General features: G+C 60.6%; 56 protein-coding genes (2 of these 56 only partly in view). 23 read left to right on the forward strand and 33 right to left on the reverse strand.

Annotation, left to right across the window (positions count from 1 at the left end):
• The 3 genes from ACOYQJ_RS14735 to ACOYQJ_RS14745 all read left to right on the forward strand — a co-directional run.
• On the forward strand, nt 1-1,673 hold the 3' portion of the coding sequence (locus tag ACOYQJ_RS14735) for an acyl-CoA dehydrogenase family protein (protein ID WP_422906790.1). 13 nt of this gene lie to the left of the window's left edge; only the last 1,673 of its 1,686 coding nucleotides appear in the window; its start codon lies beyond the left edge, outside the window; the stop codon is at nt 1,671-1,673.
• 175 nt (nt 1,674-1,848) lie between these two features.
• Nucleotides 1,849-2,190: a carboxymuconolactone decarboxylase family protein gene (locus ACOYQJ_RS14740; RefSeq protein WP_422906791.1), complete on the forward strand. Its 342-nt coding sequence runs from the start codon at nt 1,849-1,851 to the stop codon at nt 2,188-2,190.
• Between the two features lie 105 nt (nt 2,191-2,295).
• Nucleotides 2,296-2,766: an EF-hand domain-containing protein gene (locus tag ACOYQJ_RS14745; RefSeq protein WP_422906792.1), complete on the forward strand. Its 471-nt coding sequence runs from the start codon at nt 2,296-2,298 to the stop codon at nt 2,764-2,766.
• 97 nt (nt 2,767-2,863) lie between these two features.
• On the opposite strand, the gene pheT is transcribed toward ACOYQJ_RS14745, so the two are convergent.
• The 5 genes from pheT to ACOYQJ_RS14770 all read right to left on the reverse strand — a co-directional run bounded on the left by pheT (nt 2,864) and on the right by ACOYQJ_RS14770 (nt 8,204).
• Complete coding sequence (pheT, locus tag ACOYQJ_RS14750) at nt 2,864-5,266, reverse strand: phenylalanine--tRNA ligase subunit beta (protein WP_422906793.1); 2,403 nt, start codon at nt 5,264-5,266, stop codon at nt 2,864-2,866.
• Nucleotides 5,267-5,399: 133 nt separating this feature from the next.
• On the reverse strand, nt 5,400-5,681 hold the full coding sequence (locus ACOYQJ_RS14755; protein ID WP_422906794.1) for a YrhK family protein: 282 nt from the start codon (nt 5,679-5,681) through the stop codon (nt 5,400-5,402).
• Between the two features lie 119 nt (nt 5,682-5,800).
• Nucleotides 5,801-6,457, reverse strand: a complete 657-nt coding sequence (locus ACOYQJ_RS14760; RefSeq protein ID WP_422906795.1) for a hypothetical protein — start codon at nt 6,455-6,457, stop codon at nt 5,801-5,803.
• A complete protein-coding gene (gene pheS / locus ACOYQJ_RS14765) occupies nt 6,457-7,530 on the reverse strand; it encodes a phenylalanine--tRNA ligase subunit alpha (RefSeq protein WP_422906796.1) in 1,074 nt (357 codons plus the stop codon). The genes ACOYQJ_RS14760 and pheS overlap by 1 nt, the downstream gene beginning before the upstream one ends.
• An 83-nt stretch (nt 7,531-7,613) precedes the next feature.
• The gene (locus tag ACOYQJ_RS14770) at nt 7,614-8,204 is read right to left on the reverse strand and encodes a transglycosylase SLT domain-containing protein (protein ID WP_422906797.1); all 591 of its coding nucleotides are present in this window, start codon (nt 8,202-8,204) and stop codon (nt 7,614-7,616) included.
• 250 nt (nt 8,205-8,454) lie between these two features.
• Here ACOYQJ_RS14770 and hspQ point away from each other — a divergent pair, with 250 nt between their 5' ends.
• A complete protein-coding gene (hspQ, locus tag ACOYQJ_RS14775; protein WP_422906798.1) occupies nt 8,455-8,781 on the forward strand; it encodes a heat shock protein HspQ in 327 nt (108 codons plus the stop codon).
• Nucleotides 8,782-8,805: 24 nt separating this feature from the next.
• Here hspQ and ACOYQJ_RS14780 read toward each other — a convergent pair whose 3' ends face one another.
• The 7 genes from ACOYQJ_RS14780 to ACOYQJ_RS14810 form a co-directional block, all read right to left on the reverse strand.
• The gene (locus tag ACOYQJ_RS14780; RefSeq protein ID WP_422906799.1) at nt 8,806-9,849 is read right to left on the reverse strand and encodes a threonine aldolase family protein; all 1,044 of its coding nucleotides are present in this window, start codon (nt 9,847-9,849) and stop codon (nt 8,806-8,808) included.
• Nucleotides 9,846-10,328, reverse strand: coding sequence for a YcgN family cysteine cluster protein (locus ACOYQJ_RS14785; protein WP_422906800.1), 483 nt, complete (start codon nt 10,326-10,328; stop codon nt 9,846-9,848). Before ACOYQJ_RS14785 ends, ACOYQJ_RS14780 begins: the two co-directional genes overlap by 4 nt.
• Nucleotides 10,325-11,257 (reverse strand): bifunctional riboflavin kinase/FAD synthetase, encoded by a 933-nt coding sequence (locus tag ACOYQJ_RS14790; RefSeq protein ID WP_422906801.1) that lies wholly within the window; start codon nt 11,255-11,257, stop codon nt 10,325-10,327. The genes ACOYQJ_RS14785 and ACOYQJ_RS14790 overlap by 4 nt, the downstream gene beginning before the upstream one ends.
• 10 nt (nt 11,258-11,267) lie before the next feature.
• On the reverse strand, nt 11,268-12,746 hold the full coding sequence (pdxR, locus tag ACOYQJ_RS14795) for a MocR-like pyridoxine biosynthesis transcription factor PdxR (RefSeq protein WP_422906802.1): 1,479 nt from the start codon (nt 12,744-12,746) through the stop codon (nt 11,268-11,270).
• A 95-nt stretch (nt 12,747-12,841) separates the two neighbouring features.
• A complete protein-coding gene (locus tag ACOYQJ_RS14800) occupies nt 12,842-13,498 on the reverse strand; it encodes a YggS family pyridoxal phosphate-dependent enzyme (protein ID WP_422906803.1) in 657 nt (218 codons plus the stop codon).
• Nucleotides 13,489-14,955: a tetratricopeptide repeat-containing sulfotransferase family protein gene (locus ACOYQJ_RS14805; RefSeq protein WP_422906804.1), complete on the reverse strand. Its 1,467-nt coding sequence runs from the start codon at nt 14,953-14,955 to the stop codon at nt 13,489-13,491. The genes ACOYQJ_RS14800 and ACOYQJ_RS14805 overlap by 10 nt, the downstream gene beginning before the upstream one ends.
• Nucleotides 14,956-15,044: 89 nt before the next feature.
• Complete coding sequence (locus ACOYQJ_RS14810; protein WP_422906805.1) at nt 15,045-16,085, reverse strand: porin; 1,041 nt, start codon at nt 16,083-16,085, stop codon at nt 15,045-15,047.
• Nucleotides 16,086-16,489: 404 nt separating this feature from the next.
• On the opposite strand from ACOYQJ_RS14810, the gene ACOYQJ_RS14815 reads away from it, so the two are divergent.
• On the forward strand, nt 16,490-16,993 hold the full coding sequence (locus ACOYQJ_RS14815; protein ID WP_422906806.1) for a DUF3576 domain-containing protein: 504 nt from the start codon (nt 16,490-16,492) through the stop codon (nt 16,991-16,993).
• 57 nt (nt 16,994-17,050) lie between these two features.
• Here the strand turns inward: ACOYQJ_RS14815 and ACOYQJ_RS14820 are convergent, their stop codons facing one another.
• The gene (locus ACOYQJ_RS14820) at nt 17,051-18,310 is read right to left on the reverse strand and encodes a glycosyltransferase (RefSeq protein WP_422906807.1); all 1,260 of its coding nucleotides are present in this window, start codon (nt 18,308-18,310) and stop codon (nt 17,051-17,053) included.
• 166 nt (nt 18,311-18,476) lie between these two features.
• On the opposite strand from ACOYQJ_RS14820, the gene ACOYQJ_RS14825 reads away from it, so the two are divergent.
• The 5 genes from ACOYQJ_RS14825 (at nt 18,477) to ACOYQJ_RS14845 (ending at nt 24,148) form a co-directional block, all read left to right on the forward strand.
• A complete protein-coding gene (locus ACOYQJ_RS14825) occupies nt 18,477-19,259 on the forward strand; it encodes a hypothetical protein (protein ID WP_422906808.1) in 783 nt (260 codons plus the stop codon).
• A gap of 107 nt (nt 19,260-19,366) precedes the next feature.
• Nucleotides 19,367-22,051, forward strand: coding sequence for a leucine--tRNA ligase (gene leuS, locus ACOYQJ_RS14830; RefSeq protein WP_422906809.1), 2,685 nt, complete (start codon nt 19,367-19,369; stop codon nt 22,049-22,051).
• 7 nt (nt 22,052-22,058) lie between these two features.
• A complete protein-coding gene (lptE, locus tag ACOYQJ_RS14835; protein ID WP_422906810.1) occupies nt 22,059-22,523 on the forward strand; it encodes an LPS assembly lipoprotein LptE in 465 nt (154 codons plus the stop codon).
• Entirely contained in the window at nt 22,520-23,545 is a 1,026-nt protein-coding gene (gene holA, locus ACOYQJ_RS14840) for a DNA polymerase III subunit delta (protein ID WP_422906811.1), read from the forward strand. Before lptE ends, holA begins: the two co-directional genes overlap by 4 nt.
• A 15-nt stretch (nt 23,546-23,560) precedes the next feature.
• Nucleotides 23,561-24,148: a glutathione S-transferase family protein gene (locus tag ACOYQJ_RS14845; RefSeq protein ID WP_422906812.1), complete on the forward strand. Its 588-nt coding sequence runs from the start codon at nt 23,561-23,563 to the stop codon at nt 24,146-24,148.
• A gap of 64 nt (nt 24,149-24,212) precedes the next feature.
• On the opposite strand, the gene ACOYQJ_RS14850 is transcribed toward ACOYQJ_RS14845, so the two are convergent.
• Both ACOYQJ_RS14850 and ACOYQJ_RS14855 read right to left on the reverse strand, forming a co-directional pair.
• Nucleotides 24,213-24,527 carry a DUF1244 domain-containing protein gene (locus ACOYQJ_RS14850; RefSeq protein WP_422906813.1) on the reverse strand — a complete coding sequence of 105 codons (315 nt, stop codon included), beginning with the start codon at nt 24,525-24,527 and terminating at the stop codon, nt 24,213-24,215.
• A 13-nt stretch (nt 24,528-24,540) separates the two neighbouring features.
• A complete protein-coding gene (locus ACOYQJ_RS14855; RefSeq protein WP_422906814.1) occupies nt 24,541-25,278 on the reverse strand; it encodes an N-formylglutamate amidohydrolase in 738 nt (245 codons plus the stop codon).
• Between the two features lie 132 nt (nt 25,279-25,410).
• Here ACOYQJ_RS14855 and pyk point away from each other — a divergent pair, with 132 nt between their 5' ends.
• The 4 genes from pyk (at nt 25,411) to rplT (ending at nt 27,813) form a co-directional block, all read left to right on the forward strand.
• A complete protein-coding gene (pyk, locus tag ACOYQJ_RS14860; RefSeq protein WP_422906815.1) occupies nt 25,411-26,856 on the forward strand; it encodes a pyruvate kinase in 1,446 nt (481 codons plus the stop codon).
• 31 nt (nt 26,857-26,887) lie between these two features.
• Nucleotides 26,888-27,112 (forward strand): hypothetical protein, encoded by a 225-nt coding sequence (locus tag ACOYQJ_RS14865; RefSeq protein ID WP_422906816.1) that lies wholly within the window; start codon nt 26,888-26,890, stop codon nt 27,110-27,112.
• Between the two features lie 119 nt (nt 27,113-27,231).
• Nucleotides 27,232-27,432 carry a 50S ribosomal protein L35 gene (gene rpmI / locus ACOYQJ_RS14870; RefSeq protein ID WP_422906817.1) on the forward strand — a complete coding sequence of 67 codons (201 nt, stop codon included), beginning with the start codon at nt 27,232-27,234 and terminating at the stop codon, nt 27,430-27,432.
• A gap of 15 nt (nt 27,433-27,447) precedes the next feature.
• Nucleotides 27,448-27,813 carry a 50S ribosomal protein L20 gene (gene rplT / locus ACOYQJ_RS14875; protein WP_422906818.1) on the forward strand — a complete coding sequence of 122 codons (366 nt, stop codon included), beginning with the start codon at nt 27,448-27,450 and terminating at the stop codon, nt 27,811-27,813.
• Nucleotides 27,814-28,176: 363 nt separating this feature from the next.
• Here the strand turns inward: rplT and ACOYQJ_RS14880 are convergent, their stop codons facing one another.
• Nucleotides 28,177-28,776 (reverse strand): LolA family protein, encoded by a 600-nt coding sequence (locus tag ACOYQJ_RS14880; RefSeq protein WP_422906819.1) that lies wholly within the window; start codon nt 28,774-28,776, stop codon nt 28,177-28,179.
• A gap of 30 nt (nt 28,777-28,806) precedes the next feature.
• Here ACOYQJ_RS14880 and ACOYQJ_RS14885 point away from each other — a divergent pair, with 30 nt between their 5' ends.
• On the forward strand, nt 28,807-29,655 hold the full coding sequence (locus tag ACOYQJ_RS14885) for a hypothetical protein (protein WP_422906820.1): 849 nt from the start codon (nt 28,807-28,809) through the stop codon (nt 29,653-29,655).
• Between the two features lie 34 nt (nt 29,656-29,689).
• Here ACOYQJ_RS14885 and ACOYQJ_RS14890 read toward each other — a convergent pair whose 3' ends face one another.
• The 3 genes from ACOYQJ_RS14890 to ACOYQJ_RS14900 form a co-directional block, all read right to left on the reverse strand.
• Nucleotides 29,690-32,749, reverse strand: coding sequence for a DNA translocase FtsK (locus ACOYQJ_RS14890; RefSeq protein ID WP_422906821.1), 3,060 nt, complete (start codon nt 32,747-32,749; stop codon nt 29,690-29,692).
• Nucleotides 32,750-32,768: 19 nt separating this feature from the next.
• Nucleotides 32,769-33,956: an aminotransferase class I/II-fold pyridoxal phosphate-dependent enzyme gene (locus ACOYQJ_RS14895; protein ID WP_422906822.1), complete on the reverse strand. Its 1,188-nt coding sequence runs from the start codon at nt 33,954-33,956 to the stop codon at nt 32,769-32,771.
• A gap of 227 nt (nt 33,957-34,183) precedes the next feature.
• Complete coding sequence (locus tag ACOYQJ_RS14900) at nt 34,184-35,515, reverse strand: amidase (RefSeq protein WP_422906823.1); 1,332 nt, start codon at nt 35,513-35,515, stop codon at nt 34,184-34,186.
• Nucleotides 35,516-35,560: 45 nt separating this feature from the next.
• Here ACOYQJ_RS14900 and ACOYQJ_RS14905 point away from each other — a divergent pair, with 45 nt between their 5' ends.
• Nucleotides 35,561-36,808: a UbiH/UbiF/VisC/COQ6 family ubiquinone biosynthesis hydroxylase gene (locus ACOYQJ_RS14905; protein ID WP_422906824.1), complete on the forward strand. Its 1,248-nt coding sequence runs from the start codon at nt 35,561-35,563 to the stop codon at nt 36,806-36,808.
• A 63-nt stretch (nt 36,809-36,871) separates the two neighbouring features.
• Nucleotides 36,872-37,624 (forward strand): SDR family NAD(P)-dependent oxidoreductase, encoded by a 753-nt coding sequence (locus ACOYQJ_RS14910; RefSeq protein ID WP_422906825.1) that lies wholly within the window; start codon nt 36,872-36,874, stop codon nt 37,622-37,624.
• An 80-nt stretch (nt 37,625-37,704) separates the two neighbouring features.
• Here ACOYQJ_RS14910 and ACOYQJ_RS14915 read toward each other — a convergent pair whose 3' ends face one another.
• On the reverse strand, nt 37,705-39,219 hold the full coding sequence (locus tag ACOYQJ_RS14915) for a DUF2125 domain-containing protein (RefSeq protein ID WP_422906826.1): 1,515 nt from the start codon (nt 39,217-39,219) through the stop codon (nt 37,705-37,707).
• A 136-nt stretch (nt 39,220-39,355) separates the two neighbouring features.
• Between ACOYQJ_RS14915 and ACOYQJ_RS14920 the strand changes: the two genes are divergently transcribed.
• Both ACOYQJ_RS14920 and ACOYQJ_RS14925 read left to right on the forward strand, forming a co-directional pair.
• Complete coding sequence (locus ACOYQJ_RS14920) at nt 39,356-40,105, forward strand: SDR family oxidoreductase (protein WP_422906827.1); 750 nt, start codon at nt 39,356-39,358, stop codon at nt 40,103-40,105.
• On the forward strand, nt 40,102-40,710 hold the full coding sequence (locus tag ACOYQJ_RS14925) for an enoyl-CoA hydratase/isomerase family protein (protein WP_422906828.1): 609 nt from the start codon (nt 40,102-40,104) through the stop codon (nt 40,708-40,710). The genes ACOYQJ_RS14920 and ACOYQJ_RS14925 overlap by 4 nt, the downstream gene beginning before the upstream one ends.
• A 30-nt stretch (nt 40,711-40,740) precedes the next feature.
• On the opposite strand, the gene choV is transcribed toward ACOYQJ_RS14925, so the two are convergent.
• Together choV and choW are read right to left on the reverse strand one after the other, a co-directional pair.
• Complete coding sequence (gene choV / locus ACOYQJ_RS14930) at nt 40,741-41,748, reverse strand: choline ABC transporter ATP-binding protein (protein ID WP_422906829.1); 1,008 nt, start codon at nt 41,746-41,748, stop codon at nt 40,741-40,743.
• Nucleotides 41,745-42,578: a choline ABC transporter permease subunit gene (gene choW / locus ACOYQJ_RS14935; RefSeq protein ID WP_422906830.1), complete on the reverse strand. Its 834-nt coding sequence runs from the start codon at nt 42,576-42,578 to the stop codon at nt 41,745-41,747. Before choW ends, choV begins: the two co-directional genes overlap by 4 nt.
• Nucleotides 42,579-42,707: 129 nt before the next feature.
• On the opposite strand from choW, the gene ACOYQJ_RS14940 reads away from it, so the two are divergent.
• Nucleotides 42,708-43,331, forward strand: coding sequence for a glutathione S-transferase family protein (locus tag ACOYQJ_RS14940; protein ID WP_422906831.1), 624 nt, complete (start codon nt 42,708-42,710; stop codon nt 43,329-43,331).
• Between the two features lie 123 nt (nt 43,332-43,454).
• Here ACOYQJ_RS14940 and choX read toward each other — a convergent pair whose 3' ends face one another.
• The gene (gene choX / locus ACOYQJ_RS14945; protein ID WP_422906832.1) at nt 43,455-44,375 is read right to left on the reverse strand and encodes a choline ABC transporter substrate-binding protein; all 921 of its coding nucleotides are present in this window, start codon (nt 44,373-44,375) and stop codon (nt 43,455-43,457) included.
• Nucleotides 44,376-44,526: 151 nt separating this feature from the next.
• Between choX and ade the strand changes: the two genes are divergently transcribed.
• Nucleotides 44,527-46,221, forward strand: a complete 1,695-nt coding sequence (gene ade, locus ACOYQJ_RS14950; RefSeq protein WP_422906833.1) for an adenine deaminase — start codon at nt 44,527-44,529, stop codon at nt 46,219-46,221.
• Between the two features lie 99 nt (nt 46,222-46,320).
• Here the strand turns inward: ade and ACOYQJ_RS14955 are convergent, their stop codons facing one another.
• A complete protein-coding gene (locus tag ACOYQJ_RS14955) occupies nt 46,321-47,496 on the reverse strand; it encodes a lytic murein transglycosylase (protein WP_422906834.1) in 1,176 nt (391 codons plus the stop codon).
• A gap of 208 nt (nt 47,497-47,704) precedes the next feature.
• Between ACOYQJ_RS14955 and ACOYQJ_RS14960 the strand changes: the two genes are divergently transcribed.
• Entirely contained in the window at nt 47,705-48,067 is a 363-nt protein-coding gene (locus ACOYQJ_RS14960; RefSeq protein ID WP_422906835.1) for a response regulator transcription factor, read from the forward strand.
• On the opposite strand, the gene ACOYQJ_RS14965 is transcribed toward ACOYQJ_RS14960, so the two are convergent.
• The 7 genes from ACOYQJ_RS14965 to def (ACOYQJ_RS14995) form a co-directional block, all read right to left on the reverse strand.
• A complete protein-coding gene (locus ACOYQJ_RS14965) occupies nt 48,064-49,053 on the reverse strand; it encodes a glutathione S-transferase family protein (RefSeq protein WP_422906836.1) in 990 nt (329 codons plus the stop codon). The genes ACOYQJ_RS14960 and ACOYQJ_RS14965 overlap by 4 nt on opposite strands.
• A gap of 102 nt (nt 49,054-49,155) precedes the next feature.
• Nucleotides 49,156-49,392, reverse strand: coding sequence for a GlsB/YeaQ/YmgE family stress response membrane protein (locus tag ACOYQJ_RS14970; RefSeq protein ID WP_422906837.1), 237 nt, complete (start codon nt 49,390-49,392; stop codon nt 49,156-49,158).
• A 12-nt stretch (nt 49,393-49,404) separates the two neighbouring features.
• On the reverse strand, nt 49,405-49,641 hold the full coding sequence (locus ACOYQJ_RS14975) for a hypothetical protein (RefSeq protein ID WP_422906838.1): 237 nt from the start codon (nt 49,639-49,641) through the stop codon (nt 49,405-49,407).
• A 3-nt stretch (nt 49,642-49,644) separates the two neighbouring features.
• Nucleotides 49,645-50,556 carry a methionyl-tRNA formyltransferase gene (fmt, locus tag ACOYQJ_RS14980; RefSeq protein ID WP_422906839.1) on the reverse strand — a complete coding sequence of 304 codons (912 nt, stop codon included), beginning with the start codon at nt 50,554-50,556 and terminating at the stop codon, nt 49,645-49,647.
• A gap of 83 nt (nt 50,557-50,639) precedes the next feature.
• The gene (gene def / locus ACOYQJ_RS14985; RefSeq protein ID WP_422906840.1) at nt 50,640-51,137 is read right to left on the reverse strand and encodes a peptide deformylase; all 498 of its coding nucleotides are present in this window, start codon (nt 51,135-51,137) and stop codon (nt 50,640-50,642) included.
• The gene (gene def, locus ACOYQJ_RS14990; protein ID WP_422906841.1) at nt 51,137-51,631 is read right to left on the reverse strand and encodes a peptide deformylase; all 495 of its coding nucleotides are present in this window, start codon (nt 51,629-51,631) and stop codon (nt 51,137-51,139) included. Before def (ACOYQJ_RS14990) ends, def (ACOYQJ_RS14985) begins: the two co-directional genes overlap by 1 nt.
• A complete protein-coding gene (gene def / locus ACOYQJ_RS14995; RefSeq protein ID WP_422906842.1) occupies nt 51,628-52,146 on the reverse strand; it encodes a peptide deformylase in 519 nt (172 codons plus the stop codon). Before def (ACOYQJ_RS14995) ends, def (ACOYQJ_RS14990) begins: the two co-directional genes overlap by 4 nt.
• A 238-nt stretch (nt 52,147-52,384) precedes the next feature.
• Between def (ACOYQJ_RS14995) and ACOYQJ_RS15000 the strand changes: the two genes are divergently transcribed.
• Complete coding sequence (locus tag ACOYQJ_RS15000) at nt 52,385-53,560, forward strand: MalY/PatB family protein (protein WP_422906843.1); 1,176 nt, start codon at nt 52,385-52,387, stop codon at nt 53,558-53,560.
• A gap of 68 nt (nt 53,561-53,628) precedes the next feature.
• Here the strand turns inward: ACOYQJ_RS15000 and ACOYQJ_RS15005 are convergent, their stop codons facing one another.
• Together ACOYQJ_RS15005 and rnhA are read right to left on the reverse strand one after the other, a co-directional pair.
• Nucleotides 53,629-54,249 (reverse strand): trimeric intracellular cation channel family protein, encoded by a 621-nt coding sequence (locus ACOYQJ_RS15005; protein WP_422906844.1) that lies wholly within the window; start codon nt 54,247-54,249, stop codon nt 53,629-53,631.
• On the reverse strand, nt 54,246-54,571 hold the 3' portion of the coding sequence (gene rnhA, locus ACOYQJ_RS15010; protein WP_422906845.1) for a ribonuclease HI. Its footprint extends 142 nt past the window's final position; only the last 326 of its 468 coding nucleotides appear in the window; its start codon lies off the right edge, out of view; it ends in the stop codon at nt 54,246-54,248. The genes ACOYQJ_RS15005 and rnhA overlap by 4 nt, the downstream gene beginning before the upstream one ends.

The raw sequence follows: 54,571 nt of genomic DNA on the forward strand, positions 1-54,571 counted from the left end.
GACAAGACCTGCCCCTTGCAGGCGCAACTCTGCCTGACCTTCTTGGCCTGACCGGCGCGGCAATTGCCCCGGTCGAGAGCATTTTTGAAACCGCGCGCGGCAAGGTCCGCGAACTGGTCAGCGTCGATGGCCGCGTCTCCGGTGCCGCGATCGAGGCCAACCAGACTGCCGCCCATGGGCTGGCCTGGCTGGCAACCTACCTCGAAGCGCTGCGCCAGATGCAAAACTGGGCGCAGAAATTACAGTCCGAAGGCACCTTCGGCGAAGTCGAGGAATTGCTCCACCAGATCGCTTTTGGCGAATACCTCGGCCAGATTCGCGGCGGCATTCTGATGAATCAGGGCGAAATTGTCCGCCTGCACGACCTCGGCCTGTCCGCCGAAGACACCGCTGCGCTGGACACCCCCGAGATCAACAAATTGATGACCGAGGCGAATTCGACCGCCGCCCGCACCCGTCTGGTGCAACTGATGGAAGACCGCGCCGCCGAGATCACCGTGGGAAAAACCGGCCTCGACGAAGAGCTCGAAATGATCCGCGAACAGTTCCGCCGCTACGCGGTGGACAAGGTCGAACCCTTTGCCCACGAATGGCACCTCAAGGACGAACTGATCCCGATCGAGGTGATCGAGGAACTGGCTGAAATGGGCGTCTTTGGCCTGACCATCCCCGAGGAATATGGTGGCTTTGGCCTGTCCAAGGCGTCAATGTGCGTGGTCTCCGAAGAACTCTCGCGCGGGTACATCGGCGTTGGCTCGCTCGGCACGCGCTCGGAGATCGCGGCAGAGTTGATCATCGCTGGCGGCACAGAAGAGCAGAAACAGAAGTGGCTGCCCGCTCTCGCCTCCGGGGAAAAGCTGCCCACGGCCGTGTTTACGGAACCGAACACAGGCTCGGATCTTGGCTCCTTGCGCACCCGCGCGGTCAAGGACGAGAACGGCGATTACACCGTAACCGGCAACAAGACCTGGATCACCCATGCCGCCCGGACGCATGTGATGACTCTGCTGGCCCGGACCGATCCGAACACCAGCGATTACAAGGGCCTGTCCATGTTCCTCGCGGAAAAGACCCCGGGCGACGACGCCAATCCCTTCCCGACTGAAGGGATGACAGGCGGCGAAATCGAAGTCCTCGGCTATCGCGGCATGAAGGAATACGAGCTGGGCTTCGACGGCTTCAAGGTCAAAGGCGAAAACCTGCTGGGCGGCGAGGAAGGCAAAGGCTTCAAACAGCTTATGGAGACCTTCGAAAGCGCCCGCATCCAGACCGCCGCGCGCGCCATCGGTGTCGCCCAGTCGGCGCTGGATGTCGGCATGAAATACGCGCAGGATCGCAAGCAATTCGGCAAAGCGCTGATCGCCTTTCCGCGTGTTTCGGGCAAACTGGCGATGATGGCCGTCGAAATCATGATCGCGCGCCAGTTGACCTATTTTTCGGCTTGGGAAAAGGACCACGGCCGCCGCTGCGATCTGGAGGCTGGCATGGCCAAACTCCTCGGCGCCCGTGTCGCATGGGCTGCTGCTGACAACGCCCTGCAGATCCACGGCGGAAATGGTTTCGCGCTGGAGTACACGGTGTCCCGCATCCTTTGCGATGCCCGCATCCTGAACATCTTTGAAGGTGCCGCCGAAATTCAGGCGCAGGTCATCGCACGCCGCCTACTGGCCTGAGCTTGCATGCACTCCTACAAGGCCTCGCCCGACGGCGGGGCCTTTTCTGTTTCTGCAGGCTTCACTGGCCCAAAAATTTCCCGAGAGAGCGGGCAGCGCGCCCTTTTGATCCATCTCAAAGCCGCAGCGCAGCATCCATGGTCTTGAGACATCAAACATATCTCAGGAGCCTAATATGTCATTCAAGGAAAAGTTCGCGGAAACGCGCAACAACCTACGCACCTTACGCAAAGTCATCCCCGAGACCTTCGGTGGCTTTGTACAGATGGAGCAAGCCGCCAGCGCCGAAGGAGCCTTGACCCACAAGGAAAAGGAATTCATCGCGCTTGGCATCGCGGTCGCCCTGCGCTGCGAAGATTGCATCACCTCTCACGTCAGCGCCGTCATCCGCGCCGGTGGCACCCGGGAAGAGGTTTCCGAAGTTCTGGGAACCGCAATCCAGATGTCCGGCGGGCCAGGCCTGATGTATTCCGCAAAGGCCATCGCGGCCTTTGATGAGATGTCGGAAAACTCATAAATCTTCACCGATTTCAAAGAACTACGACTGCGACACCCTGTCACGACGGACGGCCTCTGGTCGTCCGTTTGATATATGCAAATAACACAATGTTAGGAACATATCATGAAATCCATCGCTCTCGCCCTGCTTCTCGCCTCTGCCCCGGCGCTTGCCTTTGCACAGCAAGGCCAGCCCGGCGCACATTTTGTCGAAAACTGGGATCTGGACGGCAATGGCTCGGTCTCGCTTGAGGAAGCGGTCGAGCGTCGCGGCGACGTTTTCACCACCTTTGACGCCGACGAAGACGGTTTTCTGGACGACGCCGAGTACACTCTGTTCGACGAGGCCCGCGCAACCGATATGGAAGGGCAAGGCGGCCACGGCCAAGGCAACATGCAAAACGCCGCTGAAGGGATGGAAAAAGCACTGAATGACGTGGACGGTGACGGCAAGGTCAGCCGCGACGAATTCATCGGTCAGGCCGAGGTTTGGATCACCAGCATGGATCTGGACAAGGACGGCGTCATCACCACCAAAGATTTCGCCATGCGTCGCGGCATGGGTGAAGGTCAGGGCAAAAAGGCAAACAACTGAGCCCAATGAAAAAGGCCCCGTCTCAAAGTTCGGGGCCTTCTAACATTCCGGGCAGAGCCCAGTTGGCCCTGCCCACCTTTACCAATCAGATTGGAGCTTAGCTGCGCAGCACGCCACCTGTCGCCTTGCTGACCTTTTCGACAATCTTGGCGCCAACGGCTTCGATGTCTTTTTCTTTCAGTGTTTTTTCGACCGGCTGGATCCGCACAGTGATCGCCAGGGATTTCTTGCCCTCACCCAAAGATCCTCCGATGAATTCGTCGAACACCCTGACGCTTTCAATCAGGGCCTTGTCCGCGCCCGCCGCCGCGTTCACCAGATCCAGTGCCTGAACACCTGCGTCCACGACAAAGGCAAAGTCACGCTCGACCGGCTGCAAATCCCGGATCTCAAGCGCTTTGCGCGTGGACACAGTCTTGCGCGGCACAGGAATTTCGGCGGGCCAGATGGTAAAGCCGACTGCCGGACCCTTGACGTTCATCTCTTGCAACACCTTGGGGTGCAGCTCGCCAAAGATCGCCAGAACCTTCTTGGGGCCAAGACACATCACACCGTGACGCCCGGGGTGCCACCAGTCCGGCCCATTGCGCAAAACCTGCATCTTGGCAGGTGCGCCAATGGCGGAAAGCACAGCCTCGACGTCTGCCTTGGCATCGAACAGATCAACCGGACGGGACGCGCCGTGCACGTCTTTCGGCCCGGTGTTGCCCACCAGAATGCCTGCCGCCTGAAGGTGTTGTTCGCCGGGCTCGCCGCCGCTGAACGCCGCGCCAACTTCGAACAGGGCCAAGTCCATGAAACCGCGCGCCTGATTGCGCGCCGCCGCTTGCAGCAGACCCGGCAAAAGCGACGGGCGCAGGTGGCTCATCTCGCTGCTAATCGGGTTGGCGAGCATGGTCGCATCTTCGCCGCCGCCAAACAGAGCGGCCGAGGCGCGGTCGATAAAGCTGTAGGTGACGCATTCGTTGTAGCCCAGTGCCGCCGTAGTGCGCCGCGCGATCTGTTCGCGTTTTTGCACCGGCGACAGGATCGGCCGCGGCACGCCAGAGGTCATACGTGGCAACGGTTTGCCCTGAAGCTTGGTCAGCGAGGCTACGCGCGCCACTTCTTCCACCAGATCGGCTTCGCCCATCACATCCGGGCGCCATGACGGCACATTGGCCATATCGCCGACCATCTTGAAGCCTAGCGCGGTCAGAGTCTGGCGTTGCTCAGATTCGGGGATCTCCATGCCGACCAGCGAAATCACCCGCTTGGCATCCAGCTTGTAGGCACGACTGACGTCCGGAACGGTGCCTGCGACGGTGACCTTGGACGGCTCACCACCGCACAGATCAAGGATCATCTGCGTCGCGTCTTCCATCGCCTGCATATTGTAGCCCGGATCGATTCCGCGTTCGTTGCGATAACGCGCGTCCGAATTGATCTTGAGCGCCCGGCCCGTGGTAGCGATCTGCACGTTGTCCCAATAGGCCGCCTCAAGAAAGACATTAACCGTCTCATCGGTGCAGCCCGTTTCGAGGCCACCCATGATTCCGCCAATGGATTCAATGCCATGATCGTCGGAAATCACCACCTGTCCGTCCGAGAAGGTATAGGTTTTCTCATCCAGACCGACCAAGGTCTTGCCAGCCTCGGCGCGGTGGATGCGCAGGTTTCCATGCACCTTGTCCGCGTCGAAGACATGCAGCGGACGGTTACGATCAAAGGTGAAAAAGTTCGTGATATCAACAAGTTTCGAGATCGGACGCAGGCCGATGGCGCGCAGGCGATCCTGCAACCACTGCGGGCTGGGGCCGTTCTGAACACCGCGGATCAAGCGCCCGGCAAACACGTGACATCCGCCCTCGCCTTGGGTGTCTTCATTGATCGACACATGGATCGGACAGGGGAATTCACCGTCGATGCCATAGCTCTTCAACGGTTTGAGCGTGCCCAAACCGCGCGCTGCCAGATCACGGGCGATGCCATGCACGCCCAGCGCGTCAGGGCGGTTCGGCGTGATGGCGATCTCGATCACCGGATCGACCTTGGCCGGATCGTTCTGCGCCAGCCAATCGATGAATTTCTGACCAACCTCGCCAGAGGAAAGCTCAATGATTCCATCGTGCTCGTCCGACAGTTCCAGCTCGCGCTCAGAGGCCATCATGCCGTGGCTTTCCACCCCGCGGATGTTGCCAACCGACAGCGTCACGTCGATCCCCGGCACGTAGTCGCCCGGTTTCGCCAGCACCACGGTGATCCCCGCCCGCGCGTTTGGCGCGCCGCAAACGATCTGCTTTTCGCCCTCGTCGGTCAGCACTGTGCACACCCGCAGACGGTCAGCATCGGGGTGCTGTTCGGCGTGGGTCACTTTGGCCAGCGTAAAGGCCGACAGCTTGGCGGCCGGGTTTTCGACGCCTTCGACCTCAAGGCCAAGGTCGGTCAGCGCCTCGGCGATCTCGTCGACGGATGCGGTGGTATCGAGGTGCTCTTTGAGCCACGAGAGGGTGAATTTCATGCCTGGGGCCCCGGATTGTCAGTGCGTTCCGCCCGTCCTTACCGGAACCCGCAAGGGGTGAAAAGAGGCAGGCACACCATGGGTGCACGCCGAGCGCAGCCTGTGCCGAGGAACGGAAGCGGAAACCGTCGGATCAGGGCTGATATCGTTGCGCCAGATCCTCGGCGTCGCCCATGGCGGCCAGCTTGAGTTCGCGGATCAGGCGCAGCGTCGGCTTCATGGCAAAGAAGGCCGAGCCAATGACGAACAGCCAGATCGCCGGGGTTTCATACTTGGGCCAGAAAAACAGGATCGAGCCGATGAGAAAGGAAAAGGCCGCAAGGAAGTCGACCACAGTGTGGGCGATCTCGAAGGCAGCATAAAGGCGCCGCGTGTCTTCATTTCGCTCTCGGTTTTCGTGGGAAAAAAGGGGCATCGGACTGGCCTTGGGTCGTTTCGATCTGCCCACAGCCTAGCGCGTTTCACAATGGCGTCACGAGTCGATATGCAAAGCTGCCGCCGCCTTCCGGCGCGCCATGGCCATGGGCCAAGCCGTCATGACTTGGGGTGGCGCGACGTCCTTGACGGGTGAAAGCCTACTCTGTCGGTATCCGTACGGAGCTGGTAGTCGGCCATTTCGATCTGGAACCCGATGTCGTCGCCAAATTGCTCGGCGCGTACCAACGAGATCAGAAGCAATTCGATTTCCAGAAGCCGCCTTGCCGTATAGTCAAACTCTTGGGCTGCGGCCTCGTCCATCGCAACCGATCCGCCGTTCCCATCGTCATCTTGCGCGTCGCGCACCACCGACGTGAGCAAGGTGATGATTTCGTTCAGTACGCCATCAGCATTTACGGCGATGTCCAAGACAGATTGCGAGGCGATCAGAGACAGATTCTCCAAGGCCATTTCCATCGCTTCCTTCACGTCGAACAGCGCGTTAACCGCGTCTTCCACCGAACTGTAGGTATCGCGATCATGGGCAATCGCCTGAACCGAATGGCGAAGGTCAATGCAGTCGGCCAGAAAATCCCGGTAGGCGTCGCGCTGCTCGCTAAGCATCGCTGTTTTACGGTCGCGTTGTTTTTGCCAAACGTACGTGGCAACGGCGACGACAAAGGCAATGGCCAGAGGCAGCCAATCACGGACGAGATCAAGCCAAGCGAGTCCTTGGCAGGCGGTCACGCAATCCGCGATCGGCTGGGTGTCCATCAGCGGGACAAACCACCGTGCAGCGTCGGCACATCAAGGCTGGCAAAGCCGTAGTGCCGCAACCAACGCAGATCAGAATCGAAGAAGGCGCGCAGGTCGGGGATGCCGTACTTCAGCATGGCAATGCGGTCGATGCCCATGCCAAAGGCAAAGCCCTGCCATTCGGAAGGATCGACGCCCGCGGCGCTCAGCACCTTGGGGTGGACCATACCCGACCCCAGCACTTCGAGCCAGCCGTCACCCTGCCCGATCTTGAGCTGACCGTCTTCCCACGAACACTGGATATCAACCTCGGCCGAAGGTTCCGTGAATGGGAAATGCGAGGCGCGAAAGCGGGTCTTGATGCCGTCGATCTCGAAGAAGGCGGAAAAGAACTCTTCCAGCACCCACTTGAGGTTCGCCATCGAGATGTCGCGGTCAATCGCCAGACCCTCGATCTGGTTGAACATCGGTGTGTGGGTCTGGTCATAGTCGGCGCGATACACGCGACCCGGCGCGATGATGCGGCAAGGGGCGCCGTTCGTCTCCATATGCCGGATCTGCACGGGGCTGGTGTGGGTGCGCAGCACATGCGGCGGCCGATTGTCGCCCTCTGCGCGGTGCATATAGAAGGTGTCCATCTCGGCCCGCGCGGGGTGGTGGCCGGGAATATTGAGCGCGTCGAAGTTGTACCAATCGCTGTCGACCTGCGGGCCTTCGGCCACGGCAAAGCCCATGTCAGCAAAGATCGCGGTGGCTTCTTCCATCACCTGACTGACCGGGTGGATGCTGCCCTGACGCATCGGGCGCGGCGGCAGGGTCACGTCCAGCCATTCCGCCTTGAGCCGTTCGTTCAGTGCGGCATCGCCCAGCGCAGCCTTTTTCGCGGCCAAAGCGGCGTTGATTTCGTCTTTCAGGGCGTTCAGCGCGGGGCCAGCAACCTGCCGCTCCTCGGAGGTCATCTTGCCCAACTCGCGCATTTGCAGGCTGATCTCGCCCTTCTTGCCAACGGCGGCAAGGCGCAGCGCCTCAAGCGCGGCTTCATCGGCGGCGTTGCCAATGGCGGAAATGTATTTGTCGCGCAGCTCTTGCATGGGGCCTCTCCACTGGGATCGAAGGGGAGTTACCACAGAGCCGGAGGAATGCAAGCCACCCGGGGCGGCTTGCAGGGCAGTTCCTAGCGCGCAGCCCGGCAGCGGGCCAGTTGCTGCTCGTAAATGCGCGAACGATCCCCGACCTCGGCCGAGACACGCATCAGCCACGCCTTGTTGTTGTAGGTCCCGTTGCGATAGCCCGTGCGGCCTTCGTGATAGGCCAGATAGTGGCGGCGCGCATCGGACAGCGGAATACCAAGCTGATCGCGCGAGGCGCGCATGTACCAGCCCATAAAGTCGGTCGCATCGCGGATATCATCGCGGCGCGCACGGCGGTTGCCGGTCGCGGCCAGGTATTCTTTCCAGGTGCCGTCAAGTGCCTGACTATACCCAAAGGCCGAACTTTGTCGCCCCATTGGAATCACGCCCAGGGAAAAGCGCAACGGGGTGCGCGCATCCGGGATGAATTTGCTTTCTTGATAGATGGTTGCCATCTGCACATGTACCGGAACGCCCCATTTGCGCTCGGCCGCACGGAAGGCCTGAATATAACCTCGGCGCTGTTCGAGAATCGAACAGGCGTCGTCCAGATTGCGCGGTGCCGAACCAGACCCACCACCGCCACAGGAGGCGGCCAGAAGAACGATCACCAATGCGCGAAGCCACTTGCTCATCTGCCTCTCGCTTTTTTTGTTTTATAGTGTTTTGCGGCAGTTTACCCGATTGTGTCCCGAGTTGAAATGACAATTGCATCATGCGCAAGAAGCGGCACAGCCCAACAAGAAGGGCTTGAAATCCGACAATTTTAGCTATCTTGTTAACGACTGTTGGTAACTACGTCACAGAGTGTTTCCGGCAAAAATGTGTCCCAAAGTTGGACATCGTGCCACTTTTTACATTAAGATTGGCACTGAGAGGTGCATCATGATCCGTCAACGCGCGAAATATCATCTGGGACAGGTTGTCCGCCATCGCAAGCACCCCTTCCGCGGTGTTGTCTTTGACGTGGACCCTCAGTTCAGCAACACCGACGAATGGTACGAGGCCATTCCCGAAGAATCGCGTCCGAAAAAGCAGCAGCCGTTTTATCATCTGCTGGCAGAGAACGATCAGAGTTTCTATGTCGCCTATGTGTCGGAACAGAACCTTGTGGCCGATTATTCGGGCGAACCTGTGGATCACCCGGACATTCCCGATCTGTTCGGCGCCTTCGAAGATGGCAGCTATGAGCTGCACTTCCAGATGAACTAAGCGACGGCGGGGGCTGGCCCCGCCTTACAGCGCTTGACCCATCAGCTTTAGGAAATCGTCGACGGATTGATCGCCCAGCGACCAGTCACAGACCAGACGCGCCGTGACGGGCTCATCCTCTGGTACGTCTTCGGTGCCCCAGAAATGGTAAACGGCGCCCTTCCCCATCACAGCGCGGTGCACCCGTAGCGGAGCGCGGAAAAACACCATGTTGGCCTGCGTGTCGTTAACCACTTCAAGCCCGAGCGCTTCAAGGCCTGCGCGAAGGCGGGTGCCAGAGGCATTGGCGCGGCTCGCCAGATCGTGCCAGAAATTGCCCTCCAGATAGGCCTCCATCTGGGCAGCAAGATAGCGGTGCTTGGAATAAAGCTGCGCGCCCCGCTTGCGGCGTAACTCGAATTCCCAGGCATGTTTGGGGTCAAAGAAGACGACGGCCTCGACCCCCATCAACCCATTCTTGGTACCGCCAAAGACCACGACATCAACGCCCAGCTTCCATGTCATCTGCGCCGGGGTGCAGCCCAAAGCGACACAGGCATTGGCAAAGCGCGCGCCGTCCAGATGCACCGGCAGATCATAGGCCTTGGCCACGTCACAAAGCGCGCCCAACTGATCCAGCGCGTAGACATTGCCGCCTTCGGTCACATTGGTCAGCGACACCGCGCCACGCTGCGGGCCATGAACACCGCGGTTCTCTTCGCCCGCAATTGCGGCGCGCAGGGCCTGCGGCGTCATCACGTCGCCGCCCGGCACCAACGTCAGCTTGGCGCCGCCGGTGTAGAATTCCGGCGCGTTGCATTCGTCCATGTGGATATGCGCGTCGGGCGTGCAAAAGACTGTCTGATAGGGCTGCACAAGGGTGGCAAGCGCCAGCGCATTCGCCGCGGTACCCAGCCCCACCAGATAAACCGCAGCCTGAGGCGCTTCGAACAGTGTGCGGATCTGGTCCGCGACCTTGGCGGTCAGCGCGTCGCTGCCATAACCGGGGGCATAGCCTTCGTTGGCGCGCGTTAGGGCCTCAAGAACCTGAGTCGGGACCGGTCCGCCGTTGTCCGAAGCAAAATTCATCGCGTGTCTCCCAGAGGTTCCTCAATGATGTGATCTTCCCAATCGTCTTCCGAGACTTCGAATTCAGCGACTGTGCGGTGTTGCATCGAAACGCCGGCGTCGTGCACCGAGTCGGGTGTTCCGGTCAGAAGCGGATGCCAGTCCGGCAAGCCGCGCCCCTCGTAAAGCCGCCTGTAGGCGCAGGTTTCCGGCATCCAATAGGCGTGTTCGTCGATATTCGACGGCTTCAGAACAATGCATTCCGGCACAAACTGATGGCGGATCGAGTATTGCGCGCAGCGGCAGGTGGTATCGTCGAACAGGCGGCAGGCGACACGGGTCAGGGCGACCTCGCCGGTTTCCTCATCCTCAAGCTTGTTTAGGCAGCATTTTCCGCAGCCGTCGCAAAGCGCTTCCCATTCTTGCGGGGTCATCTGACCCAGCTTCTTCTTTTCCCAAAACCGCGGGGCCAGACCTGATCTGTTGATCGGATCGCTCATAGCGCACTCAGGATGGCGCGGGCCTGCGTGCAATCCGCGTCCATCTGGGTGATCAGCGCTTCAAGGCTGTCGAATTTAAGCTCGGGGCGCAGATAATCGACCAAGGCAACCGATAGCGTCGCACCGTAAATGTCACCGGTGAAGTCAAAAATGAAGGTCTCGATATTGGGGAACTGGCCGTCGAACATCGGCCGAACCCCGACCGAGGCGGCACCGTGGTACTGGCCTTTGTGCGGGCCGTCCATGACCTCGACCAGCACGGCGTAGACGCCGAAGGCAGGCGGGTGCAGCCCGTCGATGCTCATGTTCGCGGTGGGATAGCCCAATTCGCGGCCGCGCTGTTCCCCGCCGATCACTTCGCCTTCGATCCGGTGCCAGTGTCCCAGTTGGGCGGCCGCATCGCGGGGGCGCCCGTTGGTCAGAGCCGTGCGGATCGCGGTCGAGGAAATCTCGGTCCCGCTGGTTTCCAGAAGTTCGGCGACGGTGACGCCAAAGCCCATCTCGGTACCAAACTCCTGAAGGTCGGCGACATTGCCCGCGCGGCCTTTGCCAAAACAGAAATCGGCGCCGACGACGATATGTGTCAGGCCCAGCCCGTCGCTGATCACGCGTTGCGCAAACTCGCGCGGCGTCAAAGAGGCAAGCGATGTATTGAAGTTGAGCTGATAAAGCATATCCACCCCCAGCTTTTCCAGACGAGAGGCGCGGGCCTCCGCGCTCATCAGGCGGAATGGCGGGGCGTCGGGGGCGAAATATTCGCGCGGGTGGGGCTCAAACGTCAGCACGCCAAGGGGGGCGGCGGGGGCGGCCTGCCGCGCAAGGTCGATAACCGCCTGATGGCCCAGATGCACACCGTCAAAGTTGCCGATGGCGGCGCTGGCGCCACGGTCCTGAGGGCGGACATACTGATAGTCGCGAATAATTTTCATGGGGGTTGGGTTAGCTTTCTTGACGGGCAGGCGCAAGCGCTGCGGCGATTCGGGCGATCCCCTCTTCGATCCGCTCTGACGCAATCGAACTGTACCCGAGGCGGTAATAGTGCCGGGGCGGGTTCGTTTGGGCAAAAAAGGGCGTACCGGGTTCGATCAGCACGCTCTCGTCGCGCAAGCGGGCCGCAAGTGCGCGGCTGTCTACGCCTTCGGGCGCTTGCATCCAAATGCTTGAACCGCCATGCGCGCCCTTACCTGCAACCTCAAGCCCGTGTTCAGCGATAGCGGTTTCCATGACCTTGCGCCGTTCGCCCAAGGCACGGCCCATGCGCCGAACCTGCGCATCATAATGCCCAAGGCTTAGGTAATAGGCAGCGGTGCGCTGGATATGACCCGGCGGGTGGCGCAAGATACTGGCGCGCAAGGCCCGGGCCTCGCGGATGAAGGGCGCAGAACCGACCAGATATCCCAACCGCAAGCCTGGGAACAGCGACTTGGAAAAGCTGCCGACATAGATTACCCGCCCCTCTTCATCGAGACTTTTGAGAGCCGGGCTGGGCGGTTTGAGAAAGGACATCTCAAATTCATAATCGTCCTCGACGATCAGCGCATTCAGGTCGGATGCACGACGCAACAAAGCATCACGCCGGGCGCGCGGCAAAGTGGCCGAGGTCGGGCATTGGTGGCTGGGGGTTGTAAAAATCACCTGCGTGTCGTCCGGGACGGCTTCGGGCGGTAGACCGCCTTCGTCCACGGTCACTGGCGTGACCTGCGCACCGCCCTGCCTGAGGATTTCCCGCAGGGCCGGATAACAGGGGTTTTCGATCGCCACGCGGCGCCCGCGCGAGGCCAACACCTGAGCCGCAATCCAAAGGGCGTTTTGCGCGCCAAGCGTGATCAGGATTTCATCGGGGCCCGCCTGAATGCCACGCCGCGGCAGAGTGTGGCGGGCGATAAAGGTCACCAGTTCGGCATCGTCGTGATCGTATTGGTCCTGCGTCAGGGCCATGAAATCCCGCACTCCCAGCGCCTGCGTTGCACAAAGCCGCCAGTTGGCGTGGTCAAACAGTTTGGGGTCGGCCTGCCCGTAAATGAATGGAAAACGAAAGCTGGCCCAGTCCAGCGGTTTGTCCATACTCAGGCTGGCCCCGTTGCTGAAACGTTGCGCAAAGGCGTTGTCCCAATCCACTTGATCCTCGCGCGGGGCAAGCGGCCCGAAGTCCGGTGGTTGGGGGGCGTTCTCGCTGACGAAATAGCCGGACCGGCCGCTCGACGTCAGATAATCATTTGCCAGAAGCTCGGTATAGGCCAGCGTCACGGTGATCCGGCTGACGCCAAGATGGCGAGCAAGTCCACGGGTCGAGGGCAGCTTTTCCCCCGGCCGAAACCGGCCCGACAGGATACCTTCCGCGACCATCTGCTGGATGCGCGACTGAAGGGTGCCCTGAACGTTGTGCGAGAGTTGAAAGGTTTCGACGGGGATGGCCATGGTGGGCAGGATAGACTGGGCCTATCGCCTGCGCAATCTGGACTGATGGCCCAAACGGCCCGAGCCAACCCCGTGGAGCTGTGTTGACAAAGGGTTCAGGCTGATGAGGTACGCTCGCCGAAGATGGCAGAGCCGACGCGCACATGGGTTGCGCCGAATGCGATGGCTTGTTCGAAGTCGCTGCTCATCCCCATGGACAGGCCCGGCAAATCATTGCGTTTGGCCAGCTTTTGCAGAAGGGCGAAGTGTAGGCTGGGGGTTTCATCGACCGGCGGAATGCACATCAGGCCTTTGATCGGCAGATCCAGCCCACGGCAATCGGCAATAAAGCCATCGGCATCGGAGGGCGCGACGCCTGCTTTTTGCGGCTCTTCCCCGGTGTTGATCTGGATGAAAAGATCAGGACAAGTGCCCATCTCCTGCGCGAGACGGGCGATGGTTTTGGCCAGCTTGGGTCGGTCGAGCGTGTGGATTGCGTCGAAAAGCTCCATCGCCTGGCGTGTCTTGTTGGATTGCAGCGGGCCGATCAGATGCACCGAAACACCATCGTACTTTGCCTTGAAAGCCGGCCACTTGGCAGCGGCTTCCTGCACCTTGTTCTCGCCGAACAGGCGATGGCCCTGCCGCAAAACAGCCTCGACCCGATCATTCGGCTGCACCTTGCTGACGGCGATCAACTGCACGTCTTCGCGGGGGCGGCTTGCGGCTTTGCAGGCTTTGTCTATGCGGGCTTCGATTTCGCTTAGTCCCATGGTTCATCCCCCCAGGCTTTGAGAAACGGCTGTAGGTCTGCCTCGTAGCGGCGCCAGGCTTCGCGGCGGCCCGCGTGAATCGGCTGGCGCACCTGCGCAAGGCTCAGTGTCTGTACCGCAGCTTTGCTTTGATGGAAATCAAGACATTGCTCTTCCCATTCCAGCCCGGCGGCGGCGATCAGGGCGCGGGATTGCGGCTCGGGATCACTCACAAGGTCTTCGTAACGCACCTCGTGAATTGCATCGGGCATGACCGATTTCCAGTGTCGCACCACCATTCGGAAGCGTTTGATTTCATGCGCGATCTCGGTCAGGTCGCTGGAATAGCGGTGGGTTCCGATGGCGAAATGGTTTTTGTAAATCGAGAGGGCGATATCGCGCGGATCGCGGTGCACCACGATGATGCGCGCGCCGGGCATGGCACGGTGGATCAAACCGAAAATGAGATAGCTTTGGATCGCCTTGTCGGTGATCACCCCCGAAGTCGCGCCGGTATCGCGGCGGGCCAAACGCAGATAGTGCGCCGAATAATCCGCAAGCGCTTCGGGTGTGATCTGCGCCAGCGGGGTCATCTTTTCCGCCACGCCGAAACGGGCATAGGCCAGTTTCAAAGCATGCACCATCTCGCCACCCGCGCAGGCCTTGCTATGCGCCGCTATGATCTGCTCGACCAAGGTGGTGCCAGAGCGCGGCATACCAGTGACAAACACTGGCCTCGGGTCCAATGGCGCGCCAAGGGGGGTCAGATCACTGTCTTGCGCGGCCAGCAGCCCCGCAATTTCGCGATCTTTGGCCTTCGGGTCCACCGGGGCAAGCTTGCTTTGAAGGGCGTTGGCACGATGCAGGAAATGAAAAACCTTGCCGGTCTCGCCCTGTTCTTCCATCGCCTTGGCGAGGGCAAATCCAAGAGAAATGCGCCCCTTATCGTTCAACCGCGGTTCATTCCAGAGCTTGAGCATCTGGCGCAACATAGGGTCGCCCTTGCGGGTTTTGCTCGCGCCAAGGTGAATCCTGTAAAGCTCGGGCTCGTTGGGATAGCGTTTGATAAGTTTGCGCAAAATGGCGTTTGCTTCGTCAAAGCGGCCAAGCACTTGTAGATAACGGGCCTTGTCAGCCTTGGGGCCGATCGCCTTTGGGTCCAGCGTGATCATCTGGTCATAGGCGGCCAGCGCGCGGTCGCTATATCCGATACGCCCGAACCGGTCGGCGGCGGACTGCCACAGACGCATCGCGCCGGGCGCCAGTTTCAAAGCTATGTCGGCATGTTCAAGGAAAGCCTGCGTGTCGCCATCTTCGTAGGCAAGGGTCGACAGGAAAGCATGCGCGGGGGCGTGATCCGGCTGGGCCAGAATCAGGCGTTGTAATGCGCTGCGCGCCTGTTCGGGTTGACCGGCAGCGTGGTGACGCTGGGCCTTAGCAAACAAAGCGGCTTGGTCCTGTGACGAAAGTGGCGGCATCCGGGTCCCCTTTGGCTCCCCTTTTGCACAAAAGAAAAGAGCGGGCGCAAGGCCCGCTCTTCCCTTAGCCGATTGGCTGGTAGATGAACTTAGAAGTCCATCCGCAGGCCGAGGGAGAACGTGTCGTTCTCGAAGGAGCTTCCGGGGATGGAAACTTCTTCTTTGCCGTAGCCCAGCTGTGCCTGCAGGCCGCCGCCGAGATCGTAATCGACTGCCAGGCCGTAGCCTTTGGCTTCCAGGTTGTTGATGCCGAGGTAGTCGTCATACTTGCCATAGTTCACACCGATGGTCAGTGCGTTCATGGAGTAGCCGAGGCCCAGAGCCCAGAAAGTTTCGGTCTCGTCGTTCAGGCCAGCGATATCCGAGTAGTTGGCTGCCGCGTAGTTGAGGCGGGCCTGGAGACCGTTGTTGAACGTGGTGTCGAGGCTGATGCCCCAGATGTCCGAACGAGCTGCGTTGGCTGCGAATGCAACCACTGCGCCTTCGAAGGTCGGCGCGGCGGCAGCTGCTGCGAAAGCAACGAGAGCCGAAGCGTCTGCGAAGTTCTGGTCGCCAGCCTGGTAGCCGATGCCCACGCCAACGGTGGCGTTGGAGATGTCTGCGCTGTACTTAACGCCGATACCCCAAACCGGGTCAAAGGTGCCGGTGTCGTCGATTTCAGCCGACAGGTAGCCGGTGAAGCTGTTGAACGAGTAAGCGAACTGAGCGATCTGGCCGTCGTAGGAGCCGTCCAAGCCAGCGTTGCCGCTGAAGCCCAGGTGCAAAGTTTCGGAGTCGTCGATGGAACCACCGATGTTGACTTCCTGCAGAGCCGCGTCGAACGCGCCGTCAACGTCGCCCATGGAGAGCTTGGCGTTGCCGTATGCGACGTGGATCACTTCACCACCCTGGGTGGTGTTGCCGAATGCGCCGTTTTCGTCCAGGTCAACAACTGCGCCAAAGGTCAGGCCGTTGTCTGCTTCGCCGGTCATGGTGAAGGTGACGTCAACGTCGGTGAAGAACTGGGTGGTGTCGCCGTAGCGGCTGCCGCCGACGATGCCCATTTCAGCCCAGCCGGTCAGAGCAATCTCTGCCGAAGCTGCGCCCGCGGTAGCAACCAGTGCAGTGGTCGCGAACAGAATGTTTTTCATTGTTTCCCTCATGTGTTCAAAGGCACTACCAATCCGGGTTGCCCGGCTTTGATGAGATGTCTATGCGCCCGCTGACCCGGTCTTTGCAAGCGATCCAAAAACCAATCCCGCAACAAGCAAATCAGTGATGCGCAATTGCCACAAGGTTTTCGCCCTCCCCTGCCAACTCACACCAACTGCGCAGATTTCCGCCAATTTCATGAGACCAAAGCGGTTTTATACTCTTGGTCATCTTGAACTTCTGCCCACGGCACAGCAGTCGCACGTCACGCGCGCGCGGGCGATTCCTTATAATGTAGACCATTCGTACACGGCCCATTGCCCCAACGCGGCATTGACGGCTTGCCGCTGCGCCGCGCGCCTAGTATTCAGGTGGAAATCGGGAATTCCGCAGGAGGCTGCAAATGGACATCAAGCGTATTGCACTGGGACTGGGGCTGGTAACGGCTCTGCTTGTCCAGTCAGGCTGCGGCGTCTTTGGAGGTGGAAGAGGCCAGCCGGTCGATACGCCCTCGGCAGAAGAGACTAACGATCAGATCATTTATGGCGACCGCGGCAAACCGCGTGGCACCATCTGGGACATTTTCCGCGCCCGCCCGGACCAAGGCCAGGTCGGTCAGGTCAACAAATACATCTGGAATGCCGCGCTTGAGACGCTGAACTTTCTGCCGGTACAGTCGGTCGATCCGTTCACCGGCGTGATCACAACGGGCTATGGCACCCCTCCCGGCGGCGGGCGTGCCTATCGTGCGACGATCTATGTCAACGATCCCGCCTTGGATGCACGTTCGCTGAATATCGCGCTGATGACCCGCTCGGGCCCTGTCGCACCAGCGACCGTTCGCGCAATCGAAGATGCGATTCTCACCCGGGCGCGCCAGTTGCGTGCGCAGGACAGCAAATTGTAAAAAGGATGTCCTTGGACAGTCGGCGCAAGGCGGGGGGTTCCCCGCCTTTTGTTTTGGTCAGTCCAATACCGGGCGCGGATCAAGCTGGGACAGATTTTGCACCCAATCAAGATGTTGCGGCAGGCATTTGGCTCTCAAGTCATAATTCTCGCGCACGAAGGCGCGGGCATTGGCCCCCAGCCGCTTGCGGGTCGCATCGTCGTCCAGCAAAGCACAAAGCCGATCGACTAGGGCCTGCTTGTCAAAGAAATCGACCATCCAGCCGTTTTCATCTTCAGTGACAACTTCGCGCACCGGTTCCACCCCCGAGGCGAGAACCGCACATTCCGCGCTCATCGCCTCGAGCAGCGACCACGACAGGACAAAGGGATATGTCAGATATACATGAGCGCGGCTGACCTGAAGCATCGACAGGTAGACCTCGTAGGGCACCCGCCCGAGGAAATGCACCCGCTGCCAGTGCGGCGTCGGAATACGCCCGCGCACTTCATCAATGAAGATCTGTTTCCAGCTTTGGCCATTCGGCGCCTTGGCCCCGTAGCTGACCTCATCGCCGCCAATCAGCACCACATGGGCATTTGGCCGACGCTTTAGAATGTCCGGCAGCGCACGCATAAAGATGTGATAGCCGCGATAGGGCTCAAGGTTGCGGTTGATGAAGGTGATCACTTCATCACCCCGGGTCAGGGTCACATCCTTATGCACCAACAAACTGGCATTGGGATTCGGCACGACAAGGTCAGTATCCACGCCATCATGCGCCACGGTGATCCTGTCCTGCCATTCCGCCGGAAAGGTCGAAGCCTGAAACCGCGTCGGCGACAGACCCGCATCCATGATCTCTTGATGCAGGCGGTTGTTGAGGTTCTTCATACGGATGCGCAGCCGATCCGCCTCGGGGTTTTTCGAAGGGAACTCCGGGTCGAAGTTCATGAAGGGCTGGGTTGCCAGGTGATAAAGCTCGCAATAAAGCCCCAACCGGGCATTCGGCCAGACGTCCTTGAGAAACAGCGACTCGCCCCAACCATGGTGGGCGCAGATCACATCCGGCTCGAAGCCTTGATTTTTCAGCGCCATAGCCCCGCGATAGCACGACGTGCCGCGCAGCAACTTGGTCTCGAAATCCGCAAGCCATGGGTGTATCCCCTTGGTGCTGGCGCCTTTGACCTCGTAGGGGATAATCCGCACCCCCTTCCAGGTCGAGGCTTCCTTGACCTTGCATGTCAAGGCAACCACCTGATGCCCCTGCTCCACCAAAGCCGGGGCAAGGTGTTTGTATTGGCCCGGGAAATTCTGGTGGATCAAAAGGATTTTCATCGGCTCGACCTTGGCTTGTCTGTTGCCAGCCTTCTTGCCACGCCGAAACGGCCGGGCCAATCCCGTTTGCAGTAAGTGCCACGCTGGGTTGCGGAAATACCGCCCGATGACTTGCCTTGGCACCGAGTTCCCCGACACTGTGCCCGCGGCAAAGGGAAGGACCGCGATGAAGTTCATCATCCATGCCGGGTTTCACAAGACCGGAACCACCAGCGCACAGATGGCGCTGCGCCAGAACGCCTTTGTGGACCAAGCGGTGCGATTGGTGTTGCGCGACGACATCCTGCCGTTGACCAAATCCGCTCAGCGGTACTCGCGCACCGGGCGCGAGGCGCATTTGCATGAGTTCGACAAACAGGCCCGCGCCGTCATGGCCGAATTTGTCGGCGAACCCCGCCCTGTCCTGATCACCGCCGAGGATTTGGCCGGTTGGATGCCGGGCCGGGCCGGGGTGCGCAGCTATGACGCCTGCCCGCCGCTGATGCAGACCTTTTATCGTGCGGCGCGCGCGCAGCTTGGCGACAAGCTGGACCTGACATTCTATTTTTCGACCCGCGACACCGAGGGCTGGATCAAAAGCACCTATTGGCAGCACCTGCGCAGCACGCGGATCGAAACCTCGTTTGACGAATACCGCGAAAGCATGGGTGAAGCCGCCGATCTGGAAGGTGTGGTTCGGCAGGTACGCAGCGCCCTTCCCCACACCCGCGTCATCAGCCAGCCGCTTGAGGCGCTGCGCAATGCCCCGCACGGGCCAGCAACCGCGTTTTATGATCTGCTTGAGCTGCCCGAAGCGCAGCGCGGCGCGCGCCCCGACATCGAAAATGCGCGGATCGACCTTGGCCTGGAACCAGTCTTTCTGGCGCTCAATCGCAGCGGCCTGCCCGACGATTGCGTCCATCAAACCAAGCAGAGGCTTCTGCGCGTTGCCCGAAGGGCCTCGGATTAACGGTCAAACACGCGCTTGCACTGGACGAACGCCCCCGCGCGGCCTATCACGCCCCGCAAAGATGCCCGACACCCTGACCTCGGGCGAAGACCTGCAAAGGATACCCCATGTCGCGTTACGACCCCGCATCGATCGAGCCGAAGTGGCAAGAGGCCTGGGACAAGGCCGAAACCTTCAAGGCGACCCGGACAGGCGACAAGCCCAAGTATTATGTGCTTGAGATGTTCCCCTACCCTTCGGGCCGCATCCACATCGGCCATGTGCGCAACTACACCATGGGCGACGTGATCGCGCGCCACAAACTGGCGACAGGCCATAACGTCTTGCACCCGATGGGCTTTGACGCCTTTGGCATGCCCGCCGAAAACGCCGCGATGGCGATTGGCGGCCATCCCAAGACATGGACCTACGAAAACATCGACACCATGGTCGGGCAGATGAAGCCGCTGGGCTTTGGCCTTGACTGGTCGCGCATGTTCGCCACCTGCGATCCGGAATACTATGGCCAGCAGCAGGCGCTGTTCATCGACTTTCTCGAAAAAGGCTTGGTGTATCGCAAGAACGCCGTGGTCAACTGGGATCCGGTCGACATGACCGTGCTGGCCAACGAACAGGTAATCGACGGCAAGGGCTGGCGCTCGGGTGCCGAGGTCGAACGGCGCGAGTTGACCCAGTGGTTCTTCAAGATCTCGGATTTCTCCGAGGAACTGCTCGACGCGCTCGACACGCTTGATAACTGGCCTGCCAAGGTCAAACTGATGCAGGCCAACTGGATCGGCAAATCGCGCGGCCTTCAATTTGCCTTCAGCACCATCGACGGCCCCGAGGGCTTTGACCGGATCGAGGTTTACACCACCCGGCCTGATACGCTGATGGGCGCGTCTTTTGTCGGCATTTCGCCCGACCACCCGCTGGCCAAACAGCTGGAAAAGGACGACCCGAAAATTGCCGAGATCCTCGCCGAGATGCGCAAGGGCGGCACCACCGAAGAGGCGCTCGAAAAGGCTGAGAAGCTTGGGTTCGACACAGGGCTGACGGTCCGCCATCCCTTTGACACCTCATGGGAATTGCCGGTTTATATCGCCAACTTCATCCTGATGGACTACGGCACGGGCGCGATCTTTGGCTGCCCGGGGCACGATCAGCGCGACCATGATTTTTGCATCAAATACGACCTGCCGATCATCGACACCTTTCTGCCTTTGGATGGCGATTACGACATCCAAAAGGAACCTTTCGTTCCCGCCAAGACGGAAAAGGTCCGTTTTACCCGCCTTGTCGCGGGCAACGAGATCCAAACCGGCAACGAAGCCATCGACGCCACGATCGACTTTTGCGAAGCGAACGGCGTCGGCCAGGGCGTAACCAAGTTTCGCCTGCGCGATTGGGGCCTGTCGCGCCAGCGCTATTGGGGCTGCCCGATCCCCGTGGTGCATTGCGACACCTGCGGCGTGGTGCCTGAAAAGAAAGAGAACCTGCCGGTCGAACTGCCCGATGACGTGACCTTTGACGTGCCGGGCAACCCGCTGGATCGCCATCCCACGTGGCGCGATTGTGCCTGCCCCTCCTGCGGCGCACCGGCCAAGCGCGAAACCGACACGATGGACACCTTTGTCGATTCGTCGTGGTATTTCGCACGCTTCACCGCGCCGCGCGCGGACACGCCGACCGTCATGGCCGAGGCGGACTACTGGATGAACGTCGATCAGTATATCGGCGGCATCGAACACGCGATCCTGCACCTGCTTTATTCACGTTTCTTTGCTCGCGCTATGAACATCTGTGGCCACCTGCCCGAGAAATCGCGCGAACCCTTTGACGCGCTGTTTACCCAAGGCATGGTGACCCACGCGATTTACCAGTCATACCGCTATGACGAGAACGAGACTGGTGATCCCAATATTCGAAGTACGACACAAAGACCGATTTACCATTACCCTGAAGAGGTGATCGAGTTTACTAATTCGAGCGGTGAAAAGCGAGCTATCCTGAAGTCGGTGGTCGAGGAGTTGGCGGAAGAAGTTGGTGATCCCACCGACTACGAACGGATTGATCAGATCGCCAAGGGTCGCGGGGAAAACGTCAGTATCATCCCCTCGGCCAAGATGTCCAAGTCCAAGAACAACGTTGTGGACCCGGTCGAGATCATCAAGACCTATGGCGCCGACACCGCGCGCTGGTTCGTGCTGTCCGACAGCCCGCCGGAACGCGACGTGGAATGGACCGCCTCCGGCGCCGAAGCCGCGCACCGGCATCTGAGCCGCGTCCACCGCATCGCCACCGAAATCGCGACACTTGACGTCGAAACCACCGGCGAGGACGACGCCCTGCTGCGCGAAATGCAGAAGGCCATCCACGACGTGACGCTTGGCGTCGAAAGTTTTGGCTTCAATGCGTCGATCGCCAAACTCTACGCCTTTACCAATGCGCTGCAGAAATCCCGCGCCGGCAAGACCGCCAAAACGCTGGCCGCCAAGACACTGGCACAGCTGATGGCGCCAATGACACCGCATCTGTCCGAAGAGGTCTGGCAGATTCTTGGCGGAACCGGGCTGATCGCCAACGCGCCCTGGCCCGAGGCAGATGAATCGATGCTGGTCGAAGACACCGTGACGCTGCCAATCCAGATCAACGGCAAGCGCCGCGGCGAAATGCAGGTGCCGCGGGAAATGCCCAAGGAAGAGGTTGAAAAAGCCGCTCTTGCACACGAAGCTGTGGTCAAGGCCCTTGATGGGGGCCAACCGAAAAAGCTGATCGTGGTGCCGGGGCGGATCGTCAATGTGGTTGTCTAAAAGAGCAATGATCCTTGGTGCGCTGGCCTTGGGCGGCTGCGGCTTCACTCCGGTCTACGGACCCGAGGGGGCAGGCAACCGCCTGATGGGACGCATTGCGCTGGATGCGCCGAAAACGCCGAACGACTACATCTTCAACCGTCGGTTCGAGGAACGTTTGGGCCGCGTCAGCAGCGCGCCCTACATTCTGAGCGTCATCAAGAAGACCGATCAGCAGGATCTTGGCAGCACCTCGTCCGGCAATACCACGCGGTACCGCCTGCTGGGACGGGCAAATTACACGCTGAAAGACGCCGCCACCGGCGCGGTCCTGCTGCAAGGCCGGACGGAAAGTTTTACCGGCTATTCTACCACAGGCTCGACCGTGGCGACGCTGGCGGCCGAACGGGATGCAGGCGAGCGGCTGATGATCATCCTCGCCGATCAGGTCATCGACAAACTGATCCTGCAAGCCTCTGATCTGCCCGGATGAAACTGAACCCGCGCGACGCGAACGCCTTTTTCCAGCGCCCCGACCCAAAAGTGGCCGGGCTGCTGATCTTTGGCGAAGACACGATGCGCGTTGCGATGAAACGACAAGAGGTGGTGGCCAATATCACCGGCCCCGCAGGCGAAGAAGAAATGCGCCTGACCCGCATCCCCGGCGCCGACTTGCGCAAAGAACCGGCAATGCTGCTGGATGCGGTCAAAGCGCAGGGTTTCTTTCCCGGCCCCCGCGCGGTGCTTGTCGAGGAAGCCACGGACGGTTTGTCCAAGACCCTTGGCGCGGCCTTGCAGGACTGGCGCGAAGGCGATGCACAGATCGTCGTGACCGCCGGGCAGCTGGCGACCAAGTCACCGCTGCGCAAGCTGTTCGAAAGCGCCCCCCATGCCTTTTGCGCGGCACTCTACAATGACCCCATGGGCCGGGCCGAGATCGAGGCGGAACTGGCCCGCGCAGGGCTGCACGAGGTCGGGCGTGACGCCATGGCAGCGCTTGAGGTGCTGGCGCGCAGCCTGACCCCCGGCGATTTCCGCCAGACGCTGGAAAAGGTCGCCCTTTACAAACTGGACGACCCGGAACCGCTAACCCCGGATGAGGTTGCGCTAAATGCCCCGGCTTCGGTAGAGGCGGAAATCGACGAAGTGTTTCATGTGCTGGCCGAAGGCCGCACGCGCGATATCGCCCCGGTGATGCAGCGGCTGTCGGCGCAGGGCGTCGCCCCGGTCACGCTGCTGATCATGGGCGCGCGGCATTTCCGGACGCTTTATACGCTGGCCTCGGCCCCCGGCGGGCCATCACAGGGCATCGGGCGGCTGCGCCCACCGCTGTTTGGCCCGCGCCGGGACCGCATAATGAGGCAGGCGCAAAACTGGACAGTGTCCCGGCTGGAATCGGCACTGGATATTTTGATGGAAACCGACCTGACCCTTCGGTCAGCCGGACAAAAGGCTCCGGCACTGGCCTTGGTCGAACGCGCCTTCGTGCGTCTGGCTTATCTGGCACGCCGTTAAACGGAAGGAAAGACAGTGAGTTACACACTTTATGGGTCGGTGCGAAGCCGAGCGTTCCGGGTGCTTTGGATGCTGGAAGAACTGGGTGTGCCATTCACCCATGTACCCGCCGGACCACAATCGGAGGAGGTCCGGCAGGTCAGCCCGCTGGGCAAAGTGCCGGTGCTGGTCGAAGGCGACATGGTCATCCCAGACAGCTCGGCGATCCTCACCTATCTCGCTGACAAACATGGCGCCTTTACCGCCCCAGCAGGCACGCAGGAACGCGCCCGGCAGGACGCATGGACTTTCCGCATTCTCGATGAGATCGAGGGCCAGCTTTGGACAGCAGCCAAACACACCTTCGTGCTACCCGAGGCCGAGCGCGTGCCGGAGGTCAAGAGCGCCTGCCGCGCCGAGTATGCCCGCAACCTTGAAAAGATCATGGCCGAGGCCGCAGACCCCTACCTGATGGGCGACGATATCTCGGTGCCGGATTTCATCCTGTGCCATTGTGGTGGCTGGGCGCAAAACGCGAGCTTCCCCGAAGCTCCCGAGGCGTTTCGGGCCTACGTGAAACGGCTGCGCAGCCGGGAGCCATTCCAAAGGGCCGCTGCGCGGTAGGGGCTCTGCCCCCGCGCTGCGCGCTCCCCCGGGATATTTAGAGACCAGTGAAGGACGTGACGGTTCAGGATTTGTCCGTCACGTTTTCCTTGAAGGCTTTTTCAAAGGCTTTTTGCTTTTCAGCGTCGGCGGCCGTCTGATTCTGGTTTTTCCAGTCATCATAGGGCATGCCGTAGTAGATTTCGCGCGCCTGTTCCTTGTCCATCTCGATGCCACGCTCATTTGCGGCCTCTTGATACCAGCGGCTCAGGCAGTTGCGGCAAAAACCGGCAAGGTTCATCAGATCGATGTTCTGTACGTCCTTGCGGTCTTCCATCAGGTGCTGACGCAAGCGGCGAAAGGCGGCGGCTTCGATTTCGAGGCGGGTCTGGTCGTCCATGGCTGTTCTCCTGTTATTCTGGCACCTGCGCGAGAGCCTGCACGAGCATGGGGGCGAGTCGTTCCCCCCAATGCTCCTGCGCGGCCTCTGTTTCGATCAGGTCGTTACGCAGTTCGATCAATGTGTTGTTGCGCCCTTGGTGCAGGGCGTGACGGTCGATGACGTCGCCGGGCAGATGGCCCGGGTAGGGTTCGTTGCGACCAACGGTCAGATCCGGCTCGGCTTCGAGCAAGGCGATAAGGGGATCGGACAGGCGGCTGTCGTAGGCGTGCAAGATGCCGATATGCCAGGGCCGGGTCGGGCGACCGCGCAACTGCCGGGTAAAGGAATGCACCGCGACGATGGCCGTATCGTCGCGCCTGACGGCTAGCCGTGCCAAAGCATCGTGGTAGGGCCGATAGTAAGCGTTCAGGCGCCGTTCCTTTTCAGCCGCATCGGCGCGACGGTTGCCCGGTATGATCGAGCCGTCGTAGAGCTTCATCAAGAGCGTCGGATCGTCTTCGCCCCGGTTGGGATCAATCACCAGCCGTGAGAAATTGGACAGCAGAACCGGGGCCCCCAAGGCCCGACCCAGCGCCAAAGCGACCCCAGCGGCGCCCGGATCAAACGCGATATGCCGCGCCATGTCGGAATCATGCAGGCCAAGCGTCCCCCCCAGATCCGGAGGAACGGTGTTCGACGCGTGATCACAGGTTATGAGCCAAGGGCTATCGCGGTCTTCGCCATCAATATGGTAAGGAGTATATGTCATGATCTCGTTATCGTTTGCATGCAACAGATAATCCAGTTGTACGGTAAAGGGAATTGCGGGCAATGGACGCGCGTGATAGCGCTAACGCGAACGCAGGTACCCACTCAGGATACCGAGCCGAGAGGACCCGATATGAAAAGAGATCGCAACGTCAAGATCGTGGCGACGCTGGGACCAGCCAGCTCGACCTATGAAATGATCCGTGCGCTGCACGAGGCTGGCGCGGATGTCTTCCGCCTGAACATGAGCCACGGCAAACACGAAGAGATCGCGGAAAAGCACCGCATCATTCGCCAGGTGGAAAAGGATCTGGACAGCCCGATCGCGATTCTGGCCGACCTTCAGGGGCCGAAACTGCGCGTCGGAGAGTTCGCCAATGGTGAAGAGGATCTGGAGTGGGGCGAAAGCTTCCGCCTTGATCTGGACAGCACGCCCGGCACTCACAAGCGTGTGAACCTCCCCCACCCCGAGATTTTTGCAGCGCTCAAGCCCGGATCGCATCTGCTGGTCAATGACGGCAAGATTCGCCTGCGGGTCGAAGAATGCGGCGCGGATTTCGCCAATTGCACCGTAGTGACCGGCGGCACCATCTCGAACCGCAAGGGCGTGAACGTGCCGGACGTGGTGCTGCCCCTCGCAGCACTTTCCGAGAAAGACCGCAAGGATCTGGAGTTTGTCTGTGCCTTGGGCGTTGACTGGCTGGCTCTTTCCTTTGTGCAGCGCGCGGCTGACGTCGAAGAAGCGCGCGTATTGGCCGATGGACGCGCCGCGATCCTGTCGAAGATCGAAAAGCCCGCCGCCGTGGAGGCCTTTGACGAAATCATGGCCGTATCCGACGGCATCATGGTGGCGCGCGGCGATCTGGGCGTCGAACTTCCGGTGCAGAACGTGCCTCCGATCCAGAAACGTCTGGTGCGCAAGTGTCGCGCCGCCGCCAAGCCGGTGATCGTTGCGACTCAGATGCTGGAATCGATGATCGAATCGCCGATGCCCACGCGGGCCGAGGTGTCGGACGTGGCAACCGCCATCTACGAAGGCACCGACGCGATCATGCTTTCGGCAGAATCGGCAGCCGGCGATTATCCGGTCGAAGCCGTGACCACCATGAACAACGTCGCAATCGAAGTCGAAAGCGACGAGACCTATACCGAGATCATCGAAGCCTCGCGTCACGCAAAGCGCCATACCGTCGCCGATGGTATTGTCGCCGCTGCCCGCGAGATCGCTGAGACCACGGATATCAAGGCGATCTGCTGCTTTACCTCCTCTGGGACAACCGCTGCGTTGGTTGCGCGGGAACGTCCGCGTGTGCCGATCATCGCCATGACCTCGCTTCGCGGTACAGCGCGCCGGTTGTCGCTGCACTGGGGCACGAATTGCGTTATGACAGGTGAACTTGAGCGCTTTAAGCAGGCTGTGGTCAACGCCGCCCGTGCGGCGCGCAAGGATGGCTATGCGGATGAAAACGATCAGATCGTGGTGACCGCAGGTGTGCCTTTCAACGTCCCCGGCAGCACCAACATTTTGCGCGTCGCGCCCTGCGACGAACGTTTGATCTACAGCACGGATCCGGAGTAACCTTCTGTTAACTATTTGACAGGAGTTCCGCATGGATCCCGATACAACTTTGGTCGTCGGCATGGTTTTGGCCGTGCTATCCATTCCGGCTATTGTTTCAGCACTGTCCGATGGCCGCGCTCCACGCGCGGCCTCCATCACTGCCATCGTGGCGGGCGGATTGATGGTTTATGCCATCAACCAGAAAGAGGGCGGATATCGCATTAAGGACGTTCCTAACGTGGTCTACCACGTGATTGGCGATTTCGTCGGCTAAAGCGTTTTACCCGGCAAAGCCCTATTGCCAAAGCTTCCCTGCCCCCCTATACGGCGCGTTCCAACCGTGCGTCCGGCCCAAGTGGCATGCCGAGTCGCGCGATGTAGAAGGAGACCGAAATGCCCAAGATGAAGACGAAGTCGAGCGCCAAAAAGCGCTTCAAGGTCACAGCCACCGGCAAGGTGGTTGGTGGTCAGGCCGGCAAACGCCACGGCATGATCAAGCGCCACAAGAAATTCATCCGCGACGCGCGCGGCACGACAGTTCTGTCGGAGCCTGACGCAAAGATCATCAAGGGCTTTATGCCCTACGACCGCTAATCAGGAGGTTTAGATATGTCCCGAGTTAAAGGCGGAACCGTCACACACGCGCGTCACAAGAAGGTCATCAAGGCAGCCAAAGGCTACTATGGCCGTCGCAAGAACACCTTCAAGGTTGCCGCACAGGCCGTCGACAAGGCCAACCAGTACGCAACGCGCGACCGTAAGAACCGCAAGCGCAACTTCCGCGCACTGTGGATCCAGCGGATCAACGCGGCTGTCCGCGCCCATGATGAGGCCCTGACGTACTCCAAGTTCATCAACGGCCTGACCAAAGCAGGCATCGAGGTGGACCGCAAAGTGTTGGCCGATCTGGCCGTACACGAGCCCGAAGCCTTCGGCGCGATCGTCGATCAGGCCAAAGGCGCACTGGCAGCCTGAGCTGACAGAACCGATGCAATAAGACAAAAGGCCCGGGCACAGCGCCCGGGCCTTTTTCGTTGATCCAGCCATATTTTGGCACTGTGTGGCAGCGTAATGAATGACAGTCTGGCAAAGCGTCTTTCGGCGGTTTTGCCGCTGCAGGGGCCAGCATTTGCCGCTCGCGGCTGCTTTTCTATCCTGAGGATGGTTGGGTACGAAACCAATCCGGGATAGCCTGTTGGGCAGCGCGGTCTGGTGCAGTCTCTACTGCTATTCGAACCCTGACCAATGATAGCCACGGCGATTGCCTGCATCACTCTTCTCGGCTCAGCCAAAGGCGAAAGCCAGAGACTACGCGATGAAGTCACCAGATGCTGCGTCTCAGCGCAGCTTTTTCAATTCAGGCTCGATATAGAAAAGACTGTTCGGCAGGTTGGCCTTGGTCAGCCCGCCCAGAACCACCGTCGTCTGGTTGCCGTCGCCGTCGGTGATGATCCATTGGCGCAACTCGACCGGATTGGCGGTGAACTTCAACTGGATGGTGCCGTATTCCGGACGTTTGGGATCCTGCGCGGTCACTACCGTCGCCGTCCCGTCATAGCTGTGGCTTTTGACCATGCCCGCCTTTGCGAGATTCACGTTGCGATCAAGGATGATCGACAGCGGCGTCTGGTTTAACGGATAGGTCTCGGGCTGCGCGTTCAGCTTGCGATCAAGGATATAGACCGCCCCCGCCGAGGCCAGCACCAGCGCGCGTTCCGGCGGGTTATAGTCGAACCGCACCTTGCCCGGCCGTTTGATCGCGATTGTCCCGGTGGAAATCGTGCCATCGCCGTTGATTTGGGTAAAGCTGCCCTGCGCGGTTTTGAGCGAATTCAGATACTGCGAGATCGCGCCCAGCGACAACTGCTGCGCGCTTGCCGGGAGCGCGGCGAGGGTGCCAAAGGCCAGAAGGCCGGCGGTGAAAGCTCTGCGGATCATACTCGTTCCTTCTTCATCGGGGTGCCCGTTATGTGGCACCTCCCCGTGCGTTATGCGATAGCGCGTGGGTCGCTTTTTGATATCGTGGGCAAATCTCCACCGATCAAGAGGAAGAGTTTACCGCTTCAACCGTTTGTGTCCATGTCCCGTTGCCTGACCCCGAACCAAGCCACCCTTGCGGCAAAGCTTCTGTCAGAAGCGCTGCGTCATCTCGCATCTCTCGCCGATGCTGGAACGATGGGCCAGTGGGAGACCCTCCAGGGCTACCCAAAGGACCTCTACACGCTATTGGTCACGTTGGGTGTTATTCCCGTCGAGAAATATGATTATGGGTACACGATCTATATCAACACCGCCGATCGCCCGACCCTGAGCCGAACCCCAGACGAGATCGACACAAGCACCCTGACATGGTCCGAGTTCGCGATCCTGCTCAAGCATTTGCCCGATTTACTACCGGGATACATGGAGAGCGCCCTTCGGCAATGGGACATCGCAATGAAGCCCGCGAAGGGCAAGGAGCAGCTCTTTGTGTCGTTGGCGGAATGCGGTCTGTTAGAGCGCCGCTGGACAAGGTGGTACTGGACAGAGGCCATGCGCCCGTATTTGCGCCCAACGCCGCCTCCCAGACAGCCAGGAAAACCCCTGAAGTCAGAACTCTATGACAGTTTGCCATTGCTGCTGCGCTGGCGGTTTCACCTTATTGCCCTGTATCACGGCAATAATCTGGAGGGGCACAAGGCGCTCGCCTTGGCGACGCATCGCCACTATCGAAATGGCCGCTGGCACCTTGAGGCCAAGTATTATCACATCGCAGAAGAAGTCGGCTCGACGGAATGGTTCGCCTTCAGCAGGAAATTCTTTCCCCGCCGACGCTAACGAAAAGGGCGCCCGAAAGCGCCCGTTTTTTTTGTCAGGCCTGTTCCGGCACCAAAATCTCGCGCTTGCCGACATGGTTGGCGGAACTGACGACCATTTCGTCCTCCATCTGCTCGACCAGACGCGCGGCCTTATTATAGCCGATGCCCAGTTTGCGCTGGATGTAGGATGTGGAGCACTTGCGGTCCTTGATGACAATCGCCACCGCCTGATCGTAGAGCGCGTCTTCGCCGTTGGTGTTGCCGCCGGTGTTCAGGCCCAGCACCGCGTCGATGTTTTCGGCTTTTTCATCATCCGGCCCCTGCACCACGCCGCCAACATATTCCGGCGGGCCATAGGCCTTGAGGTGGTTGACGATCTCTTCGACTTCCTCGTCGCTGACAAACGGCCCGTGGCAACGGGTGATCCGCGACCCGCCCGCCATATACAGCATGTCGCCCATGCCCAGCAGTTGCTCGGCGCCCATCTCGCCCAGAATGGTGCGCGAGTCGATCTTCGAGGTGACCTGGAAGGAGATCCGCGTTGGGAAGTTCGCCTTGATCGTGCCGGTGATCACGTCCACCGAGGGGCGCTGCGTTGCCATGATCAGGTGAATACCCGAAGCCCGCGCCATCTGCGCAAGTCGCTGGATGCAGGCTTCGATTTCTTTGCCCGCAACCATCATCAGGTCGGCCATTTCGTCAACGATGACGACGATAAAGGGCATCTTCCTGGGCTCGAACTCTTCGGTTTCGAACACCGGTTCGCCCGTTTCATCGTCAAAACCGGTCTGGACGGTGCGGCTGAACATCTCGCCCTTCTTCAGGGCATCGGCCACGCGAGAGTTGTATCCGTCGATGTTCCGCACGCCCATTTTGGACATCTTGCGGTAACGGTCCTCCATTTCCCCGACGACCCACTTCAAAGCCACAACGGCCTTTTTCGGGTCGGTCACAACGGGGGACAGAAGGTGCGGGATGCCGTCATAAACGGACAGTTCCAGCATCTTTGGGTCAATCATCACCAGACGCAGATCCTCGGGCGTCAGCTTGTAAAGCAACGACAGGATCATCGTGTTGATCGCCACAGATTTACCCGAGCCCGTGGTCCCGGCGATCAGCAGGTGGGGCATCTTGGCAAGGTTTGCCACGACTGGTTCGCCGCCGATATCCTTGCCCAAGGCCAGCGGCAGACCATGTTTGCCATCACCATAATCGCGGCCCGCAAGGATTTCGCGGAAGGACACCATTTCGCGGTTGTCATTGGGCAGTTCGATCCCGATCACGCTGCGTCCCGGCACGGTCGAGACGCGTGCAGACAGCGCCGACATGGAGCGCGCGATGTCATCGGCCAGACCGATCACACGAGAAGCTTTCAGACCCGGCGCCGGTTCCAGTTCGTACATGGTGACCACGGGGCCGGGCCGGACCGAAACGATCTCGCCCTTGACGCCGTAGTCATCCAACACCGATTCCAGCATCCGCGCGTTCTCTTCCAGCGCCTCGTCAGACAGCACATGGCGCTCAATCTGGTCCGGCGGCATCAGCAAACCCAGCGGCGGCAATTCGTATTCGGGGCGGTGGTCCTCGAATTTCAGCTGTGGTTGCGCCTCGGCCTGTGCCCGCTTTGACGGTTGGATCGGTTTGCGCAGCGGCTGTTGAACCACCTTTTTCGGCTCGGGCATCGGCGGCAGAGCCTCTCGCGCGGCGGCCTGCGGCGCGGGGCTGTCCATGATGATCGCCTCGTCCAAATCATCGCCGTAGCCGTCATCCATATAGTCGTCATCGCCGTAATCGTCGAAATCCCGCATCTCGCCGTAGGCCGCGTCCATCGGGGCCTCGGTCGGGGCGCGAAGGGTTGGCGCCTGAGGAATCGGGGCGGCGGCGACTGTGGCCACAGCGGCCGTCAACGGCGGCTCGACCGGCAGAGAAGCACGGGAGGTACTGGTCAAGGGCGGCTCGGGCGGCAGCGTTGTGCGCTGCGGCGAAGGATTGAAGATCAGCGGCTGCGGACCATGCCCACGCCCTTTGGTCAAAGGCTTGCTCGGGTCATGCGCAGATTTCGAAGCCACAAGCGGATTGCTTACGCGGCGCGACCGGATCACATCGGCGATCTTCGCCTTGACGCGATCTTCGCCCGGCGCATCGACATCATGATCGATGACAGCGTCGACCATCTCGGGTTCGGGCATTGGATCACCGCGTTTGATCAGCGACGGCATGCGCGACAGAAAGCTGGTTTTTTCCGGCTGGGGCGCGGCGGCCTCGATATCGTCCATGAATGCAGGGACATCGTCGTCGATCACCGAGGTATCAGCGCGGCGGACGCGTTGGGTGACAGTCGGCTCGGCAATCGCCTCTTGCGCTGCGGCCCATTCCGCGGCTTCGGCTGCCTCGGCCTGCTTGCGTGCCCGGCGCTCGGCATTGGCGGCTTGTAGTTTTTGTGCGGCCCCGACGGCGCCATTCGCGCTTTTGCCCAGCAGGGTCATGAGGTTGGCATAGGCCATCACGACGCCCAGCATCAGGAAACGGCTCAGGCTTTTGATCTCGACCCGGGTGAAGCCCAGCACATAGGCACCAAAGACCACGATCACAGCGCCCAGCAAAAGTTGCACCAATTTCAGCCCAAGCCCGGGATCAACCGGCAAAAGGTTCAGAAGCGAGCCCATCATCATGTCGCCGAACAGTCCGCCAAGGCCAAAGTTGTGGCTCCAACCGGCGCTCTCGGCGAGGCCCGAGGCATAGACCGAGCAAAGAGCAACCCAGATCGGAGCGAACACCAGACGGGACAGCGCGCCAACTTCCTCGCGGTGAAGCGCAAGACGACCACCCCAGACAAGGAAACAGGCCGCAACGGCCCAGCAGCCCCAGCCAATGATCATGAACAGCGGCGCGGCAATCGAGGCCCCGATCCGCCCCATCCAGTTCTGAACAGGCGCGTCCGTGGCAGTCATGAAAGACGGGTCTTCGGGCGTGTATGAGGCGATCATCGCAGCAGCCATCAACCCGACGATCACCAGTGCAATCCCTGCCAGTTCGCGTCCCCGCTTTTCCAACGTCATCGCGGTGTTGGTGTCGAACAAGGGGTCTCGGCCCCGTGACTGATAAGATGCCATGCCTCGCCTCGTCTTTTTCTTACTTGTTATCGCCATACAGGCAGTCCCTGATAAGCGTCAGCCCTGCCTCGGCCTCGTCGTAGGGGGCAACAATCGCCACCCTGATATATCCCTTGCCCGGATTTCCCTGCGCTGTGTCCTTTGACAGATATTCACCCGGCAACACGCGGACACCGGTTTCCTGCCACAGCTTGAGCGTCGCGGCCTCGCCATCCTCGACCGGTAGCCAAAGGAACATGCCAGCCTGTGGCGGCATATACCCCGGCACATTGCCAAAGATGCGATCAGCCAGTTCGTATTTCCGGACGTACAGCGCGCGGTTCTCGACCACATGCGCCTCATCTGCCCACAGCGCGGCCGAAACTGCCTGCAAGGGCAGCGGGATCGGGGCCCCGGAATAGGCGCGCAACTGCTTCATCCGCTTGATGCTTTCCGGGCCGCCCGCGACAAAGCCGGAACGCAGTCCCGGCAGACTGGAGCGCTTTGACAGGGAATGAAAGATCACCGCGCGTTCGGGGTCGGCGCCCATACGTTGCGCCACGCTCAACAGGCCCGTCGGGGGCGTATCACGGTAAATTTCGGAATAACATTCGTCCGCCATGATCTGGAAATCATACCGCTCGGCCAGATCAAGAAGCGCATGCCAATATGCCTCGTCTGCCACGGCGCCCTGCGGGTTCGCAGGTGAGCAGACATAGCAAAGCGCGGTGCGCTTCAGTACCTCTTCGGGCAATGCTGCGAAGTTCGGCAGGTGGCCGGTTTCGGCAGTGGCCGGAACAAAGACCGGCTCGGCCCCGGTCGAGATCGCCGAGATCATGTAGACCTGATAAAACGGGTTCGGCATCAGAACCACGGGACGTTCGCCGCCCTTGGTTTCCGGGCAAAGCGCCATTCCGGCATTGTAAAGCGCCTCGCGGGTGCCGTTGACCGACATGACCTTTGTGTCGGGATCAAGGCTGACGTCAAAGCGGCGCTTCACCCAATCGGCGATGGCGGCGCGCAGTTCGGGCGTGCCTTCGTTCGGTGGGTAGCGACCAAAATCCGCAGCGTTTTCGGTGATGATATCGGTGATCCACGCCGGGAACGGGTGTTTCGGCTCGCCAATCGACATGTGCCGCACCGGCCCACCCGCTTCGTGCACGTCCAAAAGGGCGCGCAAACGCGGGAACGCATAGGCCGGTAGGTTCGAGAACCGCTCGGGGAACATAGGGTTTCGCTTTTAACTGCCTCGGGGTGCGGGATCATTGTCGTCCCGCTTTGCCGCAGGATACGGAATTAGGGGGGCTTCTGTCCAGAATCTTGACGCCATGACGCGGCCATGTGGCGGGAATGTCGCAATGAGCGGGCGGACACTAAGAAACGCCCGCCGCCGCCGTGGCAATGTTGCAACGCCACAAGCGGTTTTCGACCAGATGCAACCGCTGCGACGATGCGTCAGGCCAGCGCTGTTTCCGCGGATTTTGCAATGCGCAGAAGGCGTTCTTCGGCCATTGGCGGAGCCATCAGGCTTATGCCGCAGCTTGGCGTCCCCGTGGGCAGAGTGATCGCGCACCCGCCCATCAGGTTGCCAACGCGCGTGTTGCGCAGTGTGATCAGGTTTTCGGTGACATAATACTCGCCCTGCTCCATCAGCTTGTCGACTTTCGGGGCAAGGTTGGGGGCCGTTGGGCAGAGCACGGCATCAAAGCCAGCGGTCTTTTCAAGCCAAAGCGCGCGTACCTGTTCCAGTCTTTGCCAAGCGGCCACATAGTCGGCGCCATTGTGCGCGGCGCCCGCAGCAAAGCGCTCGCGGATCGGGGCGAACATCAACTGCGGCCGCGCCTCGATCGCCTTGCCCCATGTCGCCCAGGCTTCGGTGGTGTAAAGGATTGCGGCGTCGCCCATCGGCCCCACAAGTTCGGGGAAGTCAAAGGGGATCACCTCGGCGCCAGCAGCCTCAAGCCGCTTTATGGCCGAGGCATAGGCTTGCGCGGGAGCGTCTCGCAGATCGTCCATGACAATGGTTTGCAGGGCGGCAAAGCGGCGCCCCTTCAGGGGGCTGGGTCCGCGCAAGTCGATCGGCGGCCTCCCCTCCAAAGCGGCAAGCACCAGCGCCGCATCTTCGACCGTTTGGCACAGTGGGCCAACGGTATCAAACTTGGCCGCCAGGGGCACGACACCCTTACGGCTCAGACGGCCCGAGGTGGTTTTCAACCCGACAAGATCGTTCCAGACCGAGGGAATCCGCACCGATCCACCGGTGTCCGAGCCAATCGCCGCGGCCGCCAGCCCGAACGCCACCGAAGCCGCCGCCCCGGAAGACGATCCGCCCGCCACCGCTGCGTGGTCATTCACGCAAGGCGCGGTTTGCGTCACCGGGTTCAGACCCAACCCCGAAAAGGCCAGCTCCGACATATGGGTTTTGCCCAGACAGACAAGGCCAAGCGCCGTCGCGGTCCTGAGCACTTCGGCGTCCTGGCCCGGAATGCGCCCACGCAGCAGGTGCGACCCTGCCTCGGACACGGTGCCTGCCGTGTCGAAAAGATCCTTCCAACTGACCGGCACGCCATCCAAGGGCGACAGGCGCTGACCCGAGGCCGCGCGCACTTTGGCAGCCTCAGCCTCGGCCAAGGCGCGCTGCGGGGTCAGACGGGCATAGATGCGCGGCCCCAAGGGGTGGGCCCTGATCGCCGTCAGGAAATATTGGGTCAACTCGACGGGATCAATCGTACCTGCGGCGATGCCCCGGCCAAGTTCGGCTGCGCTCATCTGCGAATAATCGGTCATTACGGCCCCTCGTGTTTTGCCCTGACGGTAGCGGCAGCGGGGCGCATGGACAATCCCGATAAGGGGCGCATATTGCCACTCATGGAGAACGATCTGATCATCATCGGCGGCGGTCTGAACGGCCCCGCGCTTGCGCTGGCCGCCGCCAAGGCGGGTCTGAAAAGCACCGTCATCGACGCCCTGCCCGTCGCCACCCGCGAGGCAGGCGAATTCGATGGCCGCTCTTACGCTTTGGCGCTGTCGTCGCAGCGGATGCTGGCCGCGCTAGGACTGTGGAACGAGCTGGCGGATAACGCGCAACCGATGCAGGAAATCAAGGTTTCGGACGGGCGCGTCGGGGATGCCAAGGTGTTTCTCGGGCTGCACTTCGACAGCGCCGAGATCGAAGACGGCCCGATGGGCTATATGGTCGAGGACCGCTATCTTCGCCGCGCATTGCTGGCGGCCATGCAGGCCAATGACAAGATCACTCACCTGTCCGGTGAAACCGTTATCTCTCAGGAGGTTGACGCATATGGGGCGCGCGTTTCCCTAGCCTCGGGGGGCACCCTGTCCGGGCGCCTTCTGGTCGGCGCCGATGGCCGGAAAAGCGGCACCTGCGCACGTGCCGGGATCAAGCGCACCGGGTGGAGCTATGGTCAGACGGCACTGGTCTGCGCCATCGCCCATGAAAAACCCCACCACGGCATTGCGCATCAGTTGTTTCTGCCGCCCGGGCCTTTGGCGATCCTGCCTTTGACGGGCAATCGCAGTTCCATCGTCTGGAGTGAGAAAGACGCCCAGGCCCGCGCGATCAACGCCCTGCCCGAAGCGCAATATCTGGATGTCCTGCGCCCGCGCTTTGGCGATTTTCTGGGCGAGATCAGCCTTGCCGGAGGGCGCTACACCTATCCGCTGAACCTGACGCTGGCGAACGCCTTTGTGGCGGATCGCGTGGCGCTGGTGGGCGATGCGGCGCATGGGATGCATCCGATTGCCGGTCAGGGGTTGAACGCAGGGCTACGCGATGTGGCGGCGCTGGCCCATGTCATCACCCACGCGGTGCGGCGCGGCGAAGATTTCGCCAGCCCGCAGGTTCTGGCCCGCTACCAAAGCTGGCGGCGCTGGGACACGGCCTCGCTTGCGGCGGCGACCGATGTGTTCAACAGGCTTTTTTCCAACGACAACCCTTTGCTGCGCATGGGCCGCGATCTTGGTATGGCGCTGGTCAACGCCGCCCCCGGCCTGCGCCGCGATTTCATCCGCGAGGCGGCCGGTCTGACCGGAGAGCTTCCGGACCTGATGCGGAGTTAAGCCCCCTTCCCCCCTTCTGACCGGCGTGCCAAAAAGGCGCGAGTTGGATTTGGGAGGGGCAAAATGACCCAGAAATGTGCAATCGTCACCGGCGCCGCGCGCGGCATCGGCTTGGCCACGGCGGACCTGTTCCTTGAGATGGGATGGAAAGTCGCCATGGTCGACCGGGACCGCGAAGAACTGCTGAAAGTCGCGACAGAGCGCAAGGATGTGCTGGCCATCGTGCGGGATGTCTCGATCCCCGCGGACGTCGAACACATGGTCGCGGAAACCAAGGGCTGGGCCGGGCGGATCGACGCGTTGATAAACAACGCAGGCGTGGCGGAATTCGGACCGATTGGCGACTGCACCTTTCAGATGTGGCGCCGGGTCATGGAGACCAACCTTGACGGCGTCTTCCTGTGCTCGCAAGCCTGCACCGAGGCGCTGAAGGAAACTAGGGGTTCGATCGTCAATATCGCCTCGATCTCAGGGCTGCGCGCATCGACGTTGCGGGTGGCCTATGGCACCTCCAAGGCGGCGGTGATCCAGATGACCAAGCAATACGCGGCCGAACTGGGCGAATTCGGCATCCGCGTGAACTGCGTGGCGCCGGGGCCGGTGCGGACCAAACTGGCGATGGCGGTCCACTCGCAGGAAATCATCGACGCCTATCATGACGCCATCCCGCTGAACCGCTATGGCAGCGAACGCGAACTGGCCGAAGTGATCACCTTTCTTGCGTCGGACAAGGCGTCTTATGTCACAGGGCAAGTGATCGCAGCCGATGGCGGCTTTGAATCGACAGGCGTCGGCCTGCCAGCCCTGCGCAAGTAACGCATAACGCAAACGCCGCGCCCAGTTTCCCGGACGCGGCGTTTTTTTATGATTGGCGGGGACTAACCGCACTCAAGGCATCACTTGATGCGCTGACCATTGGCCAGAACGTGGCCCTGAGCGTTAACTTCGATGGTCGAGGTCGCCGTATCCGGCGCCGAACCCGGAACGGTGAACATCGACAGCATCATCCGCGCGCCCATGGCGTCCTGTTCGGTGATAAAGCCCATCTGGATCACCTTGTCGATCAGCCCGTTTGCTCCGGACACAGACAGGTTCAGCTTGCCCTCGGGACGCGGCATGCCGTCAAAGCTTTGAAGGTCGGAATTGTCGAAAGTAAATGCACCATCACCAGTGATCTTGCCGCCTGCGGCCTCGACGAGGAGGCTGTTCAGGGTCACTGCATTCAGTTCACCGGGGAGTTGTTCGCCAGATTCGACCTGAAGCATAGCCTCCTGGTCCATCAGGTTGACGAAAGGCGTCACCTTGGCCGTCAGATCCGCCGAAATCGTTGCCGGATCGCGCGGCAGTACAGCGCCCGGATCAAAGATGTTCCACAGCATTTCCGACGTCTTGAACCCGGCAAGCGTCATGCCCATCGAAGCATCCTGCGGCTCCTCCGAAGGTTTCAGCGGTACGGCAAAGCGAAACGATGTTTCCGCCATCTCGGCGTTGATCGGCAGAGGGATCGCCGGGCCAGCGATGGCCAGAACCATGTCGGTATTGCCGATTTCATAGCTCAGCTCTTCGCCCGAAACACCGAATTTGATGTGCCCCGAAGAAGTGCTCATCGTCCCATTCGTGGTGCCGTTTTCTGTCGCTGAGAATTCAACCTTGCTGCCGGAATGCGAAAGCTCGCCCGCGGTGGTCAGACCCGCTTCGAAGACTTTGGTCGGATCGGAATAATCCATGCCTTCGGGAAGCACGCTTTCGGAAGTCATCTCAACGCCGGACATCTTGACGTTGAATACGCCCCCGTCACTGCTTTCCGGATCGTTAAAGGCTGCATCGATGGTCAGATCGGTCGACGACATATTTTGCGACAAACTGCGCAAACCGCCCCGCAGGACACTATTGGTAGACCCTTCGAGTCCTGCAATGGTCATGGCAACACGTGCCATGTCGCGGGTGATCACATCCCCTTCGACGACCAGCTTGGACAAGACCATGCCGAGCGAATTCGCTGTGTAGGTATAGGTCATGTTCTCGGGCGCCCCCGAGACGATCATCTCAAGACCGTCGTGGGTGTAATCGAGGACCATATCCAGTTCGTCGCCTTCGATTTCCGAGGTAATGGCGATCGGCATCGTGGTCGGGAAACTCACGGACACCGTGCCGTCGCCGCGATCGGTCAGCGAAATCTGGTCCATGCCGAAGGTCACTGCGCCGTCGCTCTCGGGGATCGGCATCCCGATCACCACGTCGGACACTGTTAGCGTATCGCCGGACATTGCCTCGGTCCCGTCCACGGAATAGCCGAAGCCTTGCATATAGGTCCCAAGATCATCCCAGACCTGCTGGGGAGACACGTCTGCGAGCGCCGGGCCTGCCATGGCGCAAAAGGCCAGAGCCGAGACGGTTGTAAGTTGTTTCATGAATATCCTCATCGATAGCAACGAAATGTCTGCCTCAGTTTCTGCCCGCACGGCAACTGGGTCAAGGGACTGGATTCCATACTATGTACGCTTTACCTACAATGCGAGGGATCGCCGCGTCAGAAAGGGGCAAACCATGGATTTAGCTGGAAAAACTGTGTTGATTACAGGGGCAAGCCGGGGCATCGGCGCCGAGGCTGCGCGGATTTTCGCGGGTGCCGGGGCGAAAGTGGCGCTTGTCGCCCGCGGAGCCGATGCGATTGCGGAAATTGCCGGGGACATCGGCGCGCAGGCCGTGGCCATTCCCTGCGACATCGCCCGCTATTGGGAGATGGAGCAGGCCGTTGCAAATTGCATCAAGGCGCATGGATCGCTGGACATTCTCATCAACAACGCCGGGGTGATCGAACCGATTTCCCATATGGCCGAAGCTGACCCGGTTTCATGGGGTGAGGTGATCGACATCAATCTCAAAGGTGTCTTTCACGGCATGCGTGCCGCGCTTCCGGTGATGCTGGCGCAGGGCGGCGGGTCGATCCTGACGATTGGCTCGGGCGCGGCGCATGGCCCGGTCGAAGGCTGGTCGCATTATTGCAGCTCCAAAGCGGGGGCGCTGATGCTGACCAGGATGGCAGACAAGGAATACCGCGATCAGGGGATCCGCGCGATTTCCCTCTCGCCCGGCACCGTGGCGACCCAGATGCAGCGCGAGATCAAAGCCTCGGGGATCAATCCTGTGTCGCAGCTGGACTGGTCCGACCATGTGCCGCCCGAATGGCCCGCCAAAGCGCTGCTTTGGATGTGCGGTGCCGAGGCCGATGGCTATCTGGGCGACGAAGTTTCGCTGCGCGACGAAGGCATTCGGGCCAAGGTGGGTCTGGCGTGATTGAACTGACCAAGCAAGACGGCGGTCTGTGGATCGCCACGATCAACCGCCCCGAAAAGGCAAACTCTCTGACGCCGCAGATGCTCGAGGCACTCTGCGTGATCGCCGAGGACGCCCGCGAAGCGCGCGGGCTGGTGCTGACCGGTACGGGCAAGGTGTTTTCGGCGGGGGCCGATCTTGGGGCAGCCCGCGCCGGTTTGGCCACCTCACCGCTTTGGGAACGGCTGTCCGGTGCGATCGCGCGCCTTCCCGGCATCACCATATGCGCGCTCAACGGCACGGTGGCCGGTGGGGCTATGGGGATGTTTCTGGCCTGCGATCTGCGGATTTCTGCGCCAGAGGCCAAAATCTTTTACCCGGTGATGAAGCTGGGTTTTCTGCCGCAGCCGTCAGACCCGAAAAGGCTGGCTGCACTGGTCGGCACCAGCCGCGCCAAACGCATCCTGATGGCTGGAGAAAAGATCACCGTGCAGGAGGCTCAGACCTGGGGCTTGATTGACCGCGTGACCGACGGCGACCTGCTGGACGCCGCGCAGGAGCTGGCAGCGGACACCCTTGGCGCGAGCGCCGAACATGCTGCCGCGATCAAAAGGTTGATTGGCTAACCGGGTCGTAGTGGCGGGGAATGTCCCGCCCTACTCCTGACCAGACAGCTTGGCCAGCACGGTTTCCGGCGTGACCCGGCCAAGCGGCTGGCCATTTTCGACCACCAAAAGCGCCCCGTTGCCCAGCAGCGGAATCAAGTCGCGGATCGGCGTTTCGGCTTCGACTGTCGCGCCGCCCGCACCCGGTTCCATCACGTCGCGCGCCGTCAACACCCCGAGCGGATTCATATTGGCAACGAAATCGGCGACATATTCAGACGCCGGATTCGAAAAGATGTCACGCGGGGTGCCAAGTTGCACGATGCGTCCACCCTCCATGATGGCAATCCGGTTGCCGATCTTGAAGGCTTCGTCCAGATCATGGGATACAAAGATAATCGTGCGTTTCAGATCGCGCTGAAGATCCAGCAGTTCGTCCTGAAGGCGCGAACGGATCAGTGGATCAAGCGCGGAAAACGGCTCGTCCATGAGCAGGATCGGCGCATCGGTGGCAAAGGCGCGGGCAAGGCCGACGCGCTGCTGCATACCGCCCGAAAGCTCGCCAACTTTCCTTTCGCCCCAGCCCTCCAGTCCGACAAGACCCAACTGGCGTGCCACGGCGCTGCGGCGCTTGTCGACCGGCATGCCCGCCAGTTCCAACCCAAAGCCAACATTCTCGGCCACGGTCCGCCAAGGAAGCAGGCCGAATTGCTGAAAGACCATGCCGATGCGCGACTGCCGCAGCTTGCGCAACTGCGCCGAACCGCAATTGGTCACGTCCACCATCCGGCTGCCGTCGTTCACCGAAACCGAGCCGCGCACCACCGGGTTCAACCCGTTGACCGCGCGCAACAGCGTGGACTTGCCCGAACCGGACAGGCCCATGAGAACCAGAATTTCGCCCTCTTGCACCTCGAGCGAGCAATCGTGCACACCAAGCACCTGACCCGTGGCTTTCTGGATTTCCGGGCGGTCCTGCCCCTTGTCCGCCAAAGGCAGCGCCTTCTCCGGCGTGTCGCCGAAAATGATCGAGACATTGTCGAAGATTACAGCGCTCATTTGTCCCCCCAGCGCAGGGCGCGGTCCAGCATGATCGCGACGACGACAATGATCAGCCCCGCCTCGAACCCAAGCCCGGTATCGACGCGGTTCAGTGCCCGCACCACCGGGACGCCAAGACCATCGGCCCCAACCAGCGCAGCAATCACCACCATCGACAGCGACAGCATGATCGTCTGGTTCAGCCCTGCCATGATCTGCGGCAGCGCCGAAGGCAGCTCAACCTTCCACAGCTTTTGACTGGGCGTGGCCCCAAACGCGTCTGCGGCCTCGATCAGGGCCGTGGGCGTCGAGGAAATGCCAAGATGCGTCAGGCGGATCGGCGCGGGCACTACAAAGATCACCGTCGCGATCAGCCCCGGCACCATGCCGATGCCGAAAAAGACAATCGCCGGGATCAGGTAGACGAAGGTTGGCAAGGTCTGCATCAAGTCCAGAACCGGGCGCATCCAGGCGTAAAGCTTGGGCCGGTGCGCAACGGCGATGCCGATAGGCACTCCAATCCCCATGCAGACCACGCAGGCCGACAGAACCAGAGTGAGGCTTTCCGTGGTCTCTTCCCAATAGCCCTGATTGAGAATGAACAGAAAGCCGACGACGACCAGCGCGGGCACCTGCCAGCGGCGGTGCAGCGCCCAGGTCGCCAAAGCAAAGACCGCGATCACCACCAGCGGGTGCGGCGTTTGCAAGACCCACAAAATGCCGTCGATCAATGCCTCCATCGCAATGGCCATGCCGTCGAACACAAAGGCACCATGCTTTTGCAGCCAATCGAACATCGCCTCGGCAGCGTCGCCAATCGGAATTTTATGGTCGGTCAGCCAGTCCACCTGTCATCCTCGCATTGTTTTGATGAGCATGAGGGGTTTGCCGCCGATTGTGAAGCGGGTTTCAAGTAAGGCCGTTGCCGACATGGACCTACGGTGAGACTGTTGAGCCGAAAAGCAGGGAGACCGAACATGTCCGAGATCGTATTTTACACCAATCCCATGTCGCGTGGACGTATCGCGCGTTGGATGTTGGAGGAAGTCGGGGCGCCCTATCGCACGGTTGTACTGGAGTATGGGGCAGACATGAAATCGCCCGAGTATCTGGCGATAAATCCGATGGGAAAGGTTCCGACAATTGTGCATGGCGATGCGGTCGTCACCGAATGCGCTGCGATCTGCGCCTATCTGGCCGACGCCTTTCCCGAGGCCGGGATGGCACCACCGCCCACATCCCCGGAGCGCGGCGCTTATTACAGGTGGATGTTTTTTGGCGCAGGCCCTTTGGAAACAGCGGTGGTTACAAAGTCCTTTGGCTTCGACGTCCCGGACGATCCGCAGGCCAGACGCCGGGCCGGTTGGGGCAATTTCGACACGACCGTCTCGACCCTTGGCGGGCTGTTGTCCGACGGTCGAAGCTATCTTTTGGGGGACTCGTTTTCGGCGCTGGATGTTTATCTGGGCTCGCAGATCGCATGGGGCGTGCAGTTCGGAACCCTGCCTGCCCTGCCCGGCTTTGAGGAATACGCTGCGCGGATCATCGCCCGCCCAGCCGCAATACGCGCGCTGGAACTGGATGACCCTAAGTCCAGCTAAGACATCAAAGATCAAGGAAGTCGGCGGCAATACTGTTCAGCGCGGATGAATGCCTTTTCCGCTTGTCCCGAAGAACGGCGAGCCAATCCTGATGGAGCTGGCCCGCCGAAACGTCAGATGGGATCAGCCCTCGAGCGCGCCCATCACGGCAGCTTTGGCATCGCCGCCATCTTTGGTGGTCACGCCTTCAAGCCAGCCATCAAGTACGCCGGTGTTGGCCTTGAGCCATGTCTTGGCCGCATCCTGAGGGTCTTCGCCGTCATCAAGGATCGCGCCCATGATCTCGTTCTCCATGGCAAGGCTGAACTCGAGATTGTTCAGCAGCACGCCGACATTCGTGCACTCTGCCACATAGCCCGCACGGGTGTTGGTATAGACCGTCGCACCGCCCAGATTGGGACCGAAATAATCGTCGCCCCCGGTCAGGTACGTCAGATCGTAGTTGGCGTTCATCGGGTGCGGCTCCCATGCAAGGAAGACTACCGGTTCGTCGCGGCCATCGGCGCGGCCAACCTGCGCCAGCATCCCTTGCTCCGAAGATTCCTTGACCTCGAATCCCTTGAGGCCAAAAGCGTCAGCGTCGATCATGTCGATGATCAGGCGGTTGCCGTCGTTACCGGGTTCGATGCCATAGATGGTCTGGTCCAGCGCGTCGCCATGCTCGGCGATCTTGCTGAAATCGGTGATCCCCAGCGCCGCGCCTGCGGCATTGGTGGCCAGCGTGTACTTGGCCCCTTCAAGATTGGCGCGCACGGTGTCGACGGTGCCAGCCTCGCGGTAGGGCGCAATGTCGGCCTCCATCGTCGGCATCCAGTTGCCAAGGAAGACGTCGATATCGCCCTTGGCCATCGAGGTATAGGTCACCGGCACGGACAGCACCTTGATGTCGGTCTCATAGCCCAGCGCGTCCAGAACAACGGTGGTGGCCGCTGTCGTCGCTGTGATATCTGTCCAGCCCACGTCCGAAAAAGTGACTTCGTCGCAATTTGCATAGGCCGACGTGGCGATAGTCAGCGCAAGCGCTGACGTGGTGAAACGGATCATAAGAGTCTCCCTGTTTTTTTGATTTACGCGCATTAGAACGCCTAAACAGGTCACTTTGCAACCGGAACGCCGCACCGCGCCGCGCTTGCCCTCTCGCTCACAGTCAAAGCCTGTGCCATCATGCCCGAAACATCGCAAAAGGAGAGCAGCCATGGCCGATCTGGAGCAGCGTATCGCGCAGGGGCGCGGGGATGTGACGGCCGATATTGTTCTGCGCGGCGGGCGTCTGCTCGACCTGATCACCGGCGACTTGCTTGAGGGCGATGTGGCGATCTGCGGCGATACTATCGTCGGCACGCTGGACAGCTATGACGGAGCCGAAGTCATCGACGTCACGGGCCTAATCCTCGTGCCGGGATTCATCGACACCCATTTGCATATCGAAAGCTCGCTGGTCACTCCGTTCGAATTCGACCGCTGCGTAACCCCGCGCGGCGTGACCACCGCCATCTGTGATCCGCACGAAATCGCCAATGTGATCGGCGGCAAGGGGATCCTCTATTTTCAAGAGGCCTCGCGCCACACGTTGATGGACATCAAGGTGCAGCTGTCGTCCTGCGTGCCTTCAACCCACATGGAAACCGCAGGCGCCGAACTGCCCGCCGCCGATCTTGAGGCCTTGATGGGCCATCCGTCCGGGCTGGGGCTGGCAGAGTTCATGAATTACCCCGGCGTGATCCACCGCGATCCCGGCTGCATGGAGAAATTGGCGCTGTTCGAGGGCGGTCACATCGACGGCCATTGCCCACTGTTGTCGGGGCGCGATCTGAATGCCTATGTCGCCGCGGGCATCCGTACGGAACATGAGGCGACCTCGCCCGAAGAGGCCTTGGAAAAACTGCGCAAGGGGATGCGGGTGCTGATCCGCGAAGGCTCGGTCTCCAAGGATATGCATGCGCTGCGGCCGCTGCTGGATGACCGGACCAGCCCCTACATGTGCCTGTGCACCGACGACCGGAACCCGCTGGATATCGGCGAATACGGCCATCTGGATTACATGATCCGCGAGATGATCCGCCTTGGCACATCGCCGTTGGCGGCCTACCGCGCCGCGACGCTTTCGGCGGCCGAAGCCTTTGGCCTCAAGGATCGCGGAATGATTGCGCCGGGCAAGCGGGCGGATATTGTCGCGGTGGACAGCCTTGAGGGGTGCAACGCTCAACTGGTGCTGGCAGGCGGTGTGCAAGTCAGCGATGCAGCCTTTGCCGCGCGCGGATTTGTCGAGCCCGTAGGGCGGGGCTCGGTCATCGCACCCAGGCTTTCGGGGGCCAATTTCCGGACGACGGGCAACCGTGTGGATACGGATGTGATTGGCATACGTGAAGGGCAGATCCTCACCGATCACCTGCATGAAGACATCCCGATTGAGGACGGCGACAAACGCCCGGATGCGGCGCGCGATCTGGTGCGCATCGCCGTGGTCGAGCGGCACGGTAAGAACGGCAATATCGCCTGCGGCTTCGTAAGAGGTTTTGGGCTGAAGGCCGGGGCCATCGCCTCGACCGTCTGCCACGACCATCACAACATTGCCTGCGTAGGAATGGACTATGACGACATGGCCTTGGCCGCCAACCGTCTGGGCGAAGTCGAGGGCGGCTTTGTCGTGGCGCAAGGCGGAAAGGTGCTGGCTGAACTGGCCCTGCCAGTGGCCGGGCTGATGTCGCTGGAACCATTCGAGGTGGTGCGCGACAAACTGGTTAATTTGCGCGAAGCGGCCAAATCACTTGGCGTGACGTTGGAAGAACCGTTCCTGCAACTGGCCTTCCTTGCCCTGCCTGTCATCCCGGCGCTGAAGATTACCGACCGGGGCATGGTCGATGTGGTGACGTTCGAAATCATCTCCTGAGGACTGCGCCCATGTTACGGCCAGGACGCCTCCGGCGGGGGTATTTTTGACAAGATGAAGAATTGGGGGCGGGGACATCACCCCGCCCTGTCTCAAGCCTCAGAGGCGCGCCAAAAGCGCTGCCGTGGGCCAGGCATCGGCAGGCAGGCCCAGTTCCTTTTGCACCTCGCGAACCGCGTTGCGGGTGCCCGAGCCGAGAATGCCGTCAATCTCGCCCACATCAAAGCCGCGTACGGTCAGCTTTCGTTGCAGTTGCTTCATCTGTTCGCCCGCCAGACCCGGTTCGGGATTGCCGGCGTCATAGACCGGCGCACCTTCAAGGCGCGTGGCGAAATAGCCTGCGGTCAGGACGTAGGTAAAGCTCTGGTTCCACTCAAAGTAGACGCGGAAGTTGGGATAGGCGATAAACTTTGGCCCATTGCGCCCCTGCGGCAGGATGATCGAGGCAGGCAGACGCCCGTCGTCCAACTGGCCGTCCCGGGCTCGCACGCCAAGTTGTTCCCATTCGGCCACCGTTTTTTGGGTCTGCAATCCAGTCTGATACCAGTCGAAATCCTCAGGCAGGCGAATTTCCTGCAACCATGGTTCACCATGGCGCCATCCGAGGTGCGACAGCATCTTGGCCCCGGACATAAGCGCATCGGGCGCCGAGGTTTTCAGCATGACATGCCCGTCGCCGTCACCGTCGACACCGTTTTCAAGGATATCCTTGGGCAGCATCTGCACCATGCCGATTTCCCCGGCCCAGGCGCCGGTGGTGGTGGCCGGGTCAAAATCGCCGTGTTCATAAAGCGAAAGCGCGGCAAAAATCTGCGGACGAAAAATCTCGGGGCGGCGGCAATCGTGCGCCAGGGTGACGAGCGCGTTCAAAGTGTTGAAATCGCCCTGAAACGCGCCGTAATCCGTTTCAAAGGCCCAAAAAGCCAACAACACGCCGCGTGCGATACCATATTCCCGCTCGATCCGGTCAAAGACGGCGTCATAGCGCTCGGACATTTGCCGCCCTTTATCAAGACGGTTCTGGCTGATCAGCTTGCGCGAAAAGGTGATAAAGGGATCCTGAAAGATGCCTTGCCGCCCATCTGCCTTGAGCACATCCTGCGCTTGCCGCGCCGAGCCAAGAAACTGCCGCGCGGTCGATTCGCCATGCCCCTGCGCAACGGCCTCTTGAACCAAGCCATTGACAAAGCCCGAGAAACTTCCGCCACAGGGCACCTCTTGCGCCTGCACGGCGCCTGCCGCGGCCATCGCCGAGACCAAGCTGATTACCCGCATGTTACCTCCGATCCTTATGTTCGCGCTCACAGTAGCAGCCGCATATGCGGCGACAAGCTGGACATTAAGCGAAACCTCGCCCATGTTCACATTTCGTTCACGCACGTTACTGTTTCGTTAATTGTTTCTTCAGAGTTTTGATCACATGCTGACGCCACGCGAAACCAAGACTTTTTTAGAAGGCCTTGGGAAACAGGGGAGATTGAAGATGGTGCTGATTGTTGAAAGCAATCCAGCCCTTGCCTCGCTTTGGAAACGACATCTCGAGCGTATGGGTTGCCAGGTTCGGGTCGCCGAAGACGAAGATCGCGCTCTTGGACTACTGCGCGAAGTTGAATTTAGCGTTATTATTCTTGATCTTGTATTGGAAAAGGGCAGCGCGCTGTCGGTATCGGACTTTGCCAACTATCGCCAGCCCGAGGCTCGGGTGATCATCGTTACCAACACGAGCTTTTTCTCGGACGGGTCGATTTTCAGGCACTGCGCCAATGCCTGTGCCTTTGTGACCAGCGCGACGGCGCCGGATGACCTTGCCGCGATGGTCGAACATTACTCGGCGATGCGCGCCTAGGCTGCTTTCAAACCGTCACGCCCATGCGGCGCGCCGAAATCCGGCTCTGGCCCGATCGGAATGATCCGATACGGGTTAATGCTTTCGTGGCTATAGTGATAGTGCCGCACGATATGATCAAAATTCACCGTTTCGGCGACGCCCGGCCACTGATACAACTCGCGCAAGTACCCCCAAAGGTTGGGGTAATCGATGATACGCGCGCGGTTGCATTTGAAATGTCCGTGGTAAACCTTGTCAAAGCGGATCAGCGTGGTGAACAGACGCCAGTCGGCTTCGGTCAAACGCGCGCCCATCAGGTAACGACGCGACGCAAGCCGTTCTTCCAGCCAGTCCAGCGTGTCGAACAGCGGATGGACGGCGGCATCATAGGCTTCTTGCGTGGTGGCAAAGCCGCTTTTGTAAACGCCGTTGTTCAAGGTGTCGTAAATGCGGTCGTTCACAGGCCCGATCTCTTGGCGCAACGCCTCGGGCCAGTAGTCATCGCGATTGCCCGTCAGATCGTCGAAGGCCGAATTCAGCATGCGAATGATCTCGGCGCTTTCGTTTGACACGATCGTCTCACGCTTTTTGTCCCAGAGAACCGGCACGGTGACACGCCCCGTCACCTTGGGATCGGCCTTGATGTAGAGATCGCGGAGGAATGCCTGCCCGTACAACCGATCCCCGGTAGCGCCGTGGTCGTCACGCTCAAAGGTCCAGCCATCGTCCAGCATGTCCGGATGGACGGCGCTGACCTCGATCATATCTTCCAAGCCCTTGAGCTTCCGGAAGATCAGCGCGCGATGTGCCCAGGGACAGGCATAGCTGACGTATAGATGATAACGCCCGGCCTCGGCCTCAAATCCGCCCTCACCCGAAGGACCGGCCGACCCGTCCTTGGTTATCCAGTTGCGGAACGTCGAGGTCGCGCGTTTGAAGGCCCCGCCTTTGCTGAGGTCTGCAAGTGGCTGTTCATGCCATTCACCGTCAATAAGCTGACCCATGTCCTGTCTCCTTTTGCGATTACCTGTTCAGCTAACGCTTTGGGAGGCAGTTACAAAGGCCGCATGGCGCGCAAGCCTTGCGCAGATCCGCACAGTCCGCGCCTATCGGTTCATGAAGCTCTTGAAAATCCACAGCAAAAGCATCGCGCCAAGGATCGCTCCGACCAGTCCGGCAAAAAACCCCGTCAGCGCCAGCAGGAACCGCAGGATCAATCCGCCGATCAGCGCGCCACCGATGCCGACCCCGATGGTTTCAAGCGTGCCAAGCCGCAGGTTCATGAACCGCGTCGCCAGAAAACCGGCCGCGGCCCCGACGATGATAAGCCAGATAATTCCCATGGATCTAAATCCTTATTTCCGCCAATGCGTTGGAACAATAATCAGTGCGCCGATTGATGAAGCGATCGCGTTCAGCCCAGGCGATCCAAAGCCAAACCCGAACATCAACCGTACGAAATAGGCCAGAAAGGCGCCGCCGATACAGATGATGATGCTCTGCAAGATCCCGTTGTGGGTAAAGTTGGAACGCTCAGAGGCATAGCCAACAATTCCCGCAATGATCACGGTGCCCATGAGGGTCGGAAACATGGTTCAGCCTCCCAGCCTTGTGCCTTTGGGAACCGGATGCCCCCGCAGAAAAGTCTCGCTATCCTGTGCGCCTTTCCCGGCGCGCTGCGCCCGCGTAACCTGCACCGCGCCAGAACCGCAGGCAATGGTGAAAGCGTCGTCCAGCGCCGTGCCCGGGGTGCCCTGCCCTGCCGCAACGCTTGCGCCCAAAAGCTTCAGGCGCGCCTCGCCGTGCAGTGTCCAAGCCCCCGGGAAGGGCGACAGCCCGCGGATCTGGCGGCTGACCTGGTCGGCGGGGCGTGTCCAGTCGACTGCCGCCTCTGACTTGTCGATCTTGGCGGCATAGGTCACGCCTTCTTCGGGCTGCACCTCTGGCTCCAACGCGTCCAGCCGCGCCAGAGCCTGCACAATCAACCCCGCCCCCAAGGCGCTCAGCCGGTCATGCAAGGCGCCTGTCGTCTCTTCCTCGCCAATCATGATGGCTTCGCGCAGCAGGACAGGCCCGGTATCCAACCCGGCCTCCATCAGCATGATGCAGACGCCGGTTTCAGCATCTCCGGCCATGATCGCCCGATGAATCGGTGCCGCCCCGCGCCAGCGCGGCAACAAGGATGCGTGAATATTCAGGCACCCGCGCGCAGGCGCTTCCAGAACGGCCTTTGGCAGGATCAGGCCATAGGCCACCACAACCGCGACATCGGCGCCAAGCGCGGCAAACTCGTCCTGCGCAACCTTGTCTTTCAACGACACAGGGTGGCGCACCGGCAGGCCCAACACTTCGGCCCGCGCCTGAACAGCTGTCGGCCGATCTTTTTTTCCCCGACCAGCAGGGCGCGGCGGCTGGCAATAGACGCAGGCCACGTCGTGCCCTGCGTCGATCAGCGCGTCCAGAACCGGCACCGAAAACTCGGGGCTACCCATGAATACAACCCGCATCTTCACCGATCCCCTGTCTTCATGTTGTTTCAATTGCCTTGGCGCTTGGGGTTTGCCCCCAACGCCTTCGGACACCTAACTGGCTACCGCTGAAATTTCCGCGACTTTTTCACCAGCATATCGCGCTTCATCTTGCTTAGATGGTCGACGTAGAGCTTGCCGTCCAGATGATCGATCTGATGCTGCACCGAGGTGGCCCAGAGCCCGACAAAATCGCGCTCTACACTCTCGCCAGTCTCGTCCATGAACCGCACCGTGACAGCCCGAGGCCGCTTGATCACCGCCGAGACACCGGGCAGATTTGGGCTTGCTTCTTCGTGTTCGCGCAACTGCACCGAGGCATGCAGCACCTCCGGGTTCGCCATGCGCACGGCCTGTCCCCGCTCTTGCGAAGCATCCACCACCGCAAGCCGCAGCCCGACGCCAATTTGGGGCGCGCCAAGTCCGACGCCGGGCATCGCTTCCATCGTATCGATCATGTCCTGCCAGATCTCGCGGATCTCATCGGTGATCGCGTCCACTGGCATGGCAGGTCTGTGCAACCGTTTGTCCGAATAAGGAATGCAGGTTCGTACCACCATCACAGCGCCTCGTATTCGACCAGGATCGCGGCCCGCGCCTCGGGGCTCAACCTGTCGAAATGCATTAGCCCGTCGAGATGATCCAGTTCGTGCTGCGCGATGATCGCAGCCGCACCCGTCAGCGACATCGTGCACAAGGTTCCGGTCAGGTCAGTGTATTCCAAGGTGATCTCGGCGTGCCGCGCCACCTGCGCTTCGACGCCGGGCATCGACAGGCAGCCTTCGCCGCCCGTCACACGGTCATCTGTTGCCTTGGTGATGCGCGGATTCAGGCAGGCAAGAGGCGTCATGTCCCCTTCCTTCCATCCGGCATCCATCACGAACAGGCGCGCCATCACGCCAACCTGCGGCGCTGCGAGACCGCGGCCCGGGGCGGTGTACATGGTTTCGAACATGTCGGTGACCAGGGTCTCGATCTCGGCCACATCCTGAACCGGCGCGCAGGTTTGGCTCAGCCGCGCGTCCGGCCATTTCAGAATCGCCAGAACGCTCACGTCCGCGCCATCTCGCGCTTGAGCTTTTGCATCTTGCGGGTGATCATCTGACGACGAAGCGGTTTGAGATAGTCGATGAACAGCTTGCCATCCAGATGGTCGATCTCGTGCTGCACGCAGGTCGCCCAAAGGCCGCCGAAGGCTTCTTTGCGCAGATTGCCGTCGCGATCCAGCCATTCAACTTCGACCTCGGAGGGGCGTTCCACGTCCGCGTATTGATCCGGGATCGACAGGCAGCCTTCCTCGTAGACATTCTTTTCATCTGACGAGGCAAGGATTTTGGGGTTGAACATCACCAAGGGGCGCGGCGTCTCATTCTCGCCCTTGACGCAGTCGAGCACGATCAGACGGTCAAGCACACCGATCTGCGGCGCGGCAAGGCCAATGCCCGGCGCGGCATACATGGTTTCCAGCATGTCATCTGCCAGCTTGCGCAGGTCGTCCGAAATATCGACTACCGGCGCGCAAAGCTTCTTCAGACGCGGATCGGGATGGATAAGAATAGGCCGTTTCATGCGATTGATTTAGGCGCTTGGTCAAAGAATCGCAACTCTGTGAATGATGTGACCCAACGCACCTTTATTGGCCGCTTTTCACCGCCGGAAAAATCCCTGTGCTCGGCCCGGTTCTTGACGGGTCCCCGGCCCATGCAGCGGGCAACGACGTAGGGGCACCCAAATACTGTGCTTTTCTCTCTTGAACCCCGCGCCGCTTCGTCCGACGAATAGGGCCATCACCAGCAGGAGATCACGCATGAGCCGCTTTGACGAAGAGATCAACCGTTTCGGAACCCACTCCTCGAAGTGGGACACGATGGAGGCCATTTACAATGTGCCTGCAGCGGATGGTCTGGCCATGTGGGTCGCGGATATGGATTTTCGTCCGCCGGCCTGTGTACAAAAAGCCGTCGAGAACATGGCCGATCACGGGCTTTATGGCTATTTCGGGGATGACCGCGCCTATCTGGAGTCGATCCAGTGGTGGATGCGCGAACGCCACGGCTGGAGCGTCGAGTCCAAGTGGATTTTCACCACACACGGGTTGGTGAACGGAACGGCGATGTGCGTCGATGCCTTTACCGCGCCGGGCGACGGCGTGGTTCTGTTCACTCCGGTCTATCACGCCTTTGCCCGGGTCATCAAAGCCGCCGGGCGCCAAGTGGTCGAATGCCCGCTTGTGCAGCGCGAAGGCCGTTATGAGATGGATTTTGACGCCTACGACACCTTGATGACGGGAAATGAGCGGATGCTGGTGCTTTGCTCGCCGCACAATCCCGGTGGGCGGGTCTGGAGCCGGGCCGAACTGAAAGGCGTGGCCGCATTCGCCAAACGGCACGATCTGATTCTTGTCTCCGACGAGATTCACCACGATCTGATCATGCCGGGCCATACGCATATCCCCATGGCGGTGATCGACGACGATGTGGCTGAGCGCCTGGTGATGATGACGGCGACCACCAAGACCTTCAACATCGCGGGTGGACATACCGGAAATGTCATCATTCCAGATGACGATCTGCGCGCGCGCTTTGCCACGAGGATGGCGGCGCTGGGTCTGTCACCGAATGCCTTTGGCTTGCACATGGCGACGGCAGCCTATTCGCCCGAAGGTGCGGCATGGGTCGATGAACTGGTGGTCTATCTGGACGGCAACCGCCGGCTGCTGGACGAAGCGATTGCCACGATCCCCGGTGTCGCCTCGATGCCGATGGAAGCGACCTATCTGGCATGGGTTGATTTTGCTGGCACCGGAATGACTCGCGAGGAATTCACCGGACGGGTCGAGCAAGATGCGCATATCGCCGCCAACCACGGACCGACTTTTGGCACAGGCGGCGAGACGTTTCTGCGGTTCAACTTTGCAACGCCCCGCGCCCGCGTCATCGAAGCCGGCGAGCGGTTGCAACGCGCCTTTGCCGACCTTCAATAACGGCTGCGGCGAGGGGCGCGCGTCCGCCGGGATAAGTGTGACAAGATCGGGGCCTGTCGGCGCTTGGTCTATTGCCGCGGCGGCCTTGGCTTGTAGACGGGCAGCCGCCAGCCAAAGGCGATGGACCCCGCACGCAGGGCAAAGGTCGTCGCCGCAGCGATGAGCGCGGCAAGGCTTGGGGCCAGAAAGGCGGCGTTGGCGATGGCAAGGGCCGCCGAACCGGCAAGCGCGCAGGTGACATAGAGTTCGCCCTGTTTCAGCACCAGTGGGACTTCGTTGGCGACCACATCGCGCATCAGCCCGCCGGCGCAGCCCGTAGTGATCCCCATGACAAGGATGATCGGGGCCGGATGCCCAAGGTTTTGCGATATCCCGGCGCCCGCTGCCACCGCGACGCCAAGGGCAGCCGCGTCAAGCCAGAGGATCGCCCGGTAGCGGCTTTCCAACAAATGCGCTGTGAAAAAGACCAGCGCCGCCGCTGTACAAGTCACTGCCAGATAGGCCGGGTCAGCGATCCAGATCGGGGTGCGGTCCAGCAGCAAATCGCGCAGGGTGCCGCCGCCAAGTCCCGTGAGGCTGGCAAGAAAGGCAAAGCCCACAATGTCCAACTGCGCCCGCGAGGCGACCAAAGCGCCGGTCAGAGCAAACACCAGAACCGAGGTGTAGTCGAGCAGGCTGAGCAGGGTCATGCCCCGGCTTTGCCCGGTTTGAACGGTTCCATTCCGGCGCGGGCAAGTTCATCCGCACGTTCGTTTTCCGGATGGCCCGCGTGGCCCTTGACCCATTCCCATGTCACTTGATGACGCGCCTGCGCTTCGTCCAGCCTCTGCCAAAGTTCGACGTTCTTGACCGGCTTTTTGTTCGAGGTCTTCCAGCCATTGCGTTTCCAGCCGTGAATCCAGCCGGTCACACCGTTTTTGACATAGGCACTGTCAGTCACCACTGTGATCACCGAAGGGCGCGAGAGGCTTTCCAGCGCGTGGATCGACGCCAAAAGCTCCATCCGGTTGT

Source organism: Pacificoceanicola algae (assembly GCF_049341065.1).
Lineage (GTDB): Bacteria > Pseudomonadota > Alphaproteobacteria > Rhodobacterales > Rhodobacteraceae > Pacificoceanicola.

What these genes read in the sequence shown, in the direction of transcription:
- ACOYQJ_RS14975 (WP_422906838.1), bottom strand. Translation starts at nt 49,641, where the DNA reads ATGTTTCCGACCCTCATGGGCACCGTGATCATTGCGGGAATTGTTGGC.
- ACOYQJ_RS14960 (WP_422906835.1), top strand. Translation starts at nt 47,705, where the DNA reads ATGGTGCTGATTGTTGAAAGCAATCCAGCCCTTGCCTCGCTTTGGAAA.
- hspQ (WP_422906798.1), top strand. Translation starts at nt 8,455, where the DNA reads ATGATCCGTCAACGCGCGAAATATCATCTGGGACAGGTTGTCCGCCAT.
- ACOYQJ_RS14800 (WP_422906803.1), bottom strand. Translation starts at nt 13,498, where the DNA reads ATGGGACTAAGCGAAATCGAAGCCCGCATAGACAAAGCCTGCAAAGCC.
- ACOYQJ_RS14745 (WP_422906792.1), top strand. Translation starts at nt 2,296, where the DNA reads ATGAAATCCATCGCTCTCGCCCTGCTTCTCGCCTCTGCCCCGGCGCTT.
- ACOYQJ_RS14740 (WP_422906791.1), top strand. Translation starts at nt 1,849, where the DNA reads ATGTCATTCAAGGAAAAGTTCGCGGAAACGCGCAACAACCTACGCACC.
- pdxR (WP_422906802.1), bottom strand. Translation starts at nt 12,746, where the DNA reads ATGGCCATCCCCGTCGAAACCTTTCAACTCTCGCACAACGTTCAGGGC.
- ACOYQJ_RS14790 (WP_422906801.1), bottom strand. Translation starts at nt 11,257, where the DNA reads ATGAAAATTATTCGCGACTATCAGTATGTCCGCCCTCAGGACCGTGGC.
- rplT (WP_422906818.1), top strand. Translation starts at nt 27,448, where the DNA reads ATGTCCCGAGTTAAAGGCGGAACCGTCACACACGCGCGTCACAAGAAG.
- ACOYQJ_RS14885 (WP_422906820.1), top strand. Translation starts at nt 28,807, where the DNA reads ATGTGGCACCTCCCCGTGCGTTATGCGATAGCGCGTGGGTCGCTTTTT.
- def (WP_422906842.1), bottom strand. Translation starts at nt 52,146, where the DNA reads ATGAAACGGCCTATTCTTATCCATCCCGATCCGCGTCTGAAGAAGCTT.
- ACOYQJ_RS14955 (WP_422906834.1), bottom strand. Translation starts at nt 47,496, where the DNA reads ATGCGGGTAATCAGCTTGGTCTCGGCGATGGCCGCGGCAGGCGCCGTG.
- ACOYQJ_RS14890 (WP_422906821.1), bottom strand. Translation starts at nt 32,749, where the DNA reads ATGGCATCTTATCAGTCACGGGGCCGAGACCCCTTGTTCGACACCAAC.
- ACOYQJ_RS14770 (WP_422906797.1), bottom strand. Translation starts at nt 8,204, where the DNA reads ATGAGCAAGTGGCTTCGCGCATTGGTGATCGTTCTTCTGGCCGCCTCC.
- ACOYQJ_RS14920 (WP_422906827.1), top strand. Translation starts at nt 39,356, where the DNA reads ATGGATTTAGCTGGAAAAACTGTGTTGATTACAGGGGCAAGCCGGGGC.
- ACOYQJ_RS14755 (WP_422906794.1), bottom strand. Translation starts at nt 5,681, where the DNA reads ATGCCCCTTTTTTCCCACGAAAACCGAGAGCGAAATGAAGACACGCGG.
- leuS (WP_422906809.1), top strand. Translation starts at nt 19,367, where the DNA reads ATGTCGCGTTACGACCCCGCATCGATCGAGCCGAAGTGGCAAGAGGCC.
- ACOYQJ_RS14865 (WP_422906816.1), top strand. Translation starts at nt 26,888, where the DNA reads ATGGATCCCGATACAACTTTGGTCGTCGGCATGGTTTTGGCCGTGCTA.
- ACOYQJ_RS14815 (WP_422906806.1), top strand. Translation starts at nt 16,490, where the DNA reads ATGGACATCAAGCGTATTGCACTGGGACTGGGGCTGGTAACGGCTCTG.
- def (WP_422906840.1), bottom strand. Translation starts at nt 51,137, where the DNA reads ATGGTGGTACGAACCTGCATTCCTTATTCGGACAAACGGTTGCACAGA.
- pheS (WP_422906796.1), bottom strand. Translation starts at nt 7,530, where the DNA reads ATGCAAGAGCTGCGCGACAAATACATTTCCGCCATTGGCAACGCCGCC.
- holA (WP_422906811.1), top strand. Translation starts at nt 22,520, where the DNA reads ATGAAACTGAACCCGCGCGACGCGAACGCCTTTTTCCAGCGCCCCGAC.
- ade (WP_422906833.1), top strand. Translation starts at nt 44,527, where the DNA reads ATGGCCGATCTGGAGCAGCGTATCGCGCAGGGGCGCGGGGATGTGACG.
- ACOYQJ_RS14880 (WP_422906819.1), bottom strand. Translation starts at nt 28,776, where the DNA reads ATGATCCGCAGAGCTTTCACCGCCGGCCTTCTGGCCTTTGGCACCCTC.
- pyk (WP_422906815.1), top strand. Translation starts at nt 25,411, where the DNA reads ATGAAAAGAGATCGCAACGTCAAGATCGTGGCGACGCTGGGACCAGCC.
- rpmI (WP_422906817.1), top strand. Translation starts at nt 27,232, where the DNA reads ATGCCCAAGATGAAGACGAAGTCGAGCGCCAAAAAGCGCTTCAAGGTC.
- pheT (WP_422906793.1), bottom strand. Translation starts at nt 5,266, where the DNA reads ATGAAATTCACCCTCTCGTGGCTCAAAGAGCACCTCGATACCACCGCA.
- ACOYQJ_RS14940 (WP_422906831.1), top strand. Translation starts at nt 42,708, where the DNA reads ATGTCCGAGATCGTATTTTACACCAATCCCATGTCGCGTGGACGTATC.
- ACOYQJ_RS14900 (WP_422906823.1), bottom strand. Translation starts at nt 35,515, where the DNA reads ATGACCGATTATTCGCAGATGAGCGCAGCCGAACTTGGCCGGGGCATC.
- choV (WP_422906829.1), bottom strand. Translation starts at nt 41,748, where the DNA reads ATGAGCGCTGTAATCTTCGACAATGTCTCGATCATTTTCGGCGACACG.
- fmt (WP_422906839.1), bottom strand. Translation starts at nt 50,556, where the DNA reads ATGCGGGTTGTATTCATGGGTAGCCCCGAGTTTTCGGTGCCGGTTCTG.
- ACOYQJ_RS14965 (WP_422906836.1), bottom strand. Translation starts at nt 49,053, where the DNA reads ATGGGTCAGCTTATTGACGGTGAATGGCATGAACAGCCACTTGCAGAC.
- ACOYQJ_RS15000 (WP_422906843.1), top strand. Translation starts at nt 52,385, where the DNA reads ATGAGCCGCTTTGACGAAGAGATCAACCGTTTCGGAACCCACTCCTCG.
- ACOYQJ_RS14855 (WP_422906814.1), bottom strand. Translation starts at nt 25,278, where the DNA reads ATGACATATACTCCTTACCATATTGATGGCGAAGACCGCGATAGCCCT.
- ACOYQJ_RS14805 (WP_422906804.1), bottom strand. Translation starts at nt 14,955, where the DNA reads ATGCCGCCACTTTCGTCACAGGACCAAGCCGCTTTGTTTGCTAAGGCC.
- ACOYQJ_RS14820 (WP_422906807.1), bottom strand. Translation starts at nt 18,310, where the DNA reads ATGAAAATCCTTTTGATCCACCAGAATTTCCCGGGCCAATACAAACAC.
- ACOYQJ_RS14915 (WP_422906826.1), bottom strand. Translation starts at nt 39,219, where the DNA reads ATGAAACAACTTACAACCGTCTCGGCTCTGGCCTTTTGCGCCATGGCA.
- ACOYQJ_RS14785 (WP_422906800.1), bottom strand. Translation starts at nt 10,328, where the DNA reads ATGAGCGATCCGATCAACAGATCAGGTCTGGCCCCGCGGTTTTGGGAA.
- ACOYQJ_RS14780 (WP_422906799.1), bottom strand. Translation starts at nt 9,849, where the DNA reads ATGAATTTTGCTTCGGACAACGGCGGACCGGTCCCGACTCAGGTTCTT.
- ACOYQJ_RS14810 (WP_422906805.1), bottom strand. Translation starts at nt 16,085, where the DNA reads ATGAAAAACATTCTGTTCGCGACCACTGCACTGGTTGCTACCGCGGGC.
- ACOYQJ_RS14910 (WP_422906825.1), top strand. Translation starts at nt 36,872, where the DNA reads ATGACCCAGAAATGTGCAATCGTCACCGGCGCCGCGCGCGGCATCGGC.
- ACOYQJ_RS14970 (WP_422906837.1), bottom strand. Translation starts at nt 49,392, where the DNA reads ATGGGAATTATCTGGCTTATCATCGTCGGGGCCGCGGCCGGTTTTCTG.
- choX (WP_422906832.1), bottom strand. Translation starts at nt 44,375, where the DNA reads ATGATCCGTTTCACCACGTCAGCGCTTGCGCTGACTATCGCCACGTCG.
- ACOYQJ_RS15005 (WP_422906844.1), bottom strand. Translation starts at nt 54,249, where the DNA reads ATGACCCTGCTCAGCCTGCTCGACTACACCTCGGTTCTGGTGTTTGCT.
- ACOYQJ_RS14825 (WP_422906808.1), top strand. Translation starts at nt 18,477, where the DNA reads ATGAAGTTCATCATCCATGCCGGGTTTCACAAGACCGGAACCACCAGC.
- lptE (WP_422906810.1), top strand. Translation starts at nt 22,059, where the DNA reads ATGATCCTTGGTGCGCTGGCCTTGGGCGGCTGCGGCTTCACTCCGGTC.
- ACOYQJ_RS14895 (WP_422906822.1), bottom strand. Translation starts at nt 33,956, where the DNA reads ATGTTCCCCGAGCGGTTCTCGAACCTACCGGCCTATGCGTTCCCGCGT.
- ACOYQJ_RS14850 (WP_422906813.1), bottom strand. Translation starts at nt 24,527, where the DNA reads ATGGACGACCAGACCCGCCTCGAAATCGAAGCCGCCGCCTTTCGCCGC.
- ACOYQJ_RS14905 (WP_422906824.1), top strand. Translation starts at nt 35,561, where the DNA reads ATGGACAATCCCGATAAGGGGCGCATATTGCCACTCATGGAGAACGAT.
- ACOYQJ_RS14760 (WP_422906795.1), bottom strand. Translation starts at nt 6,457, where the DNA reads ATGGACACCCAGCCGATCGCGGATTGCGTGACCGCCTGCCAAGGACTC.